Source organism: Bacteroidia bacterium, assembly GCA_033391075.1.
Lineage (GTDB): Bacteria > Bacteroidota > Bacteroidia > J057 > J057 > JAWPMV01.
Window position 1 is genome coordinate 288,356 of record JAWPMV010000001.1, and the last position, 57,671, is coordinate 346,026.

Genomic DNA, 57,671 nt, shown 5'->3' on the forward strand with positions numbered 1-57,671 from the left:
TAGATGGGCCTCTATCGTTATATTTGGCGGCTATGTTGTAGCTGCCCTTTCTATCAATTTTCAGTTTTTCCTTGACTATGTCCCACTTATAGTTGGCTATGTTTTTCTGCACAACCTCATAGCGCTTTCCAGCGGATATTTTTTCGCCTGGATCAATAAACTTCCACTTGCGGATCGTCGAAGTATTTCCATAGAAACCGGAATCCAAAATTCCGGGATTGCCCTGGTCCTCATTTTTGGGCCTATTTTTGACGGTTTGGGAGGGATGGCTTTGATAGCAGCACTTTGGGGAATTTGGCACATACTGGCAGGCTTGAGTCTGGCAGGGATATGGTCTAGACTTTCCGTTTCACCCGCTAAAACAAACACAGTAGAAGATTATGCATAAACAGATTGCAAGAGAAGGATTTAGACGAAATTATGCAGTAGTTAAAGGATACAATAATTTTATTCTTCGTCAGTTTTACAGCAGATTTGAAGTAGAGGACTATGATAAAAATATGGTGCCAGGAGCCCCGATTATCATGGCCGGAAACCACCAGAATGCCCTGATCGATGCCCTCAATATGGTAGGCTCAACCCGGATCAATCGGCAGCCTACTTTTATTACTCGTTCAGATGTTTTCGGGCATGCACTTACAGGAGCTCTTTATTCCCTGAAACTCCTGCCTATCTATCGGGAACGAGATAATATGCCGATAGAAGAGAGAATCAGAAAGAATGGAGAAATATTCGATATAACAGTACATAGACTTTCTTTGAAGGAGTGTGTACTCATTTTCCCCGAAGGAAACCACAACCGCAAACTCCGCATAAGGAACCTTCAGAAAGGCTTTGCTCGCATGGCCTTTAAAGCAGAAGAAGAAAATAACTTTGAATTGGGTACCCTGATTGTGCCGATGGGCCTTAATTACAGGGATCATTTGAAATTCCATAGTGATATGCTGGTCATTTATGGAGATCCAATTCCTGTAGCTGATTATATAGAGCAGTATAAAGAAAGTCCGGGCAAAGCATTGATTGCGATTCGAAATGATTTGCGTGCCGCTATGCGCAAGATTGTTTGGGACATCCAGAATGATGAATACTATGATTTGATTAGAGACTTTACTCGCATTGCTGCTCCTGAATTGGCAAAAAAGGAGCATGGTCCAAAGTTTCGCCTCTTAGACCAATTTCATAAAGGCAAGGACATCATTGCTGCTTTGGAAAGAAAAGCCAAAGAAGAAGATTCAACACTGCCAGAACTAAAGGCTCAGATGGAAGAATACCAGGCGAGTCTAAAAGAATTTAAAATCAGAGATCATACAGTCCTGAATGGACCTTATTCCTTCGGCAATCGACTTATGCATAGCCTGGGGCTTCTCCTGAGTTCCCCGCTCTATCTGATTGGATTGATCTTCAATTATATTCCATATAAACTGGCCGAACAGCTTGCCATCAAAAATTTTAAAGATGACCATTTTCATACCTCTATCATGATGGTTTCCAGCATGCTGATTTATCCATTGATATACCTGATCCAGACAGGCCTTGTCTGGGGGATCAGTGGAGATTGGCGAATTGCCCTGGCCGCCCTCCTCGGAATGCCCTTCGCTGGTAAGTTCGCAATCTATTTTTCTGAGCAGGTGAAAAAGTGCTGGTCGAAAATAAAATTTACTTCTCTTTACAAAAAAGGCAACAAACAAGCCCTCAAAATCAAGGACTTACGGAAAAACTTCTCTAAAATTGCGGAATCGATGACGACAAAACGTGAAAAAGTCACAACCTGAGTGAGTCTTTCACCGTATATAGGAATGTTCCAATAGTATTTTTACTACTTAATAAAAGCGATGATGGGCATTCCGTTAGCGGGACTTTTCGCGGTGTTATTCCTTGTCTTGTTCCATGTATGTTTAGCGAAGATTTTTGAGAAAGCCGGAGAGGGTGGATGGAAAGCCTTTGTGCCGCTTTACAATATGTATACCTATGCTAAAGTAGCAGGTTATCAGGGCGCATCTATCGTTTTACTATTGGTGCCTTTCCTAAACATCTTTTATTATATCGCTACCAACGTAAAATTGGCTAAGCGTTTCAACTATCCAGGGATCTTTGGATTCTTCCTCGCACTATCTCCTGGACTCTTTTTGCCATTCGTTGCTTTTGGCGATAATACCTATCAGCCTGTCGAGAAAAAATCAAATTCTGTGGCTGAAAAGCAACCTTTACACGAAAAAAACAGTACTTCCAATATATTCGTTGATGAAAATGGAGACCATGTCGAGCGCATCCGCCTCGAAGATTGGTAGAAAACATAAAGATATTTTGATAGTTGCTTTCGAGTGATCTTAGGCTGACCCAAGGGTCGGCCTTTCTTTTTTTGGGAAGTGTGGAAGTTCTAAAAGATAAAGCCCAAACGAAACTGTCACCCCGGACTTAGCCTAAGTTCCGGGGTCTCTGGCTTTTAATCGTCTCCGCGGAATATTAAATTTCAGTATGATCCATGACTACGCATATGTCTACCTATTAGGCAATTTCAATCGGAATGTCCTGTATACTGGAGTTACTACAGATTTAAAACAACGAATCACAGATCACAAAAATGGGATAGGCTCCTCTTTTACTCAAAAGTATAATATTCACATTCTACTTTGGTACCAAAGTTTCGAAAGAATCGAAGACGCAATTACCCGGGAGAAACAAATAAAACGCTGGAGGCGTGAATGGAAAGAGAAACTTATCCGCGACTTTAATCCGGATTTTAAAGATTTGTATTTTGATATGTTGGAGCTTTAATGAGCCGGCGAGAGATCCCGGCTCTTGGGTTAAGGCCGGGATGACAGAAAATTTATGCTAAGAATACAAGTCCTTGTCTTCCTGGAATCCATAGGATAGCCGCCATCTCTGGCAGAAAATCCTAACTTATGTAATAAAATTAAACGTGATTCCAACACCACAACACCACAACACCACAACACCTTTATCAGTAACTTTCTCCCCATCTTCCGTTAAGCAAAAAAACACAATGCGCTACCTCAGCTTGCTCCTTTTCCTTTTTTCAACAGCCTATGGCCAAATCGCTGCGGACTGCCAGGAGGCAATCTATCTCAAACTCAGCCGGGATAGCACTTCCTTTCTGATACCCGAGGCCCCTCAGGGTTTTGGAAAACAACAGGAAATCTCTGCCCCTTCCAAAGACCCCCATTTCTTTCGGAAAGAACATCATACGGCCTGGTACAAATTTCGCTCGCCCTTTAGCGGGATTTTAAGTTTGGAAATCACTCCTTTCGACAAAAAGAATGATTATGACTTTCTACTCTTTCAGGATACTACGGGAAATTTTTGTGAGGATTTAGCAGAAAAAAGAATACTCCCCCTGCGCAGCGTGATCTCCCGTAATGATCCCAGCATAGATAGCAAAACCGGATTGTCTGCTTATTCAGGAGAACTTCACATCAGGGAGGGGCCGGGAAGTTCTTATGGAGAGAGTATCCAGGTGAAAAAAGGAGGACGTTATTATCTGGTATTGGATAATGTGTATGGTGGGGGAAAAGGGCATCAAATAGATTTTCACTATTACTATCCCGCCAAACTATTTGGGAATATAGCGGAAATGGGATCGGGTAAAATTTTGGAAGGAGAAGTTGCCATTATTGATGCAGAAAGTGGGAATAAGATTGATTCGGTGAAAGTACTTCCTGTCGACAAGGGGAAATTTCGACTGAATCCTCCCCTTGAATATGGGAAAACCTATAAGGTGCAGATCGAAAGTCCGGACTACTTTAAAACGGAAATCCCCTTTAAGCGAAGTAAAACTCCCCTGAAAATCACTTTGCTCCCCCAAAAGCGAAACGTAAATATCGTTTTCAAAGACATCAACTTCTACGGCAATTCTGATCGCTTCCTCCCCAGAGCAACTGAGCCCTTGCAGGAGCTGCTCAAAGTGATGCGTTCCCATCCCAGCCTGGTCATCCAGGTAGATGGGCATGTGAATGGTGCAGGTTCTGTTCGGACTTTTGATGAAAATGAATTGAAGCGGCATCAGGATTTATCTGATCGCAGAGCGAAGGCAGTAAGGGTATTTCTCGTCAATGAAGGGATCAGCAATGAACGGATTGAAACCAAAGGCTATGGAGCTCGGAGAATGCTTTTTCCCCAGACTATTGACGATATAGAAATGATGAAAAATCGAAGGGTAGAAATAAAGATTCTGGATTTCTGATTCGGCTTTGCTCAATTATGTTTATTTTGTGGCCTGATTATGTTTTTACCCCACCCATTCAAACGTATAGGGCTACTGATCTATCTATACCTGGGAATGCTTCCATGGAGTTTAGCGGAATTACCCTCCAATTATGAGGACTATGATGTAAACTTCTACGAATTGGAGATCAAACTTGATTCCAAGTACGAACGCATTGCCGGAACCAGTCAAATTCAATTCAAAGCCCTGAGGAATATCGGATTCATTCAATTGGATCTGGAACCTTTTATGGAGGTCGCCTCCGTTCGTTACAAAGGCCAAAATCTACGATTTGATCATCGAGACGGCAGATTGCGGCTGAGCTTTGGTCGGCAATTGCGGGCAAATTCTGAGCATGAGGTGAGTATCGTTTTTTATGGAGCTCCGGGAATCAGTGAAAGTGTCATGTATACCGGAGGGATACTTTGGGACAAGGACCCTATCGGAAAAGACCTCATTGTGACAAGAAAAGGGAGTAAAGGAACAGGAATCTGGTGGCCACATAAATATGATCCCCGAGATCCGGCGGAGGGTATGAATTTTTCTATCATATACCCGAGAGAGGTTTCTGTAACAGCTCCCGGAAGATTGAAAAATATTCGCCTGTTACCGGGCGAGTTTAAACGATGGACCTATGCATATGATCATGAAGTGCATGCTGGTTCGGTTGAATTTGGGATCGGAAATATCCTTCGTGCCAGAAGCAATTATCAAGGGCAATCCGGAAGTCATGAATTGACAGCTTATACGGTACCCGGCCAATATAATTTTGCCCTGGGAAGACTTAAAAAAGTGCAGGAAATCCTCGCCTTTATGGAGAATTATTTTGGAGAATATCCCTACTGGGATCGAGGTTTTCATCTGTTTGAAGCCGGATTTTTCTCCACTAAAAGCCGGGAAGTGTATGGTGGCTATCAGGATGTTCAGCAAACAGAGGCCTGGTTATTTGATGTAATCGTGACGGATTGGCTGGGACGCTCTTTGATGGAGGAAGGGGAAAAGGATCTCTGGATGCTCAATATGTTTAAGCGATATTGCGAAAGTCTGTATGTAAGCCATTTGAAGGGAGAGAGTGAAGGAATAAAGTACTTACAGGCAAAGAAAACGGAATCTCGCTATCAAAGTGCCTGGGTATTGCATGGCTTGAGGAGAACCCTGGACGACGAACAATTATGGTGGGAGATGCTACGAACGCTCTTTTCCAATTATCGCAGCAATGTCATCAATTCCGAAGATCTTTATGCTCACTTATATGCGACCCTCGGGCCGGAAAATCAATATTACTGGACCCAGTATTTTCAACTAAATCAAGTTCCCGTTTTAGAACTCAAAACCAAACGAAAAGGGAAAAAGATGGCAATTAGTTATCGTTGGGATAGTGGAGTTCCGGGTTTTGAGTTGCCGATCGACCTTTGGATATTTGATGAGAAGTATCGCCTTTCCCCCAATGAAACCTGGCAAGTCTTCAATAGTAAAAAAGTTTCGGAGAAACACATCAATGTAGAGAATCCTCTGGGGCTATTTGAGGTGAGAAGAGGGAAGATGTAGAAAATGCAAACTTAGGGGTCATCCTGAGACTTAGCTAGCGCGGAAGGGCCTTGCATTTTATTCGCGTAGAATGCTTGATCTCGCAAGGCAAAAAGCAACTCCCTTCCAAAGTTTGAAATGACTTGATGTTTAGGGCTGCTCTTTTTCCCATTTACTTATTCCCCCTTATTTCCTATCCTTGCACCTGGCACTTTAGCAGCTAAATCTTGGCAAGACTTTTTCATATGGGCTCCGAATTCTGGAAGCAGGTGTTAACCCTCCTGAGTGGTTCCCTATTGGCCCAGATCATTAGCGTAGCCTTCTTGCCCATCTTGTCTCGCCTCTACCTGCCCGAAGCATTTGGAGTATTTGGCTTTTTTATCGCAGCTGTTGCTGTGGTCGTGGTGGTCATAAATGGAGGATATGAACTTACCATCATGTTGCCGGAAAAGGAATCCGATGCAGATTTGCTGACAAGTCTGAGTTTTCGCCTGGCACATATCATAAGCTTTGTTCTTTTGATCCTCCTCCTACTTTTGGGGAAAGCAATCTTAAGTTGGGCCGAATTAGAAAGTTTGAATCTCTGGCATTTGCTGCTTCCTCTCAGCATTTGGATGGAAGGGATTTCACAGGCATTGAGTTTTCGTTTAAACAGGGCAAAAGCCTATCGGGCATTATCCATAGCCAAACTCCTTCGATCTATCCTGACGGCTCTGCTGAGCCTGGGATTGGCATTTGTCTTTGAAGGATTTGAAGGGCTATTGCTTGGGTTTATGGTCGGACAGGCAGCTATGTTGATATATACCTATGTCTACTTTGTCCAAAAAATACCGACCCATAAAACTGAAAATGAGCAAGCTTCTCTAAAAAGTATCGCCACTCTCTACAAAGACTTTCCTCGCTATTCCGTTCTGAGTGCCTTAATGAATACAGCTAGCAAGCACCTGCCTTTCTTTCTGCTTCCTCGCCTTTTCAATACAAATGTGAGTGGTCAGTTTAGTAAATCCGATCGGGTCTTGAATATTCCGGCGGTTTTGCTGAGCATGTCGATTGGCAGGGTGTATTTTGAGAAAGCTAGTAGAGCGGCAGAAAACAGGGAAGAGGAATTGGCTCAGCTTACCAAAGATACCTTCCTGCGACTTTTACTCCTGGCCATTCCTTTTTTGGGAATCATCATGCTTTGGGGACCAGAGCTCTTTAGTTTTGTATTGGGGGAAGCCTGGGGAATGGCCGGAGAATATGCCCGCTGTATTATGCCCTGGATGTTTATGGTGTTTATTGCCTCTCCCTTGTCCTATCTGATCGATATCAAGCGTAAATTGAAGATATTCTTAACCTTCAATATTCTCCTTTTTTTGGTACGCCTTGCAGCTCTTTTGATAGGTGCTCAATACCTGGATGATATAGGCACTATGTGGGCTTTTGGTTTAAGTGGAGCTGCAATGGTATTTCTACAATTGATCTATCTGCTGTATTTAGGAGGAGTATTCAGGCGAAAGTCGCATTAAGGCGCCAGTCTGGCTGTTTCCCAACTATCAGCCTCTTTTTTGTAGATGATGCGGTCGTGTAATCGGCTTTTCCTTCCCTGCCAGAACTCAAAATAGTCGGGGATCAATTTATATCCACCCCAATACTCAGGACGGGGAAACTTCTCTTCCTCGGAGAACTTATCCTCAAAAGCTTTTACCCTTTCTTCCAAAACAGCTCTATCCGCTATTTCCTGACTTTGTGGAGAGGCCCAGGCTCCGATTCTACTTCCTCTCCCTCTTTGTTGAAAATAACTATCCGAATTTTCGGGCCTAGCCTTTTCTACTTTGCCTTCAATCCGAATTTGTCTTTCCATGCTTTCCCAGAAGAAAGTAAGAGCCGCATAGGGGTTCTCAGCCAGTTCCTTCCCTTTTCTGCTTTCATAATTGGTGTAAAAGAAGAGTCCTTCTTTCCCAAATCCCTTAAGCAGGACAACCCGTTGAGAGGGTCTACCTTCAGAAACCGTAGCAAGGATCATGGCATTGACTTCCTTGACCTTGGCTTCATCTGCTTGTTTAAACCAATCTTCAAACTGCTGAAAAGGATCAGGATTGACCATAGACTCATCCAATTGGTCTTTGCCATAATCCAGTCGCATATCGGGAAGCTTATTGCTGATTGACATAGGAAATTATTTATATTGCTTCAATGGAAGCCCGTTTTATTTACATCACCTGCAAAGATAAAACAGAAGCACTTAGTATTGGAAGACTTTTGTTAGTTGAGAACCTGATTGCCTGTGCAAATGTTATTGAAGGGATGACTTCTATTTATCGATGGGAAGCTAAAGTTGTGGAGGATTCGGAGGTCATTTTGATCGCCAAATCAGAAGCTTCCAAAGTCCCGGAACTGATAGAGAAAGTAAAAACTGCGCATTCTTATAAGATTCCTTGTGTCGTCTCTTTGCCAATAAAAGAAGGCAATCCTGACTATATTGCCTGGATCGGAGACGAATTGCAGATCGAAAGCAAATAATACCTATGATACAAATTCGAAAAGGAGGACCGGAGGATATTTCCGCCGCCTTTAATCTGGTCAAAGAACTGGCCATTTTTGAAAAAGCTCCCGAACAAGTAATTACTTCAGAAAAGATATATACCGAAGATGCCTTTGGAGGAGATAATCCCTGGTTTGAATTCTTTGTAGCCGAAGAGGAAAAAGCCGGTATTGTCGGCGTTTCAATTTTCTATTTTGGATACTCAACCTGGAAAGGGCGTATGCTCTATTTGGATGATTTGGTAATCGATGAAGCGCATCGTCGAAAAGGCATAGGAAAAATGCTGCTGGATCGAATGGTAGCTTATGGCAAGGAAAAAGGAGTCAAGCAAATGCGTTGGCAAGTTCTCGACTGGAATACGCCTGCCATAAAGCTCTATGAGAAAGTAGGAGCTTCCATCGAAGATGAGTGGTTGGATTGTAAGCTTTCGAAGGAGCAGCTGGAGGCTTGGGAATAGAGAAGTGTTTTAGTGCGGTAGAGTTGTAGTTTGCTTCGATTAAGCCAACAACAACTGCAACACTACAAAACTATAACACCTCTTCCCATTTTTCGCCGTTCTCGATGGCTCTTTGGCAGAAAAGCATAGGCCATAGCCTATACTTTTTGTATCTTCGGCAGATTTTATCGTCTAATTATATAAAAGAGAGCAACTTACCTATTAGAGCATTGCTCGCGTTTAAAACACAGATAAACAAATCTCTAAACTTATGATGAAAAAGTTCTTAGCCGGCATATTTGTATTGAGCCTGCTTATGGGTCAATCCATTTTTGCCCAGGAAAATCCTACTCAACTTCGTACCAAATCTGATAATGACGGGATGTGGTTACCGCTAAAAGCGGCGGAGTTGAATTTTGAGGATATGAAGAAGATTGGGTTCGCACTCCCTGCAGATGAAATATACAATGAAAATAAAGCGAGTCTGGAAGACGGGATCGTTAAGCTGAATGGCGGAAGTTGTACTGCAGAAATGATCTCTTCTAAAGGTCTCATGTTAACCAATCATCACTGTGCTTATGATGCAATTGCTGCATTGAGTAGTGAAAATGATGACTACCTTACGGATGGTTTTTGGGCTTACAAGATGGAAGAGGAATTGCCTGTTGAAGGAGGATCCGCTTCTTTCCTGATTCGTTCCGAAGATGTAACGGCTCAGTTGATTGGTGAAGACGGAGAGCCTGTTGATGATATCGACGCCAAAATGGAAGAGATCATCCAGGAAGCCATGGATGGGAAAGATCCCGAATTTTATGAAGCAACTATCGAAGAAATGTTTCACGGAAGTGAGATGTACCTCTTCGTTTATAAAACTTATACAGACATCCGTTTGGTAGGTGCTCCTCCTTCTTCTATCGGAAAATTTGGAGGAGATACCGACAACTGGATGTGGCCACGTCAAACGGGAGACTTCTCCTTGCTACGTGTATATGCGAGTGCTGATGGAGAAAACAATCCTGCAGCATATTCTCGCGATAATGTGCCTTATCAGCCAGATCATCATTTCCCCATCTCTTTGAAAGGGGTTGATGAGTTTGATTATTCCATGATCATGGGATATCCCGGAACGACTACCCGTTACCTGACTTCTTCTGCCGTACAAATGGCAGTAGACCAAAGCAATGCGGATATGTCTCGTCTATTGGGAATCAGAGCGAAAGCGATGAAGGCCGAAATGGATAAAAGTGATGCAGTACGGATTGCGATGGCTTCCGATTATGCAAGCATCATGAATTATTATAAATACTTACTGGGACAAACTACCATGATGAATCGCTATGATGTGGTAGGCGAAAAGAAAGCAGAAGAAGCTGAGTTCCAGGCATGGGTAGATGTTGATCCGGATAGAAAGAACAAATATGGCGGCGTTCTCAAAGAGATCGATGAGCTGCATGAAGGATATAAAGATGCTGAGCGCTTCATGAATTACCTGAACTATGGCGCCTTCCAGTCTCCGGTTGTGATTTATGCCTATCAATTCAATCCTGTATTGGGGGCTATCATGTCAGGAGATGAAGCTGCCAAAGGAGAGGCTATCGAAAATGCGAGAGCCGGAATGGATGATCACTTTGGTTCGATCAATGAAACCCTTGAGAAAAGAGCCATGACAGAAATGCTGGTGAGCTTCTATCGCGATATGCCTGAAAATCTACAACCTGGATTTATTGCACAAATCGCTTCTACACCAGTTGAACTGAAAATGGAAGATTTGCCTCCTCCTCCGCCTATGGAATTTGAGGAAGAAGCATCCAAAAAGAAGAAGAAAAAGAAAAAGAAGAAAAAGAAGAAAAAGGGTAAAACAGCCATGGCCAGTGCAGAGGTGCCAGAGCCCGTAAAGGATATGGCTCCTGAGCCTGTTAAGGCAATGGTAGAGAAAACACCCGAAGAGAATATTGCTAACTGGGTAGATGATGCTTTTGCGACTTCTATTTTTGCGGACAAAGATCGCTTTTCAGCTTTCCTTGATAATCCTGATGTAGAAGCTGTTCAAAATGATCCTTTTATGGGCATGCTGGGTGAAATGATCGGAACTTTCCGTAACAAATTTGCCCTGCCTTACCAGAGCTTTGAATTCAAGATCAACGAACTACGTAAAACCTATGTAGAAGGAATGAGAGAAAAAGATGCGGAGATGGCTTATTATCCGGATGCAAACTCGACCATGCGTATGACCTATGGTCGCATCCTGGCTTATGAACCACGTGATGGCGTATTCTACAACTATTACACGACCCTTGATGGAGTAATGGAAAAAGAAGATCCTTCCAGCGAGGAGTTTGTTGTTCCTGCGAAGTTGAAAGAACTTTGGGAGAAAAAGGATTATGGACAGTATGCCAATGAGAATGGTGAGCTGGTAACCTGTATCCTGAGTAATAATGATATTACTGGTGGTAACTCCGGTTCTCCTCTGCTAAATGGAAATGGAGAAATGATTGGAGTGGCCTTTGACGGCAACTGGGAATCCATGGCGAGTGATATCCATATCTTCCCCCAATTCAATCGTACGATCTCTGTAGATATTCGCTACGTATTGTTTATTATTGACAAGTTTGCAGGCGCAAGTCGTCTGATCGAAGAAATGGATATCCGGAAATAATCGGATTACATATATAAGAATTACAAAAAGGCACAAGGCACAGGCTTTGTGCCTTTTTGTATATAAGAAATAGACTGGCCTCTTAACAAAAAAAAGAGTACTTTCGCAGCTTGAATCTACGGCAATCAGGCCGTGAATCTGAGTACGTTACAAAAATCATTTTACCTATAGAGATGGCAAAAATTATTTATACAAAAACCGACGAAGCACCCGCACTCGCCACCTATTCATTGTTACCGATCATACAGGCTTTCCTTGCGCCCGCAGGTATAGCTATTGAAACGAGAGATATATCACTTGCCGGACGTGTTTTGGCAAAATTTCCAGAATACCTGGAAGAAGGACAACGCATCCCTGATGCCCTGGCAGAATTGGGAGAACTGGCCAAGACTCCGGAAGCCAATATTATCAAACTTCCCAATATCAGTGCTTCTATTCCACAGCTTATTGCAACCATTAAAGAACTGCAGGCAAAAGGATATAATCTTCCTGATTATCCCGAAGAAGCTGAAACGGATGAGGAGAAAAAAATCAAAGCGACCTACGATAGTGTAAAAGGAAGTGCTGTAAATCCCGTGCTTAGAGAAGGTAATTCGGATAGAAGAGCTCCCAAGGCCGTAAAAGAATATGCACGTAAGAATCCTCATTCTATGGGTGCCTGGTCATCATCTTCCAAAACCCATGTAGCTACTATGGGCAAAGATGATTTCCGTTCCAATGAAAAATCTGTAACTATCTCTGGAGCAGGACATGTAAAAATAGAGCATGTAGCTGCCGATGGTTCTGTAAGTGTATTGAAAGAAAATATCGCATTGCAGGCAGGAGAAGTGATTGATGCTACTTTCATGAGTAAAAAGGCATTGATGGCCTTTCTGGATAAAGAAATTGCGGATGCCAAGAGCCAGGATGTTTTGCTTTCTCTCCATATGAAAGCTACCATGATGAAGGTCTCTGACCCGATCATTTTTGGACATGCAGTAACTGTCTTCTTCAAAAATGTATTCGAAAAACATGCAGCAGTATTAGAGGAGCTTGGAGTGGAAGTAAATAATGGATTCGGAGACCTCGTTTCCAAAATTCAAAGTCTTCCTGCCGATAAGAAAGCCGAGATTGAAGCTGACATCCAGGCAGCCTATGCCAATGGTCCTGCTCTCTCCATGGTAAATTCAGATAAAGGAATCACCAACCTTCATGTACCTAGTGATGTGATCATTGATGCCTCTATGCCAGCCATGATCAGAAACTCTGGCCAACTCTGGGATAGCAATGGAGATACCCAGGACACCAAAGCGATCATTCCGGATAGCAGTTATGCCGATCTTTATCAGCAGACAGTAGCTTTCTGTAGAGATAATGGCGCTTTTGATCCTACTACCATGGGTACTGTACCCAATGTAGGCTTGATGGCCCAAAAGGCAGAAGAGTATGGATCTCACGACAAGACCTTTGAGATGGCAGCTGATGGGACAGTAAGAGTAGTAGACCAAAATGGTACCGCCTTGATTGAGCATACTGTAGAAGCTGGAGATATTTGGAGAATGTGTCAGGTGAAAGATGCTCCTATTCAGGATTGGGTAAAGCTGGCGATTAGCCGCGCAAGAGCAACCAACACACCCGCAGTATTCTGGTTGGATAAAAATCGTGCACACGATTCCGAATTGATCAAAAAAGTAAACGCTTATCTGCCAAATCACGATACTAGTGGATTGGAAATACATATCATGTCCGTTGCAGAAGCAACTGCCTTTACCCTTAAAAGAACCAAAGAAGGAAAAGATACCATTTCTGTAACCGGTAATGTCCTGAGAGATTATCTGACGGATCTTTTCCCAATATTGGAGCTGGGAACCAGTGCAAAAATGCTTTCTATCGTTCCCCTCATGAATGGTGGAGGCCTTTTCGAAACAGGTGCCGGAGGTTCAGCTCCCAAGCACGTGCAGCAATTCAATAAAGAAAACCACCTTCGTTGGGATTCTTTGGGTGAGTTCCTTGCATTGGCTGTTTCTTTGGAACATTTGGGTACTAGTAGCAACAATCCCCGTGCGCAAGTCATTGCTGATGCACTGGATACTGCAACCGGTCAATTGCTACAAAACAAGAAATCACCTTCTCGTAAGGTAAATGAACTCGACAACAGAGGAAGTCATTTCTACCTGGCAATGTATTGGGCAAAGGCACTTACTGCTCAGGATGCTGATGCAGAACTGAAAGCTGCTTTTGCTCCAATCGCTGCATCATTGTCAGAAAATGAAAGCAAAATTGTGGAGGAACTGAACGGAGCTCAGGGAGTTGCCATGGATATCGATGGTTACTATTTCCCGGACGAAAAACTCGCTTCAGCTGCGATGAGACCGAGCCCTACCCTCAATGCGATCCTCGAAGGACAAAGGGTTTAAAAAAAATGATGAAGATCCGGCAGTCGAGTTCATCGGTCTGCCGGATTTTTTTCATAGAAAAATTGCCTGTAAGACGAGATTATTTACCAATATTGGGTTCAATTTCGTTATTCCGAAAGGCTTTGTAATAAAGAGGGGCTTAAATCGACCTATTTAAGGGTTTACTATCCCGATGGAATTTTTAACTTTGCATACTCTCATCATTATCAACTAAAATACATGGATACAGGTGCAATTATCTGGATTGTGGTGCTAGGGGCACTCTGGCTTGCGACGACGATCGGACAATGGAAATTATTTGAGAAGGCAGATCAGCCAGGTTGGGCCGCCCTCGTACCCATCTATGGTTGGGTAGTATGGCTCAAGATAATTGGGAAACCCGTGTGGTGGGTTGTTCTGATGTTGATACCCGTAGTTGGGACCTTAGTCTCAGTTGCAATGGTGATAGAACTTGCCAAGTCTTATGGCAAATACAAATTGAAAGAACATGCAGGCTTTTTGATCCTGCCTTTCTATACCTGGCCCAAAGCCGGATTCTCTGATTCAGTAAAATACCTGGGACCACCTGATACACACAAGCGAATCCCCAAGAAATCCCAATTGAGAGAATGGGGAGATGCACTTCTATTTGCAGGAGTTGCCGCCCTGATCATCCGTACCTTCTTCATTGAAGCCTTTATGATCCCGACCAGCTCTATGGAACGGACCCTCATGGCAGGAGACTTTCTCTTTGTGAGTAAGTTTCACTACGGAGCGCGGATGCCCATGACCCCATTATCTATCCCTTTCATCCATAACAAAATCAAAGTAGGAGACTTTATTTCTCCTTCGTATTCTGAATTGATTACCCTTCCATATATGCGGATACCCGGTATAGAGGAGGTCGAAAGGAATGACATTGTCGTATTTAATTTCCCCGCACATGATGTACAGGATCTCGGTGATGGAGCCGGATTGGTGGATATCGTGAGTATGAAAGAAAACTACATCAAAAGATGTGTGGGAGTAGCGGGAGATGTACTTGAAGTGAAACGCCAGCAGATCTATATCAATGGCGAAAGAGGTTGGAATCCTCCCAATATGCAATATGAGTACCTGGTTGAGACCAATGGTCAGTCTTTCAATCAGAAAAGGCTCAATGAATTAGGCTTTAGAAAATATGTGCCGGGAAATCCTGAGAGAAACAGGAATGCCAACTTTATCCCAGCTAATAGTCCCCGTCTAAGCGGACATAATGGCTATGTGGTGCTTATGCCGGATTCTATTGCTCAAATCCTGGAAAAATTCCCCAATGTGGTCAAAGTTGATACGGTGACTGCCAAGCCCGGCAGGTTTAACAATAACCGACCTATTTATCCTAAAAAGAATAACCTGAGTGGAGAACTCTTTCCGTTCAATATGGATAACTATGGACCCATCACCATTCCTGCCAGAGGAATGACGGTGGACCTCACAGATAAAAACCTCTCTGTATACTGGAGAATTATAGATGTCTATGAGGGACATGACCTTGAGCAAAAAGGAGGGAAGGTATATATCGATGGATCAGAAGCTACCACCTATACCTTTGAAATGAACTATTATTGGATGATGGGGGACAACCGCCATAATTCTGAGGATAGCAGAGTCTGGGGATTTGTACCGGAAAATCACATAGTTGGTCGGCCCTTATTTGTATTCTTCTCCTACGAGCCTGATTTTGGGGTAAGATGGAATAGAATAGGAACTAAATATGTACATTGAGTAGAAATTCAAAAAGAAAGCAACTACCCAATACATGGATTTAGACGTTAATAGTCGCTGGGCTCTCTTTGAGGAGCAGGTCCAGGAACATTTCGGTAAACAAATGAATCTGGAGTCGATTCTCTTCTTTATAGGTGTAAGAGAATTGGGGGAAAGGCCCCGTCCCTTTACCAAAGAAGAGAAAGTGGATCTCATGCACATTGCTATTTGTCGGCTCTTATCTCAATCAGGTTATTATAAACTCTCTCATCTCGATCAGGATGGATGGCCCCATTGGGACCTCCTGAAACCGCTTCCACATCAGGACATTTTTTCTCAGGAATACTTACTTCGGGAACACATTTTAGTTTATGCCGATGAAGAATCTTTATTCCAGGAATAGGAGCGAGTGACTAAGTTGGGGGTAAATATCTCATATGAAAGAAAGATGAAAATTGGACTTGATATGCAGAGGTTATGAATTTTAAAGAAAAAACTACTATTTTAGTAGTGCCTCATCTGTGCAGCTACCATTAGATCAAGACCTAAGTACACACTGAATTCTTTCGGGGAGAGAATCCGTTATGATCACGGGCTCACGTACACTGATATTTTTTTAAACCATGAATACCCTGAATCTCATGTCTAATGAGTTCAGTAAGAATTATTTAGCTTTTCCCATAGGAGTCGGATCGTTTTGACCGGCTCCTTTTCTATTTTTGTATAAAGGCAACTGCTGTCAGATATTTTCCATCCGGACTTACAGCAAGTCGGTAAAAGTCTCCGATCCCCAAATCTCCCAGATCAGACCAGCCTTTAGTTGCATTTTCGGGATCAAATACGAAAAGATGTCCCTCCTTGCCCATAAAAATTTTCCCATCAGGCGTCCAGCAATAATCTTCCTTTCCGCTCAAGGTTTCAGTAAGGGTCCTAAGTTCCCCACTAGCGCTGTCCCAGGATCGAATCAACCAAGAATCTTCTTCGCTTTTATCTACAAAACTTACCAGCTCTGTACTCGGTATGGTATGTATACTACGGCCCAGATTGAAATCAAAGCCTTCGAGCTTTTGAGATTTCACCTTTGTATATTTTAAGGTGTTGGGGCTACCAAGGATGAACATGGCGAGATGACCCTTCTTATACCAGGTATAATAGCCAATAGGTTGGACCTTTGACATCAGTAACTTTGCCTTCCCGTTTTTCAGCGAGAATTTCCACAGTCTTTGTGTCTTTCCATCGGCTTCCACTCGCACCACAGAAAAAGCTTTGCCTCCGGGCATGATTTTAGGGGAGTACTCGCTGGTAGCAGGAGTATTGCAGATTTGTATTACTTCTTTGGTGTCAAGGAAGTATCGAAATATATCTGCCTGCTCAGCTCTAATAGACGTGTACAAAATACTTTTACTGTCGGGGCTAAAAGAAGCCTGGTTATCATAACCTTGCCTATCTGTAATATTGCGAGGGTTCTCCAGGCGAGGCTGCTCTCCGGAAAGGTCCAGATCCAGTAGATATATATCGGTGGCTGTTTGGGAAAAAAGCTTCGAAAAAAGGCAAATGAGCAGAATTAGGCTGCTGTAAATTTTGAAATTCATGCGTTCGTATTTTGAAGGTTCAGAGACAATTAAACGGCTAAAGAATAACAATAGTAATTTTTTTCAAAAACCTTTTCATTCTTACACCGTAAATAGGATTTGTTCTTTGAATAATCGAATTATCCCCATTTTTGCAAAATGGGACATATAGTTCTAAAGTGCTGAATATTATATAATTAGCCATATTACTTTAATGTTTAACAAACCTCTTACGTACGAATTTGAACAGCTAAGGCTTCGATTTGGGGAATTTACTCACATTGCCTTTAGTGCTTAAAGAATTCTTTATACTTTCGTACGTTGAATTTTTGGGAACAATAAGCTATTCGTTTTATTCCAGATTTCAGAAAAAAGTTCGATTAAGTATCATCGAATTTTTCGGAGGTTTAAACAGTTTTATATGAAAAACTACCTAATGAGTGTTACAGTGCTAGCCATCAGCGTATTTTTCATCGTAACTGGGAATTTGAAAGCGTCTTTCTTTAACACTTTTTCCAAAAACAGCCTTGCACATGAACACGAGCATGTTGTAAAGATGAAAGTACAACAGGCACATTTAAGAACCATCGATCCCTTTGACATAGACATTGTCCCTACAAGCCGTCCTATACCTGACGGTTTCCCCCTGGCCAGTGTTTATGGCATGAGAAAGCATCCTATCTTAAAAGTAAATAGAATGCACGCGGGCATCGATTTCGCAGCACCAGCGGGTACTCCCGTTTTGGCAACTGCAACCGGAAAAATAGGGAAAGCGATTTTCAATCCGGACAGGAGCAATTACGGCAAACACATTGTGATTGATCATGATGAGGAGTACAGTACATTATACGCGCATCTATCCGGCCTGGTAGTGGATTTCGGACAGATCGTAGAAGAAGGTGATACCATTGGATTTGTAGGGAGTACCGGTATGAGTACAAGCGCTCACCTTCATTATGAAGTTATATTTGACGGTCTAAGGGTAGATCCGGAAGATTACTTCTAAGGAAAAACCAGCTACGATGAGCTGATGGCAAAAAGCACAAAAACCGACTTATTTTGATAAGTCGGTTTTTTTTATCCCTTTTGTTAAGTCCTGCAAAAGCTCATGCCTGCCTAAACCATAAATTTTCTTAGCTTTGCCCTGTGAGGGCGAAAAGAAATATAGGTGCGCTTTGTATCCTCCTCTTTCTATGGATCATGAGTTCCTGTGGCCTGGAGGAAGCATCTCTGGGAGAATCCGAGGAGCTAAATCCGCCCTCTCCCCCTGCTCAAAAAGTAAATCAACTGCAACGCTTGCACTTGCTTCCCCTCGAGCCCTTTCAAGAAAAAATTCCGGAAAAATATGTGGATGTCTTTCGCCTCTTTAAAAAGGCGGCTGAAGAGATGAACACGATTTTTTGGATACAGGCCTATGGGGATAAAGAAGAATTATTCTCTCAGGTAGAGGAAGATAATTTGCAAAATTTACTGGAGTTGAATTATGGGCCCTATGATCGCATGAATGCGAATGAAGTTTTGCTGCCCGGTATTCCACCCAAGCCGGCAGGAGCAAACTTCTATCCTCCGGGTATGACTTCGACTGAATTTGAGCAACTTCCCGAGGCTTACAATAAACTCACCCTAATAAGGCGTGATGAGAATAGAAAACTCGTCGCCATTCCCTATGTTGAAGCATTTGAGAATCCCCTTAAGGCTGCCGCTGCGGCTTTGAGAGAAGCTGCTGAACTGGTGAAAGAGGAAGACTTTAAAACCTTCCTCAAGGAGCGCGCCCTTTCCCTGGAGTCAGATCATTATGAATATAGCGATGTGCTTTGGTTGGATCAATGGAAGCAGGAACTCGATATCCTGATTGGACCTATAGAAAGCTATGAAGATGCTTTAAAAGGGATCAAATCATCCTATCAGGCCTGTATTGTCCTGAAAGATGAAAAGGCAAGTAGCAAGGTAGGGGAGTGGGTGAAATTGCTGCCTAAGCTGAATATGGAGTTGAAACGAGAATTGAGGTATGAAAAAGGGCGACTACCTGAGGCTGCCAGTGTGGGGGTATATGATGCCCTTTACTTTTCAGGTTTGTTCAATGCAGGTTCTAAAAGTATGGGCTTAAATGCTCCTCACTTTACCTTACCTGCTGAAGTAGATATAAGAGGAAAGAGGAGATTGATTCTGAAAAATATAGTAGAGGCAAAATATCAGTATATCACTTTGCCCATAGCAGAAAGACTCTTGAAGAAGGAGCAACTTCCTTTGTTGACGGAGGATGCTTTTTTTCAATATGTCCTCTTTCATGAGCTTTCGCATGGTTGGGAACTTCCAGCATTTGAACGGAAGAATAGAGACCGGAGCATACAGGAAAATCTCCTGGAGTATGCATCTTTACTGGAAGAAGGTAAGGGAGATATCCTGGGCCTATACATGATCATCAAGGCGTACAAACAGGGCCTGATCAAAGAAGGGAATTTGGAGCAGCACTATATTACTTCTCTGGTAAATACGCTGAGAGCTATCCGTTTTGGGAGGAACAGCGATCATGCCATCGCCAATGTGATCCGCTTCAATTTCTTTATGGAGAAAGGTGCCTACTATTTCGATGAAAGTAGCCAAAAGTTTGGCGTAAAAACGGAACTTGTAGAAAGTGCCACACGTGATTTAGTAAACAAAATTCTCGATATACAGGCGGAAGGGATATCAAATACAGCCATGCTGTTTAAGCAAAGATATGGCCGACTGCTATATCAGTATGAGAAGATCATTGACCTTCACCAGGACATTCCCATAGATCTCAGGTTTGAATAGGAAAAGCTAGAGAGGAATATTCCCATGCTTTTTTCTCGGCAATTGCTCAGCCTTGTTTTCCAGCATCTCAAAGGCCCGAATCAGCTTCTTACGCGTATCTTCCGGTAAAATTACCTCATCCACAAAACCTCTGGCTGCAGCCCGATAAGGGTTTGCGAATTTTTCAGTGTACTCTTCTACTTTCTCGTCCAGTTTTGCCGCAGGATCATCTGCATTTTTAATCTCCTTACGGAAAATGATCTCGGCTGCACCCTTGGGACCCATTACGGCAATCTCAGCGCTGGGCCAGGCATAGTTCATATCAGCCCCAATATGCTTGGAGTTCATCACATCATACGCGCCACCATATGCTTTACGGGTAATAACCGTTACTCTGGGAACGGTAGCCTCGGAGAAAGCATAAAGCAATTTGGCTCCATTGGTGATAATAGCATTCCATTCCTGATCCGTTCCCGGAAGGAAGCCGGGTACATCTTCAAAAACCAGAAGAGGAATATTAAAAGCATCGCAAAAACGAACAAAACGTGCGCCTTTGGTTGAAGAGTTGATATCCAATACACCGGCCAGAACTGCTGGTTGATTGGCGATAATCCCGATACTCCTACCTGCCAATCTGGCAAATCCTGTCAGGATGTTTTCCGCAAAATCTTTATGTACCTCAAAGAAAGAATCCTTATCACATACTAGCTTGATTACCTCCCGCATGTCATAGGGCTGGTTGGCCTTCTCAGGTACAATACTATTTAATTCGGCTATGGCTTTTTCAGGATCTCCTTCGTGAGGAATAGACAAAGGTACTTCTTCACAGTTTTGGGGGACATAACTCAGGAGTCTTTTGATGTTCTGGATACATTCCCATTCATTGGCGCAGGTAAAATGGCTGACACCACTCTTGCTTCCATGCGTTATAGCCCCCCCCAGCTCTTCGGAGGTAACTTCCTCATGGGTAACGGTCTTTACTACATTTGGACCTGTTACGAACATATAGGAGGTGTTTTCCACCATCATCACAAAGTCAGTGATCGCAGGACTATAAACAGCTCCACCTGCACATGGTCCCATGACAGCAGAAATTTGAGGGATTACTCCTGATGCGCGGGTATTTCGGTAGAAAATATCTGCATAGCCTGCCAGAGAAACTACGCCCTCCTGAATTCTGGCACCTCCGGAATCATTCAAGCCAATAACCGGGGCTCCGTTTTTCATCGCCAGGTCCATGATCTTGCAAATCTTCTCTGCATAGGTTTCCGAAAGAGAACCTCCCATGACGGTAAAATCCTGACTGAAAATGTAGACCAGTCTGCCGTGGATTTTTCCATATCCTGTTACGACTCCATCGCCTAAAATTTTTTGATTTTCGAGGCCAAACTCTGAGGATCGGTGGGTAACGAATTTTCCAATTTCTTCGAAACTGCCTTCATCAAGGAGAAGGTCTATCCTTTCGCGAGCGGTGAGTTTGCCTTTGGCATGTTGCTTCTCGATACGATCGGCTCCTCCTCCGAGGAGCGCTTCTTCATTCTTCTGTTGGAGGATGTCTTCCTGCTTGATCATGGTCAAAATAAATTAGGTCTTGCAAAGATAGGAGTTCGTTAGTAATCTCCCGCTTGCTTTGTTTAATTTATTTGGTGAGCCTAAATCATTTTCAGGAAAGCGACTTCCTTATCGCTCAAGCTTCTGAATTTTCCTCTTGGAAGGTTCTTTTTGGTCAGGTGGGCAATTGAAACACGATCGAGACCTACCACCTGATATCCCATATGCTCAAACATGCGTCTGACAATGCGGTTTCTTCCGATATGAATTTCAACTCCTACTTCATCTCTTTCCTTTCCAATCACATAATCAATCTTATCTACTTTTGCAGGTCCATCTTCCAACTCGATTCCTGTTAGAAGTTTTTCCATATCTTCTTCGCTTACTTCTTTATTCAGACGGACGTGGTAGATTTTCTTGACCTTGTGAGAAGGGTGCGTCATTTTCTTTGCCAATGCACCATCATTAGACAATAGTAAAAGGCCTGTTGTATTTCTGTCTAGTCTGCCTACAGGAAAAATTCGTTCATCTGTAGTGTTTTTTACAATATCCAGAACCGTTTTCCTACCCTGAGGGTCATCGGTGGTCGTGATGGTGTTTTTAGGCTTATTGAGGAGGATATAGACAAATTTTTCAACCCGTAGTCGTTTGCCTTTATATTCAATGACATCATTAAAGGGATGGACGCGCATCCCCATTTCCGTATTTACTTCTCCATTAACTTTGACCTCACCTGCAGAAATAAGTTTGTCTGCATCTCTGCGGGAGCAAACGCCTGCCTGCGCGATGAAACGGTTCAGGCGAATCGGTTCAACGGGCTTTTTTTCCTTTTGGGGGCCAGATTTTTTTTCTGTCTTTTTGGGAGGCAACTTGCTTTTAGCAGGGTCAATCACCTGCTTGTTCTTCCGGGGCTTCCGTTTCTTCTGGCCCACTTCCTTCCAGAAGGGCTTCTCCGTTTTCTTTTGGTTCTGCTTCGACTTCGACTGTTTTCGCTTGCTCATTTGATTCTTCCTTCTTATCTAATTGGTGCTGACGGAAAAGTTCCAGATGTTCTTCTTCCAGTTGCTCAAACTCTTTGAGCTTGGGAAGATCAGACATATCTTTCATCCCAAAATACTGCATAAAATAGGGACTGCAACCATATAGTAAGGGTCGCCCGGGAGCTTCGGCACGTCCAAGAATACTTAGGAGCTGTTTCTCCAGAAGTTTTTGAACAGCATAATCGCAATTTACCCCACGGATAAATTCTAATTCCGACTTGGTAATAGGTTGGCGATAAGCAACTATAGCCAGGGTTTCTAAAGCAGCTTTGGATAGTCGCTTTTTGTTTTTTTGAAGGCTGGCCTTTTTGACAAAGGGGAAATAGGTCTTTTTGGTAAAGAACTGATAGCCTTCAGCAATATGGCGGATTTCGAAGGGATAGCGCTCATCCTTGTATTTTTCAATAAGAGCATCAAGGATCTCCTGCAATTGCTCTTTCTTCAATTCAAGGCTGGCAGCTTTATCTTCTGCATTTCCATCTTCTCTGGCTTTCAGACTTGTCAGGAGAAAGTCTGGCTTTACCGGTTGCTCGGCAGTAAAGATGATGGATTCTATGATATTACTAATGTGCGGGTCCAAGGACAATAATTTTCACAAAAGTAACAGCTTGAAGGATATGCTACAATAAAAAAAACTTGCGCATCCGAAAATGCACAAGTTTTTATATGTTTTTACTTAATACTACTGAGCAGTATTAACTTCACCTTTCAGTCTCAGGTTAATGGGCTGAAACTCGTCTCCGAAGCGAACAGTGATAGACTTGCTGAATACTCCAGGGCTAGCAGCATTGTAAGTAGCTTCTACAAAACCTTTTTGTCCAGGAAGAACAGATCCAGTTGTGTAGTTAGCGGCAGTACAACCACAGCTAGGCTTAACATTAGATATTGTCAAAGGAGTATCTCCGTTGTTTGTGAACTCAAAGCGGTGAGTTGCAGGTACTGACTGAGGAATTTGTCCAAAGTCATGCAAGTCTCCATCAGCTTCCCAGCTAACTGCAGGAGCAGCAGCGGTAGCAGGAGGAGTTACAGGTGCTGCATTTACAGGTGCAGGAGGAGTTGCAGTTGTATTTGTGCTGGTAGCCGCCACAGTGGAAGATGTATCAGCAGCTTTTTCCTGCGTACAAGCAGAGAAAAGAACAAAGCTTGCAAGAGTGATTAAAACAATGAGATTTCGCATAAGAATTAACATTAAAGCTCGATTTCTAAATTTCTAATTTAAATGAATTGCTATAGTGAAAACGAGATAATTTCTGTTGTGTTTCAAAAATAAGGCTGAAAGCGGTATATATGCAAGTTTATTTCACGCAATATCCCTTTCCTACTGCAAGCTTTGCAGGAAAATCTTCAAGTTTAAACATTGAATCCGGTTTTAGGGCAGGAAATAAGTTATGGGAATAAAGTCCCATTTTTGTTCAGGAAGAAGTAGGCGTGATAATCCTTCCTGATATTAGGCAAAAAGCCCACTCAAAACACCTTTGAGAACTTCTGCTCGTTTATCAGCATCGTCTCCATCTGGTTTGAGATTGTAGTAAAAATTATAACCTTCTATAATTGATACCATTTTTTCAGCAGCCTGGCTAGGGCTATCGACCTTTATAACTCCTGCTTTAGAAGCCTGGCCAATTTCATCAGTGAGTGTTTCTAAAATGCCATCATAAAGGGCATTGAATCTTTGCTTGATCTCGGGCATCCTGAGAGCCAGTGTATAAAAACTAAAGAACACTGTACTATTCATGATTCTATCCCATTGGATTCTGGAACTCACATCAATGACATCCTCCCACCGTTCTGCTGGGTCTGTAACTTTGGAAAAGTCCGGAAATAGTTGAGCCGAATAGGTGGACACAATGTGGTCCATCAATCCTACTACCATCGCATCTTTCGTGGAGAAATAGTGGATCAGCAAACTTGGATTTACATCCATACGTTTTGCGATCTTTGCTATGGAGGCCCCTTCAAAACCTTCATCTATGATAACGTCATAGAAATGAGACAGAATTTCCTTTTGCCTGACTTTTGCCTTGCTTTTTCTTCCCATGTAGCTTGTGCTTTATGTATGATCAGTCATACACCTCATTTAAACAACCATTCAGTATTTCAATTGATAACTTTCAGTTATTCAATTAGTTGCAACATAGGTTTTTTTGAATAAAATGAAAAAAATGATTTATAAATAAGCCTTTCCGATGTTCGGATTTTTATAAAATTGTTTCTTTTCACAAGTATCAAAAACTACCTCAAATGCAGGTATATGTTGAAATTTACGTAAATTAAAGGCTATATCTTTTAAATTCCTCTTTACAAACAAAATATTTTTTCTGCTCAGAAGAGTTTTTTAAATAATTTTCCAAAATGAAAATATACTTATTACTACTCATTTCTTTTTTCGGTATTTTCTCGATTTCGGTGGGTCAAAATGCAGTAGAAAAAGAAATTCAGACTCGTTTAATTCTCGCTGAAGATGGCGAACGTATTCAAATCCCTGAAGGCACACATTCTATATCAAAAACCCTGAGCCTGGATGAAAAGACCAATGTAATCATTGAAGGAGCGGGTATGGACAAAAGTACGTTGACATTCAAATCCCAAAAAGAAGGTGCTGAAGGCCTGCGGATTACCAATTCAAAAAATATTATTATCCGTAACCTGACCATCCAGGATGCTTCTGGTGATAATATAAAAGCCATGAATGTAGATGGCATTAGCTTTGAAAATGTAAAGGTAGAGTGGACCGGAAAACCTAAAAAGACCAATGGAGCGTATGGCATCTATCCGGTTAGCTGTAAGAAAGTCCTGATTGATGGATGTGAAGCTATTGGAGCAAGTGATGCCGGAATATATGTCGGACAATCGCATGATATTGTCGTAAGAAACTCCAGGGCTTATCGCAATGTGGCAGGTATAGAGATAGAAAACTCAACATTAGCAGATGTTTATAATTGCGAAGCAACCGAAAATACCGGTGGGATACTCGTTTTTGACCTCCCTGACCTTCCCAAGAAAAAAGGAGGCAATGTGCGTGTTTATAAAAACAAGGTCTATAACAATAACTATAAGAACTTCGCCCCCAAAGGAAATATCGTAGGAACAGTACCTCCCGGTACAGGTATCATGATTTTGGCTACCAATAATGTGGAGGTCTATGATAATGAGATAAGCAATAACCGGACAGCAGGTACCTCAATTGTGAGTTATTTTATGTCTGAGAGGAAAATCAATGATAAGGAATACTATCCTTATCCAACCGGCATATACATTCACGATAATTCCTATGAGAGAGAGAGAAAGCGTCCTACCTTTAAAAGTAAAATAGGGCTCCTCTTATTTTCCAAATTCAAAAAAGATGTACCAGATATCCTCTATGATGGTATCATTGATCCTGAAACCCTGAATGCAGATGGAACTGTAAAAGATGAATACAAAATCTGTATTGTAAATAACAAAGGAGCAAAATTTGCTAACCTGGATGCTGAGAATGATTTCAAAGGAATCAGCAAGGATATGGCACCACATGATTGTGGTTGCGAGCCCTTGAAGGCTCCTACGGTGGTGAGTAGGTAAAGAAAGTGTTTGCGTGTTAGGGTGTTTGTGTATTAGCGTTAAGGCCTGATTGCTAACACCCTAATACTCAAACACCCTAATACGTCTTCTACTCCCCAAAAAAGCAATGCCTGCACCTGGGCTCATAAGCATCCTTTTCCCCTAAAACTACTGTATCCTTTTCTTCTGTAAGTCGATAGGAGAAATTTGCCAGACTCCCACATACCTGGCAGATTGCATGAACTTTGGTTACAAATTCGGCCATGGCGAGTAATTGAGGCATGGGACCAAAGGGCTCAGCCCGAAAATCCATATCCAATCCTGCGATAATCACCCGTATGCCCTGATTGGCAAGATCGCGACTTACTTTTGCGATTCCTTCATCGAAAAATTGGGCTTCATCTATTCCTACTACATCCATACCCGAAGCCAGCAAAGGAATTTGCTGAGAAGAATTCACGGCTCTTGAGGGAATGGAGTTTTGATTATGAGATACAATATACTCTTCACTATAACGGGTGTCGAGTGCGGGTTTGAAAATCTCTACCTTTTGATTGGCAATCTGGGCTCTGCGCATTCGGCGTATCAGTTCTTCGGTCTTGCCGGAAAACATACTCCCGCAAATGACCTCCAGCCAACCTGTACGCCTGTTAGCAGAATTTACTTCTATAAACATCCTGTGAAAATAAGCAAAGTATAGTCATAGCATAAAACGAATTGAGATTCTTTTATTGGATAAGCCCCTTGATTTTTTTTACAGCTGCTACATTCCAGCATTTACCGAATTGCAAGGCCACTTTTGCCTCTGTATATTTATGCTGGAAAAATATTAATTCGAAAAATGGAAAAGAAAATCTGGCACGATAAATACCCCGCAGGAGTTTCGGTTGAGGTAGATGTTACTCGCTATCAGTCCGTCGCTCAAATCCTGGATGAATGCTTCGAAAAGTATGCAGATCAAACGGCCTATATAAATATGGGTGCAAGTCTGACTTTTGGAGAGGTAGATAAACTTTCCCGGGATTTTGCGGCTTATCTACAAAATCTGGGACTGGAAAAAGGAGACCGTATTGCCCTGCAAATGCCCAACATCCTTCAATATCCCATCGCTCTTTTTGGAGCCGTACGTGCTGGACTGATTGTCGTGAATACCAATCCCCTTTATACGGCAAGGGAGATGAAGCATCAATTCAAAGATTCCGGGGCAAAAGCCATCGTAATCCTGGACAATTTTGCTTCTAAGCTGGATGAAATAATCTCAGATACTGATATAGAGCATGTCATTCTTACTCGTTTAGGCGACTTGCTGGGCGGCTTTAAAGGCTTTTTGACAAATTTTGTGGTGAAATACATCAAAAAGATGGTCCCCGCTTATAGTTTGCCTACAGCTACTCCCTTCAAGCAGGCTTTGGCCATAGGATCAGACTGTCGCTTCCTTCAGCCAGAAATCAAATCTGAGGATGTCGGCTTTCTCCAGTATACTGGAGGTACAACAGGTGTTTCCAAAGGTGCTACTCTTTCTCATGGGAATCTGGTAGCCAATATGCTGGTGATGGAAGCCTGGAACGGTGGCCTGCTTCAGGAAAAAGAAGAGATTATCATTACAGCTTTGCCCCTCTATCATATTTTCGCCTTTACCATCAACTGCCTGGCGATGGTCAGCGTAGGAGGGACCAATGTCTTGATTACAAATCCCCGTGATATGAAAGGATTTCTCAAGGAAATCAGTAAGTATAAATTCACAGTAATTACCGGGGTAAATACCTTATTTAATGGAATGCTCAATCACCCGGGCATAGAAGAAGTTGATTTCTCGAACTTGAAATTAGCTGCTGGAGGAGGAATGGCCGTTCAGGTTGCTGTGAATGATGCCTGGAAAGCTAGGACGGGCAAACCAATTCTTGAAGGCTATGGACTCAGTGAGACTTCTCCGGTTTTGAGTACGAATCCCAATGATGGCACGGATCAAATCGGAACCATCGGAGTACCCATTCCTAATACGGATATGAAAATATTGGATGATCAGGGAAATGAGGTGGCGATAGGAGAAAGAGGCGAGATTTGTGCAAAAGGTCCTCAGGTGATGAGAGGCTATTGGAACAAACTGGATGAAAATGAAAACTACTTCTTTCCGGGAGGCTGGTTCAGAACAGGAGATATTGGCATCATGCGGGAGGACGGATTCTTCAAGATTGTAGACAGAAAGAAGGACATGATTCTTGTTTCAGGTTTCAATGTCTTTCCAAACGAAATTGAAGATGTAGTAGCGCATCACCCGGGAGTATTGGAAGTAGCAGCTATTGGAGTTCCGGATGAAAAATCAACAGAAGCTGTAAAGATATTTGTGGTAAAAAAAGATCCTGCTGTAACGGTTGAGGACCTTCGGGCTTATTGTAAAGAAAACCTTACGGCTTATAAGGTTCCCAAGCATGTGGAGTTTCGGGATGAGCTTCCAAAGTCAAATGTCGGCAAGATTATTCGCCGAAAGCTGAAGGAAGAGTAAAAGGAAAAGGGCAGGCCACACATCTACCTGCCCTCGATCATTCCCCAAGATGAAAAAGGGATCAAACATTAAAAAGCTAAGCTATGCTTTAGTCCTGGCTGCAGCTATCTTTTAAGGCTTGCAACTCAGTTCTGTCATTTACCGTTTGAGTTGTACCATCTTCCAGTTCCACAGTGATCGGGAATACCAGGCTAGGACGATCTGTTGAACCTGGATTGTCTGCTTTCCACTGACGGATTTCCTGTTTGAGTTCCTGACGATCAGCTACGCTTACTACCGTAGAATCTGGAAATTCTATGCTTACCGGGAAAGTCAGACTGAAGCAACGATCTGCGCGGTGATTGCGACGATGGCGTCTTCCAATGTAATCTCTCACACAACTCAGCAAGAGTCTTCTCAATTCGGACTGTTCAGTGATGGTTATCATTGTACCATCATCCTTAATTACATCAAATGGGAAGTTCAAAGAGGGACGTTCGAGTGAATCGGTGGGATTATTCTGGATATAATTTCTTAATTCTGTCCTCAATTCATCATAGTCATTTACCGTAATAGTATTGCCTCCAAGTGTGATATCAATTGGAAATACAAATTCAAAGCAACCAAAACGTCCACATGCGCTAGCATCATGTAGGGCAGTAACTCCATCAGTAACATAGTTTTCAACTACAGACTCATTAAGTACTACGTCTTCTTCACAAGCTACAAAAAGACCCATCGCAGCGATGAGGATAAGCAAATAGGTTTTTTGAAGGAGATTAGTCATAATTTTTTTTGTTATTTGTTGTCAGTAAAGAATTACACAGAGATAAGGAAGCGGGCATCGAATTTGTACTCACTTTTCTTAAAAAAAAAATCAAATTAATTTTTAAGGCATTGATTTTCAATTAGATAAATTTTGAAAAAAATCAATGAAGGATCAGGAGCTTTGGAGTAAACTGAAGGCAGGAGACAAAAAATCCCTGCGGGAGATCTATGATCTTCACCTGGAGTATCTACTCCAGTATGCCCTTCGTTTTTCTCGAAATGAAGACCTGATCCAGGATTGTATCCATGATCTCTTTGTAGAAATATGGAAGCGTCGGGAAAGCCTGGGCGAGACCAATGCCATCAGGCCTTATTTGATTGTGTCACTAAGGCGAAAGTTGATCCGAGAATTGCAGAAAGGACAGAAGAATGAAGAAATCTCTGAAGTAGGGGATTTTGGAATGGAAGAAGGGGTAGAGTCTCTCCTTATTAAAGGAGAAGAATCTGCTTTGCAGGCAGAAAAACTTAAAAATGCCATGCAACAACTCTCAAGCAGGCAACGCGAAGCTATATTTCTCAAGTTTTATGAAGAGATGGACTATCAGGAAGTCGCAGCAGCCATGGACATCAATTATCAGTCTGTGCGTAATCTGATCTTCAATGGGATCAAAAAACTGCGGGATATCCTTGTGGCAATCCTGGCCCTAACAATTTTTTTTCAAAAACTATGAGTACAAAATCAAAACCCGCAGCTTATATGATAAAAAGATCTATGAATCTTCGCTCATATTTGCTTATCTGCCTGCTGAGTATCCCCTTGTTTTATGCCTGTGAGCCTGATGAGGTCCTGGTGATAGACAGTAGACTGAAGCCCTACTTTGATCGATTTGAAGAGGAAGCAAGTATGAGAGGATTGAGCCTGGATTTTTCAGATTTAGAAGGGAAAATTGAGGACCTGGATGGAGTAGGAGGGCAGTGCGTGAGAAATTCAACTTTACCAGATGAGGTACTGATTGATTTTGTGTTTTGGACCCAGGCGAGTGAGTTGGAAAAAGAATTTATAGTTTTCCATGAACTTGGCCATTGCGTATTGGATCGAAGTCATCTGGACACAAAGAATGCAGATGGGACATGTGTAAGTATTATGCACAGCGGAGTGAGTGGATGTAGATTTATATATGAAGATATTAAGCGAGAAGAATATTTAGAAGAATTGTTTTATCGATAGATCCCAGAATGATCTTTGCCTATGAAAAATGAATACCTATCCTATGATGCGCTCCAGTTGGCAGCTGAAAACTCCTTCATCCAGTGGGTGAAAGAGGAAGCTGGCCCGCATGCGTCTTCCTGGGAGGTCTGGCTGAAAGATCATCCGCAGATGGAGGGCATTGTGAAAGAAGCTAAAGAGGTTGTCGAAGAAAATCTGAAACTCCTTGCACCTATTCCTCATAAAATCGACGCTCAAAACTTGTGGGATCGTATTGATAGCAGTACAGGAACAGAGTTGCAGCTAAAGGAGGCAAAAACGAGACGACTAAGACCTTTATATATAGGGATCGCCATAGCAGCAGCTATTGCTATCATCCTGCTCATCTTCCCAAACCTCCCTTCAGAAACTCAATTGAGGAGTCCCAATGGAGAACATTTAGCCTTTGTCCTGCCTGATTCTTCTGCTATTGAATTAAATGCAGCCAGTTCACTTCGCTTCTCGGAGAAAGGATTTAGCAAAAAGAGAGAAGTATACCTGGATGGAGAAGCATTCTTTGAAGTGGAAAAAGGTGAAAATTTTCTGGTAAAGACAGAACTGGGTACTGTTCGTGTATTGGGGACCAGCTTTAATGTATACGAAAGGGAAGGAAACTTTGAAGTACAGTGTCTAACAGGCAAGGTGGAAGTAAGTAATCAGGATCAATCTGAGAAAGTAATCCTGACGCCCGGAGAAGTTGTGAGCCTTAACCCCCAGGGTAAGTTGGCCAAACAGGAATCTGAGATCCCAACTTTTGCAAGCTGGCGGGACTATAAATTCACCTACGAAAAGACTCCTTTAATTGAGGTACTGGAAGAAATCAAACGTCAGTTCAATGTTGAAATAGATTTCCAGGGAGTAGATTTGAATGAGGAGTATAGTGGGGAATTTGAAGGGAGAGATTTAGAGAATGTTCTGGAAGATGTTTTGTGGCCGCTAAATCTGGCTTTCGATATTAAAGCTAAGAGGGTCATCATAAGCGAAGAATAATACACAGCAGAAGGGATCTTATTAGCAAGCTATGCTTTATTCGCATAAACCTGTAAATGCTCCTTTAGCATCACTTATATATGAAGTGGTGTTGAATGGCTTGTGGTCGAAGCTAAGAAGCCTCGGCCTTGCTTTGCTTTTATTTTCCTCTCTGCCCATTTTTGCGCAAAGTCCCTATCAGATAAATCTTTCCGAAGAAAAATCCCTGCCTGAGATTCTCGGTGGACTTGAGTCCCAATTTGATATGCAATTCGCGTATTCTTATACGGACTTCAAGGAAATCTCCGTACAAGCTGGTGAATACAAAGGGAATACCCGGGAAAGCTTTCTGTTCAAATTGCTGGAGCCTAATGAGATTATTTTTAAGAGATCCGGGAAGCAAAAATTCCTCTTAAGAGTTCATGATAGGCAAAAGCGAGTTTATGAGGATTGGGATATGTATTTGGAAGGCTCTATTTATGATAGGGAAAATCGGAGTCCCCTTTCTCAGGTAGCCATTTATATTGAAAACTCCGGGATTGGTACCCTCAGTGATGATAGCGGGAATTTTCAGTTGAGGATACCCCGTAGATACCAGGATGCTACCCTGAACTTCAGGCTTTTTGCCTATAAACAATTGAAAATAAAAGTGGGGAGTGCTTCTCTACAATCCATTTTTCAACTAAAAGCCGAACCTCTCAGTGTAGATCCCATTAAGATCCAGGCGAATAATGCAGACCATCCGGACCTGGATGCTCTGGCTGGACTTCCGCCCAATTTTGAACGGATTGCCCAGGCCTCCAATCTGGCAGGACCGGATGTGGTTAGGACCCTTCAGCTTTTGCCGGGCATAAATGCGTTTGATGATCTTAATTCAGAACTAAAAATAAGGGGAAGTGGAGGGGATGAAACCCTTATCGTATTGGATGGGATTCCTATTTATCGCTCTGACCACTATTTTGGAATATTCTCATCCATCAGTTCTGATTATCTGGATAAGGTAGAATTGTACAAAAATATTTTGCCTTTAGAATACGGAGGAAAAACAGGAGGAATGATCCTTATGGAAGCCCCGGATAAACTGGAAGAATTTTCTGCTAAAGTTGATCTCAATCTGTTGAGCAGCTCTGGGAACCTGCGAGTTCCTCTGGGAAAAGGAAGTAGCCTGATTCTGAATGGACGTACAACCCTGGGCAATGCAGCTGATACGGATTTTTTTGAATCTGTTGGAAGAGAACTCAATCTGAATGAATTGGCCAATATTGATTTCACTCGTTTGAATGTGGTCATTACTGATCCGGATTTCAGGTTTTACGATGCCAATGCCAAGCTCAATCTGGCTTTGGGAAAGAACTCAGGATTGCGGCTCAATTTTTTTCGAAGTAATGATAAGCTGATTAACTCCTATCAATTGAACTTCAAAAGTCGCAACAATGATTTTGCAGTTCTCAATCAGGAAACCTTTACCGATACTCAAATCTGGAGCAGCACAGGAACTTCCCTGCAATTCTATTCCCTGCTTTCTCCCAATCTCAGGCTGGAAGCAAATGTATTTAGTAGCGATTATCAGGAAAATACTTCCATAAAGACTACCCTCCTTCGCATGGCTCGTTTCAATACGCGTCAATTTGAGCGAATCAATGAAAGAAACAATTCTATCTCAGATTTCGGAGGAGGAGTAAACCTCAAAAGATATTTTGACCAGGACATCCTGGAATTGGGGCTAAACGGAGTACAGCATAGTACAGAAGTGGATTTTGAGCAAAGTGCCCAATCAGTATTGGCGGGAGATGCCAAAAGCTCTGAGGTAAATATTTATGCAAATTATCGCATCAATCGAGGGCCATGGCTTCTGGATTTGGGACATCGGGTAAATTATTATGGTCTGAATGGGGAATTTTATTTTTCTCCCAGATTACAAGCTACTTATAAGCCGCGGGAAGATATAAAGTTGAAGGCAGCATGGGGAATCAGTAATCAATTTGTGCGGGAAGTCCAGCACGAAAATCAATGGGGAAGAGTGGTCAATTATTTTATCGCAGCAGATGAGGTGAATTATCCGGTTGGGAGCTCAGAAAATTATATGCTGGGCTTTACCCATGCTAAAGGGCCCTGGACCCTGGATGTAGAAGGCTTTTACCGCAATCTGGATGGAGTTGTGGAGCATGCCCTGGTAAGTCCAGGTTTAGACAGCCTCAATTCTGCCTTGATCAGCAAAGATTATAGACTGTATGTGGGAGAAGGAGTTTCTAAAGGAATCGATTTCTTTCTGGGCTATGACAGCAAATTCTATACTTCCTGGATATCATATACCCTGAGCAAGACCACCCATCAGTTTGAGGATGTATTTGGTGGAGCGGCATTTGCTTCCCAGGATGATAGGAGACATCAACTCAAATGGGTAAATTCTCTCAAACTGGGGCGATTTACCCTTTCAGGCAATTATATCTATAGTAGTGGAAGGGCTTACCTGGATATCTCATCTCTCAACAGAATTGCCAGTCGCAACGAACTGGACCCCTCTTCCCTCATCAAACGCCTGCCTTTTTACGGACGACTTGATCTCGGCCTGAATTATGGATTTACCTTTGGAAGAAGTAGTGGATCAATAGGTATTTCTGTATTTAATCTGACTAATCGGGAAAATGTTGATTACCTGCAATATGTGTTTGCAGTGCCCGTGAGTCAGAATGGAAATGATTTTCGTTCAGAAGTAATTGGCAATCAATCTGGTCTGCTTGACCGAACCCTTAATCTGAATCTTCGCCTGGATTTACGCTAACATCCGACTCCTTTGCACTATTCGGTGTATAGATTCAGGAAAATAAATCCATATTTAGGAGGCTAGGTTTTTTTTAATGAAAAAAGTCCTATATTTGACTATTCATGGCTTATGGTAACTTAGACCATAATGGTTTTGGACAAGCTTATAAGTTAAGAAATAAGGGGAGAAGAAAAAAATCCAGATGGATTTTCTCTTATACGGAAAAACTAGGACTACTATTATTTGCTCCTATATCTCATACTGAATACTACTGCATATTAAAGTCCTGCGGGTCTACCCGCTGACCTATATTGATTTATTACTATTATTTAACCTAACCTCAAAATTACTGACGTATGAGAAAATCATACCCTTCCATGCTAAGTAGAGCCTTTTTCCTGGGTCTCTGTTTTTGCATGATGTCGATGCAGGTTATCGCTCAGAATGTATCCGGTACAGTTACCGATAGAGACTCTGGCGAGCCGCTTGTCGGGGCGACTGTGGTTGTGAAAGGTACTACTACCGGTGTCCTCACAAATGAACAAGGGAGATACGGCATTGCTGCAAAAGCTGGCGACGTCCTCTTGTTTTCTTTCGCTACCTATGCTACTCAGGAGATTACCGTTGGTGATCAATCTACAGTCAACGTGGCTCTTGTTACAGACCTCTCCCTGGATGAAGTGGTTGTAACAGGATATTCCAGCCAGCGGAAACGGGACATTACCGGTGCCGTATCTGTAGTAGATACCGAAGAATTGAACGAAGTTGCTGCTTCGAGCTTTATCCAGAAATTGGAAGGTAGAGCCGCTGGTTTGACTACTTCTACTTCTGGTGCTCCAGGTGCCGGAACAGTAGTTCGTATTCGTGGTATCGGATCTTTCCAAAACAATGACCCGCTTTACGTAATTGATGGAGTTCCTGTAAAGGACAACTTCAACAACCAGCTTAACCCTAGCGACATTGAGTCTATCCAGGTATTGAAGGATGCATCTGCAGCTTCTATCTATGGTACTCGTGCCAACAATGGGGTAATCATTGTTACCACCAAAAAAGGTAAAGCAGGTAAGACCAAAGTTTCCTATGACAGCTATGTAGGGATTCAAAATCCTGTAGGCCAATACGATCTGATCGTAAATCCTGCGGATTACTCTGAAATCGTATGGCGCTCCTTCGAAAATGCTGGATTGGAGATTCCTTCCGGAGTACCTTATTCTGCAGGTCGTGGAGTTATTCCTACCTACTATTATGACTGGAATGCCAGTGGTTATGGAGGTACAGGATCCGTGGATGAGAGTTCTTATGCTTTCCCCAACCAATTGATCATGGCTTCTAATCAAAGTGGAACCGACTGGTGGGACGAAACCTTTGACCCTGCTTTGATGACTGAGCACACAGTGGGTGTATCTGGAGGAACAGATAACTCAAGTTTCTACATCTCAGCTGGTTACCTCAAGCAGGATGGAACCATGATCTACACTGACTTTGAAAGAGCTTCGCTGCGTGCAAACTCGACCTTCAAAGCAGGTAGATTTACCTTTGGTGAAAACTTTGCCGTATCTCGCGCAAACAGTGTGGGACAGCAGGGAGGAAACCAGAGTGAGCAGAATACCATGACCAACCTTCTGAAGTCTCAATCAATAATTCCGGTTTATGATGTATCTGGTGAAAACTTTGCCGGTGGTAAGTCAAACGGAATGAGTAATGGTATTACGCCTGTTGCAAGACAGTTCCGTAACAAAGACAATAGAGGAGTATTCTACAAAGCTTTGGGTAATGCCTTTGTATCCGTTGATATCATAGATGGACTTACTGCAAGATCCAGCCTGGGTATTGACTTCTTCAACAATTTCAATGGAGGTTTCAGCTTCCCAAGTTGGGAGGAATCAGAGCCAAGTACTGTAAACGGTTGGAGTGAGAACTTCTCTACCGGTTTCAACTGGACCTGGTCCAACACCCTGAGATACGACAATACTTTTAATGATGTACACAATCTACAAGTATTGGCGGGTTATGAGTCCATCAGAAGAACCTTCCGTCAAATAGGTGGTGGATTGAACAACTACTTTACCGATGGTAGAGATGGCTGGTATTTGAATACAGGTCTTGCTGACCCTGAAACTCGTCAGGTAAATAGCTTCGGTGGATTCAGCACCATTGCTTCTATCTTTGCAAAAGCGGACTATTCATTTGATGACAAGTATATCGTTTCTGCAACTGTACGTAGAGATGGTTCTTCAAACTTCGGTACAGAGAAATACGGTACCTTCCCTGCATTCAGTTTGGGATGGCGTCTGAGTAATGAATCCTTCATGCAGGATGTTGCCTGGATTGAGGATTTGAAACTGAGATTTGGATGGGGTAAAACAGGTAAGGATGAAATTCCTTCCGGTAATGCCTTTGACCGTTTCGGTGGTGGACCTGCAAACTCTTTCTATGACATCACAGGTTCTGGTTCTATTGCTACGGGATATGCCCTGGTAAACAGAGGAAACTCAGGTACCAAGTGGGAAGAAAATATCTCTACCAACATTGGTCTTGATGCATCTTTATTTGCTGGAAAAATCAATGTTGTATTGGACTTGTACCAAAGAGATGTACAGGATCTTCTGTTTAACCCTGCTAACCCAGGAACAGCTGGATTCGCATCACCTGCCTTTATCAATGTAGGGGATATGCAAAACAGAGGTATCGACCTTTCGATTACCTATAATGACGCCTATGCAAATGGATTCGCATTTGATGCGACACTTGCATTGGGAGCTTTCGAGAACGAGATTATCTCTATTGATGGCAACTCTGAGTCTTTCTTCTCTAACAATGGTGGTCGTATCGGTAATACCCAGATCAACCAGTTGAACTTCCCAATCGCTTCTTTCTACGGATTTACCGCTGACGGTATTTTCCAAAGCCAGGAAGAAGTAAATGCACATGCACAGCAAGACGGTGCTGCTCCGGGACGTCTGAGATTCAAAGACCTCAATGGCGACAACATAATCAACGATGATGACCTCGGCGTAATTGGCTCACCCTGGGCTGACTTCACCGCTGGTTTGAACCTCGGTATGAGCTACAAAAGCTGGGATGCTTCTATCTTCTTCTTCGCTTCCGTAGGAAACGAAATTATGAACTACAACAAGCTTTTCGAAGTATTCCGTTTCTTTAACACAAACGTAAGAAAAGAAACACTTGAGAGATCATGGCATCCAACGCTTAATCCTACGGGTGATTTCCCAATTTTGGATGAAAATGATACATTTAGTGAAAGACCAAGTAGCTTCTACGTAGAGGACGGTTCTTACCTGAGACTCAGAAACTTCCAGATTGGTTATACTCTTCCAAGAATCACTGGAATTGATAAGCTGAGAATTTACGTTCAGGCTCAAAATGCTTTCACAATTACTAATTATAGTGGAATTGATCCTGCTTTGTCTAACTTTGGTGTAAGGGGTAACCCTGACCAGTCTGCTGGACAAGACTTTGGAAACTATCCGGGTTCTAAAATATTTATGGTAGGGGTAAACCTTGGATTCTAATAAGTGGAATTAAAAACGAATATCATTACTATGAAAAATAGATTATTAAAAATATTTGCAGCTGTATGTGTGCTGGGGATCTTTGCTGCTTGTGCAGATGAATTCCTGGATATTCCCGCACAGGGAGCACTTGATCAGGGGCTACTTCAGAATCAAGAAGGAGTAGAGGCTTCACTGGTCTCAGCTTACTCTATGCTTGATGGATGGGCGAATCAGTGGGGACAAGGTGCTCCATGGCCAACGGCCGGTTCTAACTGGATCTGGGGATCCGTTGCTTCTGATGATGCTTACAAAGGTTCAGAACCTGGTGACCAGGGAGAAACTTCTCAGATTGAACTCTTTCAATGGACGCCGGGTAATCCCTACTTTCAGGCCAAGTTTGTGGCTTTGTATGAGGGTATAGCTCGTGCGAATGCAACTAAAAAACTTCTGGTATCTGCGGCTGATGGAATTAGTGCTGAGGACCAGGCAAGAATTGATGGAGAGATTCGCTTCTTGCGTGCTCACTTCCATTTTGATGGAGTGAAATTGTGGGGAAACATTCCTTACTATGATGAAACGGACGATAACTTCCGTAAGCCTAATGATGCGAGTATCATTCCTCAAATTACAGCTGATCTGGAAGCTGCCGCAGGTTTATTGCCTGCAACTACTTCCGATAAAGGACGTGCTACCAAAGGTGCTGCTCAGGCTTATCTGGGTAAAGTGCATTTGTACCAGCAAAACTGGGCAGAAGCCAAGTCTTTGTTTGATCAGGTGGTAAATAGTGGAAACTATGCCCTGAATCCTTGTTTCAAGGATATGTTTACGACTGCTAATGAGAATGCTTCTGAAATGATCTTCTCTATTCAGGCAACTGTAAATGACGGAACTGGTGGGGGAGATAATGGTAACTTCGCAGATCGTTTGAACTTCCCTCATGGAGGTAGCCCATTTGGTTGCTGTGGATTCCACCAGCCTTCTCAAAACCTCGTAAATGCTCATAAAGTAGATGCCAATGGTTTGCCATTGTTTGATACCTTCAATGATGCTGATGTAGACGTAGCAAGTCCCGTAGATCCACGCCTTGACTGGACCATTGGACGTGATGATGTTCCTTTCCTGACATGGGGTGTTCATGAACCTACATGGATTCGTTCTCGTGCATGGGCCGGACCTTATAGCGCCAAAAAATTCATCTATGAGCCTGGACAGGAAAGTAGTGTAGGTTGGTCTAACCTTCAGCTGAATCCTGTAAACATGCCGATTATCCGTTATGCTGACGTTCTATTGATGCTTGCAGAAGCGGAAGTTGAGCTTGGTAATCTGGAAAGAGCGCGTGAACTGGTTAACATGATTCGTACGCGTGCCGCTAACTGTGCCCAAGGCGCTGATGGTGGTTCTACTACAATCGATGATGCTGGTATTACCTGGGCTACCTATGCTGTAGGTACTTATGATAATGCATGGACCGATCAGGCTGCTGCTCGTACAGCGGTTAGAATGGAAAGAAGAATTGAGTTGGCCCTTGAGGGACACAGATTCTTTGACCTGAGAAGATGGGGAATCGCCCAAGAGGTCATGAATGCCTATATGGACGTTGAGCAAACAAAGAGAACCTATATTACGGCTGCTACTCGTTATGAGGCCAGACATAATTTGTTCCCATTGCCTAGCGTACAAATTGAATTGAGTAAAGTTGACGGAACTGCCCAGCTGATTCAAAATTCAGGTTGGTAGAATTATCCTAACTTAACAAATAAAAAGAAGAGGCAGCTTTTGCCTCTTCTTTTTATTTTTCCAATCCCTTGGTAATTTTATAGAAGGCCCCGGCTGAATAAAAAGATATATGCGCTACTTTTCCTTACTCTTACTCCCCATATTTCTTTGCCTAATTCCAGCTTGTGATTTGGCGACAGATGAATTGGAAGTAAAACAGCGATTCAGCCTGTTCTCCAAACTGGATAGCACGGACACAGGTCTGAATTTTATCAATAAAGTTGAGGATCAGAAAGATTTCAATGTCCTGACCTACCGCAATTTTTACAATGGAGGTGGAGTCGCCATTGGAGATATCAATAATGACGGTTTGCCGGATGTATATTTTACGGCCAATATGGCTCCCAATAGACTCTACCTAAATAAAGGGAACTGGGAGTTTGAAGATATTAGTAGCAAGGCAGGAATAAGGGGAGAGAAAGCCTGGAGTACAGGGGTAAGTATGGTAGATATCAATGCCGATGGTTTTTTGGATATTTATGTCTGTAATTCGGGGGATATACAGGGCGATAATAAGGAAAACGAATTATTCATCAATCAGGGGGATATGACCTTTGTGGAAAAGGCCGCAGACTACGGCCTCAATGACAAAGGTTTTTCTACACATGCCTCCTTCTTTGACTATGACCTCGATGGTGATCTAGATTGTTATATCCTTAACAATAGCTTCAAAGACCCCAACCGCATAGACCTATACAAAAAAGCAAGAGAAGAAACAGACGAAGAAGGGGGAGATAAACTCTTCAGAAATGATGGGGACAGCTTTACCGATGTAACCCTGGAAGCTGGGATTTATAATAGCCAAATAGGATTTGGTCTGGGAGTTTCTGTGAGTGATCTTAATGGTGATATGTTCCCGGATATTTATGTGAGCAATGATTTTTGGGAAAGGGATTACCTCTACATCAATCAGGGAAATGGGAAGTTTTCAGAAGAATTGCCCCAACGCATAAGTCAAACCTCCGTCTCTTCTATGGGAGCCGATATAGCCGACATCAATAATGATGGCTCTCCAGAGGTATTTAGTACGGATATGCTGGCGGGAGATAATTACCGACTAAAAGCCATGACGGTTTTTGATCCTTATCACCTCGAAGACATAAAATACCGCGCCAATTACCATTACCAAATCCTCCAAAACTGCCTTCAACTCAATGATGGCAATGCCAACTTCCAGGAAATTGGTTTTATGGCAGGAATTTCTGCTACGGATTGGAGTTGGGGTGCTTTAATGTTTGACTTCGAAAATGATGGATGGAAAGACATTTTTGTCGCGAATGGAATTTACCATGACATCATGTACATGGATTTTACGGCATTCATTTCCGATCAGGCCAATGTCAAGAAAATTGTTGAAGAATCGGGAAGAGCAGATTTTAGGGATTTTCTCCCATACCTGCCGTCGAATCCTTTATCCAATTTCGCTTTTGTCAATAATCGAAACCTGCAGTTTAGCAGCGAAGCGGATGCACTTGGCCTGGGAGAAGCCTCCTTTAGCAATGGAGCCGCATATGGCGATCTGGATCTCGACGGAGATTTAGACCTGATCGTCAACAATGTGAATATGCCCGCTTTCATCTACCGCAACAATAGCGATAGCCTCAAAAAGAACCATTTCCTCAAAATCAATTTTAAAGGACGGAAAGAAAATCCTTTAGGCATAGGAGCAAAAGTAAAAATCACCCATGCCGGTGAAAAACAGGAACTTCAGCACTACACCGCAAGAGGTTTTGAAAGTTCTGTTGAGCCAGGTCTTTTGTTTGGCTTGGGAAAAAATACCCAAATAGATGAACTGGAAGTGATCTGGCCCGATAGGAAGAAAGAAGTCCTGAAAAATCTTAGGGCTGATCAGACCATTGTTCTACAACACGAAAACGCTACAGAAGATTTTAGACCAGCAAACACAAAAAGTAAAAGCTTATTCACGGAGAATAGTAGTATGACATTCCCCGAAAAAGCCATGCACACAGAAAATATATATAACGACTTCAATCATGAACTCCTGCTTCCCCATATGCTATCGACAGAAGGACCAAGACTCCTCAAAGGAGATGTAAATGGCGATGGAAGGGAAGATGCTGTTTTATTAGGAGCTGCGGGAGATCCCGATAAACTCTATATCCAAAATACCAGCTCAAGTTTTCGTTTCAGTCCCCAGGAAGCCTTTGAAATGGATAAGGGCGTAGAGAGTACAGGAGGGGCTCTGGCAGATATGGATCAGGATGGGGATCTCGACCTTTTATTAGGTGCGGGAGGAAATGAATACACAAAGGGAATTCAAAATTTTCTTCTGCGCTATTATGAAAATGATGGTAAGGGGAACTTTAGCAAACAAAAAGAAAAGACTCCACCAGCGGGAGGAAATACTTCTTGTATAGAAGTTGCAGATTTTGATGCTGATGGAGATATGGATGTGTTTATAGGAGGAAGGCTTGTTCCCGGAAATTATGGGCTCAAACCTCGGAGTTTTCTCTTGAGGAAAGATCCCACTGGTTGGACAGATATTACGACAGAATTTCTGGGAGGACTGGGTATGATCACGGATGCAGTTTGGGTGGATCAGGATCAGGACAATGATTTGGATTTGGTGGTGGTTGGTGAATGGTTGGGCGTGACTTTGCTGAAAAATGAAGGAGGGAAATTGCAACCTCCAGCGATGATCCCCAATAGCCTGGGCTGGTGGAATTGTATCGAAAAAGCAGACCTCGACGGAGATGGTGATGAGGATTTTGTATTGGGGAATTGGGGACTGAATAGCAAGTTTCAGGCAAGCCCGGATCGCCCCCTGAGCATGTTTGTCAAAGACTTTGACCAAAATGGTAAAAGCGAATTTGTCATCAACTGGTTTCCCCCGCTGGATGATAAAGCCTATCCTTTTGCAACAAAAGGAGATATTACCACTCAACTACCGCATCTCAAAAGAAGCAACCTCAAATTTGAAGAATACGCTCATAAAACCTTTTCTGATCTGTTTTCAGAAGAAGAAGTACGTGGCGGCCTGGCTTATAAAGCAGATTATCTACAATCGGCTATTCTTTGGAACGAAGCCAATGGAACACCAAAATTGCAAGCCTTGCCGATAGAAGCTCAGGTTTCTCCCGTTTTTGGAATCGCCATAGCAGATATGGATGGCGATGAACATTTGGACATAGTCCTGGGAGGAAATTTTTATGCCCTGAAGCCAGAAGTGGGCAGGCAGGATGCAAACTTTGGCGTATTTCTAAAAGGAAATAGCAGCAAGGATTTTCAATACCTGAGCCCAGAGGAGAGTGGGATATATTTGAGAGGAGAGGTGAGAGATATGAAGGTATTTAAGGGAAAGGATAATAAACCCTTACTCATGGTAGCCCGCAACAATGATGCGGTCCTTACTTTTAAAAGAAACTAATCAAAGAATTATGAATAGATGCTTAGGCATGCTGGGCCTTTGTTGCCTATTGCTGATGCAATCATGCGGAGAGGAAAGAGATACCTTATTTAGATTGGTCCCGCCTGATGAGTCGGGCATTCATTTTTCCAACCGCATCATCGAGTCTGATTCGATCAATGTGCTGGAAAATGAATATGTATACAATGGGGGAGGAGTGGCCCTGGCAGACTTTAATCAAGACGGTCTGCTCGATGTGTATATGAGCGGGAATATGGTAGAAAATGCCCTTTACCTGAATAAAGGAAATTTCGAATTTGAAAATATAACTGAGCAAGCCGGAGTCGGCAATGGCAGCAGGTGGTCATCGGGCGTGACCCTGGTCGATGTAAACCAGGACGGATGGACAGATATCCACGTGGCGGCTACCAATCGCCCCACAATCTCTCAAAGGAAAAATACCCTCTTTATCCATCAAGGACTCAATGAGGCAGGAGTTCCCACTTTCAAGGATATGGCTGCTGAATATGGACTGGCAGATACTTCACATACCACTCATGCAGCCTTTTTCGATTATGACAATGATGGCGATTTGGATGTCTTTCTGGCTGTCGATGCCATGATTGCCAATAAGCAGCCCAACAAATACAAGGAAAAGAACCTGAATGGTAGTACCAATCGCTACGACCGCCTGTATAGAAATGACCTTAGCGATTCTCTCGGACATCCCTTTTTTACAGAAGTTTCCCAAGAAGCAGGCATATTGATTGAAGGCTACAGCTTGGGATTAAACATCACGGATATCAATCGTGATGGATGGAAAGATATATTTGTTACCAATGATTATGTGAGCAATGATCTCATGTATATCAACAATGGCGATGGAACTTTCACCGATAAAGCCAGCGACTACTTCAAGCATACTTCACACTCTGCTATGGGAAATGATGTCATAGATATCAATTCTGATGGACGGGTTGATATTGTTTGTCTGGACATGTTGCCGGAAGATAATTATCGGAGAAAAACAATGTTGGGAGCCAATAATTATACAACCTATCTGAACAATAAGCGCTATGGATACGACTTTCAGTATGTGCGCAATACCTTTCAGCTAAATCAGGGAATCCTCCCAGAGTCCTCTGATCCAATATTTTCTGATGTAGCCATGTATGCAGGGATTTCTGCTACGGATTGGAGCTGGACCCCTTTGGTTGCTGACTTCGACAATGACGGTTATCGGGATATGATCATCACCAATGGCTTTCCCAAGGATGTTACGGATCGGGATTTTATTGATTATTGGTCGAGTGTGGAGGCTTATGCACCTCAGTCTTTGCTCTTGAGCAAGATTCCTTCTGTCAAGATCAGCAATTACGCCTATAGAAATGAGGGAGGGATAGAGTTTGAAGATGCTACCGATGACTGGGGCATTCGTATGGCTTCCTTTTCAAATGGTGCTGCCTATGGAGACCTAGACAATGATGGTGATCTGGATTACATCGTGAATAATATCGATGATTCTGCTTTCGTCTTCCAAAATCGACTCAATGATAGAGAAGGGCTGAAAAATCACTGGTTGAGAGTCGGCTTCGAAGGAAGTGAAAATAACAAAGAAGGAACTGGAGTGATCCTCGAAATACAGCACGGAGATATTAAGCAGCATTGGGAACATAATGTTTCTCGTGGCTACATCTCAAGTGTTGAGCCTTTTGCCCATTTTGGATTAGGCACTGATGAAAAAGTGGATAAGTTAAGCGTGATATGGCCTGATGGGAAAGTAGAAATCAAAGAAGGCATAGCAGCGGACCAGACCTTGGTATTGAATTATGAGGATGCTGAAATTCTCCCTGAGATTGAGAATCTGGATGAAGCCTCTACCTTATTTTCGGACATTACAGAGGACATTGGACTAGATTTTATCCATTCTGAATCAGATTATATCGATTTCAATGTGCAACCGATGTTGCCGCATAAACTCACCCAATATGGACCCGCGCTGGCGGTCAGCGATGTAAATGGAGACGGTTTACAGGATGTCTACATTGGCGGTTCCCATTTCAATAAAGGCCGCTTTGCCATTCAACAAGAAGATGGCAGCTTTTTGATGGAAGACCTGCTACCTGGACCTGATGGAGACAAGAAGCGACAAGAAGAATTGGGGGCATTGTTTTTCGATGCCGATAAAGATGGAGATGATGATTTGTATTTGGTGAGTGGAGGATATGAATTTAAAGGAGAGGATCCTTCTTATCAGGATCGCTTTTTTCGCAATGATGGAGGGAAATTCACTTTGCTGAAAGAAGCACTTCCTGCATTTTTGAGTAGTGGTTCTGCTGTAAAAGCGGCTGATTATGATGGGGATGGAGATTTTGATCTTTTTGTAGGAGGTCGGGTACATCCCTTTCATTACCCGATACCTGTTAGCAGCTATTTACTCAAAAATGATAGTGAGGACGGAAATATAAAGTTTAGCATAGATGAAAAGGCGGCTCCCATGCTCAAAGATATTGGATTGGTATGCGATGCCCTTTGGACTGATTTCGATAATAATGGGACTTTTGATCTATTATTGGCAGGGGAATGGATGCCTTTGACTTTTTTGAAAAATGAAGGAGGAAACTTTACAAATATTACGGAAGCTGCAGGATTTGGAGGAAAGAAAGGATGGTGGAATAGCCTCGCCGCCGGAGACTTTGATCGGGATGGAGATATAGACTATATCGCAGCCAATCAGGGAAACAATACCCTCTTTAAAACCAATAGCAACTATCCCATAAAGGCCTATGGGGCAGATTTTGATGGGAATAAAGGCTTCGATTTTGTACAGGCGAGTTGGTTTCCCAAAGATGGAAATGATAAAGAGCTGGTTGAAGTTCCTTACTTCAGTCGGATTGATTTTCAAAAACAAATGATCAAAGTCCGACAGGATTTTCCCTATCATGCTGAATTTGGATATGCCCGCATGTCGGATATTCTTCCTGCGGCAAATACTGCGAAAGATTATGTGGAGGTAGAAGCTAATTACCTCAAGACTAGTTTCATTGAGAATTTGGGGAATGGGAAATTTGACATTCGCCCGCTTCCCATGGAGACTCAATTGGCGCCTGTTTATGCTATGTTGATTGAAGACTTTGATGGAGACGCTTTGCTGGATGTTTTGATGGCCGGCAATGACTTTGGAACAGAGGTGGCCATGGGGCGTTCGGATGCTTTCAACGGACTTATGCTGAAAGGAGATGGCAAGGGAGGATTCAGAGCGCTGGAAATAAGCGAAAGCGGCTTCTACTTGCCCGGAGATGCAAAGGCATTGGTACGGTTTAGAGATGGAGAGGGAAATACACGCATCATGGCCAGCCAAAATTCTGATAAACTCAAAGTCTTTGCCCAAAGAGTAGCTGTGGATTATGTTGAATTAACGCCCTTTGAATTTTCGGGTTACTTCCATTTTCCAGATGGAACAAAGCAGGTCTGGGAATTGGGCTATGGGACAAGTTTCCTCAGTCAATCTTCAAGAGCTATACAGGTGCCCGAAGGAGTGAAAAGTGTGGAAATACATGATACGGAAGGGAATATCAGGCGGGTGGAGTAAAGATCAAGTGCATTATCAAATACATACTCAATTTAAGGTGATACGTGAACTTGACACTTTCATTTGAACTTTATTAGCTAAAAAATAAAAAAGCCTCTCCCATCCGGAAGAGGCTTTTTTTTTGGTGTTGTTTGCAATGCTTATCCCAGGTGTGGCAAGCGCAATACTTGTCCGGGATAGATCTTGTTTGGATCGCTCAACATAGGTTTGTTAGCTTCAAAGATCTCTGGGTATTTCATCGCATCTCCATAATGCCTTTTAGCGATCTTGGAAAGAGAGTCTCCACTAACTACTGTGTAGAATTGAGCTTCTGGCTCAGGTACTACAACTTCCATGCGGTCATCAACTCTGGCAATTCCTTCGATGTTTCCTACTGCGAGGATCAGTTTTTCCTTGGCTTCCTGAGACTGTACAGTTCCTCCGAGGATTACTGTATCATCATCGTCTCCAGTAAATTCGATAGTGAAGTCTTCGATACCTAGATCGAATTCAGCTACAAAATTGCGGATAGCTTGTTCTTTTTCTTCGCGCTTCTCAGCATCGGATTTGATGCCGAATAAAGACGCTCCAGCGTTTTTGACAAAATCAAAAAGTCCCATTAATTGAGGTGTTTTAATTAATTAGTGATTGGTAAATTTCGAATCGCGAATTATCGGATTCACTTATGTGACTGAACATACATTCAAAGGTCACGCATAAATAAAATAAAAAGCAAAAAGCCGTGCGGAAACACGGCTCATGCTTTCAATTATAATCAGGGTAAATTGTAATCTTTACACCCGGTCTTTAGATAAGAGCAGAATTAATTTCTGCTTTGAGCATCATTCTTTTGGCGGCGGATGCTTTTGTTGGCGCGGTTTTGCTTTCTGGAAATTACTTTGCGTTCCGCAGGAGTTACAATTCCATCTGCTTTGGCGCGCTTTTTTGTGCGATTGATATGTCTTTGTTGAGCTCTCAGGACTTTTGTTTCCTTACGGGTAAGCTCACCACTCCTGACTCCTTGTTTGATTCTTACTTGTTGCTTTACCTGTCTTTTACCTACTCTTGGAGTTGATTGAGCGAAAGAAGATTGACTGCTGAATACAAGTCCAAAGAAAAGCAGGGAGGTGAAAATGATCTTAAATTTCATGATACGTTCTGTGTTTGATGTAAAAGATATTATTTGTTGTTGTTGATAGTTTGACTATGAGGAGGGGCAAAGGTTTAATGTGGGATTAAAAAAAATGGTAATTTTTTCTACTTATGCTGTTTTGAGAAACTCAGCCTCCTTTTTGGTCGTTTTTTATAAAGAGAATCTGCTGGATTACCACTTTTTTATGCCCTAATTCATGAACGCAAGCAAAGCTATTAAACTGAAAAAGCAGTTAGAGAAAGTATTCTGGATAACCTTTTCCTGGGTGTTGATTTCCCTTTGGAGTTTTATGAACGGATACAATACCCTGAAACTCCTGAATTGTGATCTGGAAGGTATGGATCCTTCCCTGTATTTTTCCGGAAGCATACTCACAGGAGTTTTGGCCGGAGTATTTGGAGGGACAGTTATGGTATTTTTATGGGAAAGTTGGTTACGTATACTTACCTACGGGAGATCACTGTTCTTCATTTTTCTTTCTTTCTCCCTTGTATACCTGATGGTTTCTATTCCGACTAATTTGTACATGGCTACAAATTTATTGGATGCTTCCCTTTTCTCCACTGAGGTTTGGAATTGGGTCCTGGCAAATCATTTGAAATTTGAGTCCCTGGAGAACTACCTTTTTTGGCTGCTTGTCGTTCTGGTGACGCTCATTGTTCTGCAGGTCAACGATAAATACGGTCCCGGGGTATTTCGAGATTTCATACTGGGTAAGTATTTCCAACCAAAAAGGGAGGAGCGGATATTTATGTTTTTAGACCTGCGTTCCTCGACTTCTATTGCAGAAAAGCTGGGAGAAGCTCGCTACTTTAATTTTATCAATGATGTATTTAAGTATGCAACAGCCAGTATATTGAACACGCGAGGAGAAATCTACCAATATGTGGGAGATGAGATAGTGATCAGCTGGAAAGTGGAAAACGGAATAAGCAATGCCAATTGTTTACGCTGCTTTTTTGAAGTTCAGGAAGCTCTTCAGGCAAAAAAGAACTATTTCATGCAAACCTATGGTCAAGTCCCCGAATTTAAAGCTGGTTTGCATTATGGTCATGTGATGGCAGGGGAAATAGGACTCGTTAAACGAGACATTGCCTTTTCGGGAGATGTGCTGAATACTACTGCCCGGATTCAAGGGAAATGCAATGAATTAGGCGTAAATATTCTGCTGTCGAAATACCTGATCGATAAACTCTCTTCTTCGATTAAGGCTTTCAGCCCGCAAAAAATTGGAGACTTGTTATTAAAAGGGAAAGAAGAGAAAATGGTATTGTATACCGTATAATGAAAAAAGGCCGGAAGTACTTCCGGCCTTTTTTCTATTGTATTGATTGATTGCTAAGGCACCTCAACTACATCCAGAATCTTGGAAATGATCTGCTCTGTACTGATATTTTCTGCCTCCGCCTCATAGGTCAATCCGATTCTGTGTCGGAGTACATCATAACAAACCGCTCTCACATCTTCCGGAATCACATAGCCTCTTCTCTTAAGGAATGCATAAGCCTTGGATGCCAAAGCCAGGTTGATAGATGCACGTGGAGAACCTCCATAGCTGGTCAGGTTTGCTAACTCTTCCAGTTTATTATTTTTTGGATCACGGGTCGCAAAGACGATATCGAGAATGTATTGCTCGATCTTTTCGTCCATGTACACTTCCGCTACTGCCTTACGGGCTTCCATGATTTCAGAAATCTTTACTACAGGATTGATTTCTGTAGAACCTGGATTCACATTTTGGCGAATGATTAGCCTTTCTTCTTCTTTGCTTGGATAGCTAATTACACATTTTAGCATGAAACGGTCTACCTGTGCTTCTGGAAGAGGATAAGTACCTTCTTGCTCAATCGGGTTTTGAGTCGCCAGAACCAGAAAGGGCCTTTCAAGTATAAAGGTCTCTTCCCCAATCGTAACTTGTTTTTCCTGCATGGCTTCCAGCAAGGCACTCTGTACTTTGGCTGGAGAACGGTTGATCTCATCTGCCAGGACAAAATTGGCGAAGATGGGCCCTTTCTTTACCGAAAACTCATTGGTTTTCTGATTGTAGATCATGGTACCCAAAACATCAGCAGGGAGTAGATCCGGGGTAAACTGAATACGACTAAATTTTCCCGCAACAGTTTTTGAAAGAGATTTGATCGCCAGGGTTTTTGCAAGTCCGGGAACACCCTCCAATAAGATATGTCCTCCTGATAATAATCCCAGTAGAAGTCTTTCGATCATATAGGATTGACCTATAATGGCCTTTTTGACCTCCATATTGAGCAAGTCTACAAATGCACTTTTTTCCTGAATTTTCTCGTTAATGGCTCGGATGTCCGCTTGCATATATTGTTGTTGATTTTTGCTGTCGAAAATTTTTGCGGAGCAAAAATAAAGGATTTTCTCGAATGAAGCGAATGGGCAAATGTTAATATTCCGTTAAAGCAAGGGCCTCAATTTCATCCAATAATGCCACGAGATCTGATTCCTGTGTAAGGGGATTCATAAGTGCTGTTCGCAGGTATTTTGTCCCCCCTATGCTGGTTTGCACAATGTAAAACTCTCCTTTTTCCATGAGAGAAAGGCGAAGAGAAGCATTGAGCTCATTGAGATCAGCATGAGTATTGGCTACAAATCTGAAATTGACAATATTCGCTTCTGGCTCTATTGCCAATTCAAAAGACTCACGTTCTCTGATCAGAGCTGCAAAGCTCCTCGCCAAATAAAAGCATCTATCTATGTTTTCTTCAAATATCTCTTCTCCATAGGTCCGAAGAATGATATAAGGTTTGATCGACATCATTAGTTTGGTACACTCGAAACTTCTTTTACCGGAGTGATACCATTCGGGACTTTGTTGAGAATCCCAGAGATATTGCGCTTTTTGTTGAAAGGTCTTGTAAGAATCCGCTCCTCTTTGAAAAATCAGGGCTGTATTGAGAGAAGGAGTCATCATCATTTTGTGAAAATCGATGACCACTGAATCAGCCTGCTCGATTCCTTTCGCCAAATGCCTGTACTTTTTAGAAACAACTACCGAACCTCCATGCGCACCATCCACATGAAACCAAAGATTATTTCTCTTTGCGAAAGCTCCCATACTTTCCAAATCATCATAAGAGCCCGTTGCTGTAGAAGAGGCGCATCCAATTAAGGCGATAACGGTATATCCTTTTTCCTGTGCAGTAAGGAGATATTTGTCGAGAAGGTCTGTCCTTATTTTAAAATTCTCGTCGATGGGCACTTTGATGATGCCTTCACTACCCAGTCCCAGTATCCTTGCTGCCCGATCTATGCAATAGTGCGCTTCCTCTGAGACCAGCACAGCCAGTTTAGACGAATGTCCCTCTTCCCAGACATTAGTGTCTGCTTTGGCATTTCTCGCAGCTAAAAGGGCCGTTAGATTGGCCAGGGAGCCTCCCGAGGTCAAAAAACCGGCAGATTCTCTAGAGTATCCTATTTTCCGGGCCAAAAACTCAATCATGATTCGCTCTATGGCATTTGAGGCCATACCCATTTCGTATACTCCGGTTCCATTGCTGGAAATGTCAGTCAAAAAACCTGCGAGACTAGAGATAAGGGCAGGAACGGCTACCTGATGGCCCAGATATCGAGGCTGATGAACTTTGATAGAATGATCCAGGACTTTTTGAAAGAACTCCAGGGGATCACTTCCCTGCTCTTTATCTGATTCCCAAAACTTCAATTCATCTTCCGGTTTTTGATAGGGGAGTACGACAGGATCTTTTTGGGAAATACTTTCCTCCAATTGATCAGCAATCATATCCACTACCTGATGTCCAAGTTTGCGGAAACTATCTACATCATAAGCTTCTGCTAAACGGGAAGATGTTTGAAGAGAATTCATCTGTTTATCTGCTTTTAGGATAAATGTAGGAGAGAGTTTTTATAATAAAAAATGTTTAATTATCATGTATTAATAAGAAAAATGCATTAATGAATATCACTCAATTGCAAAATGCACTGGTACTGGCCCGCACGCTTCACTTCACCAAAGCGGCTGAGGAAGTAAATATTGTACAGCCGGCTTTGAGTCGGCAGATCCAGCAATTAGAAGAAGAATTAAACGCGGATTTGTTTCGGAGAAATAAGCGGAATGTAGAGTTGACGGCTGCTGGGACCTATTTTTTCCGGGAAGCAGAAAAAATCCTCAATGAATTGGAGCGAGTTTCAAAGCGAGCTTCTCAAATCTGTAAAGGAGAAGCCGGGGAAATACGTATTGGCTATACCCATTCCGTGATGCAGTCCATTTTGCCAGATTTTCTCAAGGAAATTCCCTTGAAGTTTCCCGGCATGAAAGCCATCCTGAAAGAAATGAATAATCGGGATCAGTACCTGGCTTTGAACATGAATGAATTGGAATTGGGCTTTGCTACCAATCCTTTGGTGCCTACGCATCTGAGAAGTAAAGTCATGCATGTAGATCCTTTCGTTGTTTTACTTCCTCCTTCTCATCCTCTCGATCAGCGCAACTACAAAGATTTCTCTATGCTGGCAGATGAGCCTTTTATTTTTCCTTCAACGGAAGACGGTCCCAATTACGTCCGCATTATCGAATCCATCTGCATGGATGCCGGTTTTCAACCCAATATTATACATGAAACAGATTCGGCCAGTACGAGCTTTCGCCTGGTAGAAGCAGGTATGGGAGTAGCCATAGAACCTTTGAGTTCCCTGAGAGGACAGGCTTTACACATAAAACATATCCTGCTAAATGATATTCCTCAGCGAGCCAATCTGACGATGATGTGGCAGCCTGCTTTTGAGGGAGAATATCCAGGGGTATTTGAGATGTTGAGGAATCTGCCTGTTTGACCCTTAACCCCTCCGCGCGGACCAACCTCCCCTTATTCCAGGGAATAAGGGGAGGAGCGCCGGTCCGGATTCACAAAAATTGCCGCATGTGCGTTGTTTCCCTTTTTCCCCACGAAAAAAGGAAAGGGGGGATGTGGAGAAGAGTTCAAAAGAAGTTTCATTTCCAATTTTGACGACTATCATATACCTCGTATACAATAACTTTTTCCCCTTCAAGCGAATAGAGAATAATCGACTGAGGTTGTTTCAATATTGCTCGCCGGATTTTTTCTTCAGAGGTGCCCAGGTACTGCCATTTCCCAGGATATTCCTGAATATCTTCCAAGCAATCCCAAAGAGCCTCAAGAAAATCGGAACCCTTTCCTTTTCTCGAGTTTTCATGAAATGTAAAAATGGCTTCTATCTGTTCAACAGCTAAATCAGATAGACTAAGCTTGTTTCCGGGCATTAAGTTTTGCTTTGGCTTCTTTAAGACTTATCGTCTTCATTTCACCTGAAAGCACCTTAGACCGGGTAATAAGTGCATGCTTGAGCAATTCCTGTTCAACTTCCGGAGAAAGTGGACTACCTTCTTCCGTTTCCAGCAAAGCCGCGGAAATATCTTTGATCAGCATGAGACACTCCTCTTTAGAAAGGCCTGCAGCAAGCTCAAGGATTTGAAGGTAATTTTTGCTCATGTTTCAATATACGATTTTAAAGGGAGAAAGATTATCTAATTGTAGAGGAACCCCTCGGCGCAGGCAAAGCTCCCCTTTTCGTTGAAAAATGGGAAGAGTGCAGGTCAGGCAGCTTAGAAATTGCCGCATGCAAGTTATTTCCATTTTTCCCCACGAAAAAGGGAAAGGGGGCTTGTGTGGAAGGGTTCAAAATAACCCATTTGGCCAGCGGGCGCATTCCCATTTCAAGGGGAATGGAGATTGCGTGATGAGGTCAATTCAGATCTTCCGAAACCTTCGAATAAATTCATTCATCTCCTTAAAATCCACCTTTCCACGAGCGCCTTTCAGGTACTCCGTAATCGCCAAAGCCTTATTGAGTCGAATCGCCGAAGTTTTAGGTTTTCCGATCATGAAGAGCAGACTTCTTTGTTTTCCCGGAGTCAAGGCATGAAAAAGTTTATCAGCCTCAGGATCTTGCTGGAGCAAAACCTCCATCTCTTCCGGCATGGGCAGTCCGTATTTGCTTTCATCGGGCCAAAGCTCCATCTCGATGCTGTCTCCAATTTCTAAGTGGAATTTTGTGCGGATTTCTTTATTAATATTGATGAAATAGCGTCCGTCTCCTTTAGGCATAAGAGCACAGGAAAATTCATGCTCCTCATTGATTTGGCAGACCAATCGTTTGATGTCTTTCCCCAGAAAAAATTCACTCACCTCCTCTGGAACCATACAGTGAAATCCCCACAAGGGAGAATTAAATTTGTTGAGCACCGCTTTGAAAGACTTTTTCATCAGGAAAAAATTGAGCCATAAATTTACACATAAGAAGACTACCCAGTCCACTCCATCTTTTGCAGAATAATTGGAGTTTGTGGGTAGTCGGGCTAATACCCGGATTTATGTATCCGAAAGCATGAGCATTTACACAATTGAACACAATGTCTTAGCTGGTGACTTTCTTTTTGTTTTTGAGCCTGTCGCGGATATCGGAGAGTTTTTCATCCAACAAAAGCTTCCCATCCTCAAAGACTTTGCGCATCGCTCCTCCTTCTTCTTTCCAGCTCACTTGTTCTTTCAGGATAAAACCTTCCTCAGTCTCTTCAACTCGTAGAAGTCCTTTTGCAGATTTCTTGGTTCCATTGTCGGTAACAGGATCTTTGAAAATTTCTCTTCCTTTCCCTTCAACCTCCCCATAGGTAGCCTTCATGGCAAATCCAAAAGTATCGCGAGTATTGTATTGGTAGGTGAAAGAGCCGATACCCAATACTACATTGGTTGATGCAAATCCTTTGGCTTTGAGTCGGGCGCAAATATGCTCTGCCCGCTCCAGGGTAATAGAGTCTCCATAGATAGCCCCAATATGAGGATCGAGTTCTTTGAAGCCTTTCTCATTTACAGTCCCTCCGAAAATGTCCCAAAGCCTTTCAATCACGCCTTTCATTTCACTTTCGCGACTAGCCTGAGGATCGCCACACAGGATGTCAGCAGGATCTCCGCTATCCGGACGTATGACCAATTTTCCCTCTCTCGCCAGGACTTCCGTTTTTAGGGCAGGTAAATATTCGTCCAATACCTTCCATAAATCCCAGGTATCAGAAACCACGGATACCATACCTCCGGGATATACCTCTGTGATCAGTCGCCTGAATGTTTCCATCTCGCCGGCATGACTTCCCATTGACATTACAGAGTGTTCTGTCGCAGCTATGGACCCTCCGACGATATCCAAATCACTGTCAGCCTGATAATAGCTCTCCAAAAAATCTATGGCTGGCAGGGTATCAGTTCCTGTAAAGGATAGAAGATGGCCCGCGGCACTCATCATGGCTGCTTCCAGGCCTGCCATGCCTCGCATGGAGAAGTCATGTCCCTGCCAATCGACAAATTCGGGGATGGAAGAAGTCTCGGCTGCATAGCGATCGAGTATCTCCCGATATTTTTTGGCTAGGGTAGCAGAAGTACAGGGCAACCATACGGTTGTAGAAAGCAAAGTCTCGAAATAATTGGTCAGCCAGAAAAACTCTGGCAAAGTATTGTAGAGCACAAACATGGGAACTTTGACAGGAACAGAGCTGCCTTCTGGCAAAGCTTTGATGCAGATCGGGAGGTATCCCAGATCGTGTAGTGCTCCTATGTGTTCTATGCCTACCTGATTTTCGCCCAGGTAGTTGTTTACCCTTCTGGCATAGGTATACAGAATTTCATGCTTAGGTTTTTTGAAGAAATTTTGTTCAAATTCTTCGAGCAAATATTTTTTGATGAAGTATTGCAGGCCAAAGAATACGACTTCCTGTATATCATTCCTACGGCTTTTTCTTGCCGTCCAGTTTGAATAAACAACTTCCGTTTGAGCAGGGTATTGTCTTCTGTGATCGAGTTTATATCCGTCTGTAAGCGTAAGTGGATTCATGATTTTTTGATTAAAATGATAGCTTGATTTGTTGTAGAAAAGGGCCTTCCTGAAAGTCTCGGATAGAGTTGGTGGTAAAGACTTGTTTGAATTGTGTTTTCAAGGGAGCAAGACCTCTGCTGAAAATTCCGTGAGAAACTGCGAGATAGAGATTAGCTGCCTGTTTTTCTCTAAGCTTTTCGGCCAGGCCGAGGAAGGTGCCCCCTCCGTCGCAAATGTCATCAACGATTAGACAGGCTTTGTTCTGGAGATCTTCAGCATAAACGATGAAGTCCGATAATTTACCCGTGCGTGGATCTCTTTTCTTGGAGCATTCGACTACGGTCAATCCTCCCAGTTTTGCCGCCAGTTTGTGAATTTTTTTTGAGGCTCCAGCGTCCGGAGCAATAAGGATGACCTCTTCCTTGATTCTATTCAGGACTTCCTGAACAAAGGAACTATTGTCTATGCTTTTACAATTGTCGATCAAGGCTGGTGTAACCTCTGAATGAGGATCGAAAATGATGATACGGTTGAGCTGTAGAGAATTGAGGATGTCTGCATAGACTTTTACAGAAAGGGCTTCCCCCCTGATCATCACTCGGTCTTGCCTTGCCCCTGGAAAATAGGGAATGAAGAGGTCGATGGCAGCTACATCCATTCTTTTCAGGGCATCGATGGCCATAAGCAATAGACCAAAATCCTCAAAGGAATTGACTCGCTGACTGATCAATACCGATTCTTTCATCGAAAGGGGAGCATGGATTTTTATGTGAGGTTCACCTCCAGAGAAGGTCAGGGCATCAAAATCAAGTAAACTTGTTTGTTGATCCTGAAAGGGACTAAAGTTTTGAGATAGATTTAAATGCATTTTGCGTATTGTTTACACAAATATACGCGAATATGGTTGTTGGGTTTTGTTATTTGTGTAAAAAATACACAAATAAAATGCAATTGCCTGATTGTCAGCTAGAATTTTTTTTAAAATAGGGGAGGCCAGATTAGAGTATGAGTTGAAAGAGAAGGTTAGCTGGTTAAAATACAGGAACCCCTGTTATCCTGAGTTTGCAAAAGACTTTAGGCTTAACCTATCTGACTTTTCATTTTAGGGTAGTAGAAAGGAAATAACTTGAAGGATTTAGGTCTCTCGACGGAGCTCGGGATGACAGAGAAGGTAACAGAAACCTACCTCCCCTGAGCCATTTTGATATCAAAATGAAAACCTTTGGATTCGAATTCCCGGTATTTCTTTTTGTTGAATTTGTAGAGCTTACCAGGACGGCCACGACCTTCACTGATGATTTTTTCCGTTTCCTCTACAAATTTGAAACTCAATATCTTTTTGCGGAAGTTTCTGCGATCGATCTCATTTCCAAGAATGGTCATGTAGAGATTTTCGAGATCGGAAAAGGGGAATTCTTTTTTTAGGAGGTTGAAGCCGATGGGTTGGTAGTGGATTTTTGCCTGGAGGCGATCCAAGGCTACTTGCATGATCTTGCTGTGATCATAGGCAAGCTTTGGAAGTTTGTTTATACTAAACCATCTGGCATCAGAGGCATCGGTATCTGCTTTGAGGCGGAGGCCTTTGGGATTGACCAATGCGAAATAACTCACACTGATCACTCGCCCTCTGGGATCGCGGTCGAGTTGATCCCCAAAGGTGTACAACTGTTCGAGGTAATCGACCTTAATTCCACTTTCTTCTTTGATCTCTCGCTGAATGGCGTCCATGAGAGATTCATCGGGCAGCATAAATCCTCCGGGCAGGGACCAGATATCCTTAAAGGGACCAAACTTCTGCTTGATCAGGAGTACGAATAATTCTTTGGACTCATAGCCAAAAACAACTCCATCAACTGCAACATTGATCTTATGCCATAAGGTATTTCCGTTCTCTTGCATTACCTACAAATATATAGGCATTCCGCTAAAGAACAAGAAGGCGCCCTGCATGAAGCTACAAGACGCCTTTATTTTCTCACTTTATGATCATTTTCTGAATAAATGCTTTTTCATTCACCCGTAATTGATAGAGGTATATTCCGGGACTGAGTGGTGGGACTTCCCAATCATATTCATATTCGCCTGCCTGCATATCCTGATCAATTAATCGATATAATTCTTTTCCCTGTAGATCATAAATTCTTAAGGAAACAAAGGATTTAGTGGGTATGCTAAAAGGAATCCTCGTCTGGTCCATTGAGACTGGATTTGGATAATTTTGGCCTAATAAG

At 42.6% G+C, this 57,671-nt stretch carries 47 protein-coding genes (2 of these 47 running past the window's edge); 27 read left to right on the forward strand and 20 right to left on the reverse strand.

Annotated features, from left to right (window positions below):
- The 7 genes from R8P61_01130 to R8P61_01160 all read left to right on the forward strand — a co-directional run.
- Positions 1-388, forward strand: partial view of a bile acid:sodium symporter family protein gene (locus R8P61_01130; GenBank protein ID MDW3645648.1) — the end only. The gene continues 551 nt to the left of window position 1, outside the view; the window shows 388 of its 939 coding nt (coding positions 552-939); the start codon falls outside the window, past its left edge; it ends in the stop codon at positions 386-388.
- Positions 381-1,772, forward strand: a complete 1,392-nt coding sequence (locus R8P61_01135) for a 1-acyl-sn-glycerol-3-phosphate acyltransferase (protein MDW3645649.1) — start codon at positions 381-383, stop codon at positions 1,770-1,772. Before R8P61_01130 ends, R8P61_01135 begins: the two co-directional genes overlap by 8 nt.
- A 60-nt stretch (positions 1,773-1,832) precedes the next feature.
- On the forward strand, positions 1,833-2,288 hold the full coding sequence (locus tag R8P61_01140) for a DUF5684 domain-containing protein (protein ID MDW3645650.1): 456 nt from the start codon (positions 1,833-1,835) through the stop codon (positions 2,286-2,288).
- 187 nt (positions 2,289-2,475) lie between these two features.
- Positions 2,476-2,775: a GIY-YIG nuclease family protein gene (locus R8P61_01145; protein ID MDW3645651.1), complete on the forward strand. Its 300-nt coding sequence runs from the start codon at positions 2,476-2,478 to the stop codon at positions 2,773-2,775.
- 229 nt (positions 2,776-3,004) lie between these two features.
- Positions 3,005-4,201, forward strand: a complete 1,197-nt coding sequence (locus R8P61_01150) for an OmpA family protein (protein ID MDW3645652.1) — start codon at positions 3,005-3,007, stop codon at positions 4,199-4,201.
- Between the two features lie 39 nt (positions 4,202-4,240).
- Positions 4,241-5,770 (forward strand): hypothetical protein, encoded by a 1,530-nt coding sequence (locus tag R8P61_01155; GenBank protein ID MDW3645653.1) that lies wholly within the window; start codon positions 4,241-4,243, stop codon positions 5,768-5,770.
- Positions 5,771-5,994: 224 nt separating this feature from the next.
- On the forward strand, positions 5,995-7,257 hold the full coding sequence (locus R8P61_01160; GenBank protein ID MDW3645654.1) for an oligosaccharide flippase family protein: 1,263 nt from the start codon (positions 5,995-5,997) through the stop codon (positions 7,255-7,257).
- Here R8P61_01160 and pdxH read toward each other — a convergent pair.
- The gene (gene pdxH / locus R8P61_01165) at positions 7,254-7,901 is read right to left on the reverse strand and encodes a pyridoxamine 5'-phosphate oxidase (protein ID MDW3645655.1); all 648 of its coding nucleotides are present in this window, start codon (positions 7,899-7,901) and stop codon (positions 7,254-7,256) included. The two genes, R8P61_01160 and pdxH, sit on opposite strands and share 4 nt — an antisense overlap.
- A 23-nt stretch (positions 7,902-7,924) precedes the next feature.
- Between pdxH and cutA the strand changes: the two genes are divergently transcribed.
- The 6 genes from cutA (at position 7,925) to R8P61_01195 (ending at position 15,886) form a co-directional block, all read left to right on the forward strand.
- The gene (gene cutA, locus R8P61_01170; protein MDW3645656.1) at positions 7,925-8,251 is read left to right on the forward strand and encodes a divalent-cation tolerance protein CutA; all 327 of its coding nucleotides are present in this window, start codon (positions 7,925-7,927) and stop codon (positions 8,249-8,251) included.
- A 5-nt stretch (positions 8,252-8,256) separates the two neighbouring features.
- The gene (locus tag R8P61_01175) at positions 8,257-8,730 is read left to right on the forward strand and encodes a GNAT family N-acetyltransferase (protein MDW3645657.1); all 474 of its coding nucleotides are present in this window, start codon (positions 8,257-8,259) and stop codon (positions 8,728-8,730) included.
- A gap of 250 nt (positions 8,731-8,980) precedes the next feature.
- The gene (locus R8P61_01180) at positions 8,981-11,365 is read left to right on the forward strand and encodes a S46 family peptidase (protein MDW3645658.1); all 2,385 of its coding nucleotides are present in this window, start codon (positions 8,981-8,983) and stop codon (positions 11,363-11,365) included.
- A 173-nt stretch (positions 11,366-11,538) separates the two neighbouring features.
- Positions 11,539-13,761: an NADP-dependent isocitrate dehydrogenase gene (locus R8P61_01185; protein ID MDW3645659.1), complete on the forward strand. Its 2,223-nt coding sequence runs from the start codon at positions 11,539-11,541 to the stop codon at positions 13,759-13,761.
- A 219-nt stretch (positions 13,762-13,980) separates the two neighbouring features.
- A complete protein-coding gene (gene lepB, locus R8P61_01190) occupies positions 13,981-15,504 on the forward strand; it encodes a signal peptidase I (GenBank protein ID MDW3645660.1) in 1,524 nt (507 codons plus the stop codon).
- A gap of 34 nt (positions 15,505-15,538) precedes the next feature.
- Complete coding sequence (locus R8P61_01195; GenBank protein ID MDW3645661.1) at positions 15,539-15,886, forward strand: hypothetical protein; 348 nt, start codon at positions 15,539-15,541, stop codon at positions 15,884-15,886.
- 310 nt (positions 15,887-16,196) lie between these two features.
- On the opposite strand, the gene R8P61_01200 is transcribed toward R8P61_01195, so the two are convergent.
- The gene (locus R8P61_01200) at positions 16,197-17,075 is read right to left on the reverse strand and encodes a hypothetical protein (GenBank protein ID MDW3645662.1); all 879 of its coding nucleotides are present in this window, start codon (positions 17,073-17,075) and stop codon (positions 16,197-16,199) included.
- Positions 17,076-17,475: 400 nt separating this feature from the next.
- On the opposite strand from R8P61_01200, the gene R8P61_01205 reads away from it, so the two are divergent.
- Both R8P61_01205 and R8P61_01210 read left to right on the forward strand, forming a co-directional pair.
- Complete coding sequence (locus R8P61_01205; protein MDW3645663.1) at positions 17,476-18,060, forward strand: M23 family metallopeptidase; 585 nt, start codon at positions 17,476-17,478, stop codon at positions 18,058-18,060.
- 140 nt (positions 18,061-18,200) lie between these two features.
- A complete protein-coding gene (locus tag R8P61_01210; GenBank protein MDW3645664.1) occupies positions 18,201-19,850 on the forward strand; it encodes a hypothetical protein in 1,650 nt (549 codons plus the stop codon).
- Between the two features lie 6 nt (positions 19,851-19,856).
- On the opposite strand, the gene R8P61_01215 is transcribed toward R8P61_01210, so the two are convergent.
- The 5 genes from R8P61_01215 to R8P61_01235 all read right to left on the reverse strand — a co-directional run bounded on the left by R8P61_01215 (position 19,857) and on the right by R8P61_01235 (position 24,458).
- Positions 19,857-21,401 carry an acyl-CoA carboxylase subunit beta gene (locus tag R8P61_01215; GenBank protein ID MDW3645665.1) on the reverse strand — a complete coding sequence of 515 codons (1,545 nt, stop codon included), beginning with the start codon at positions 21,399-21,401 and terminating at the stop codon, positions 19,857-19,859.
- Positions 21,402-21,481: 80 nt separating this feature from the next.
- Entirely contained in the window at positions 21,482-22,273 is a 792-nt protein-coding gene (locus R8P61_01220; GenBank protein MDW3645666.1) for a pseudouridine synthase, read from the reverse strand.
- The gene (scpB, locus tag R8P61_01225) at positions 22,266-23,000 is read right to left on the reverse strand and encodes an SMC-Scp complex subunit ScpB (GenBank protein ID MDW3645667.1); all 735 of its coding nucleotides are present in this window, start codon (positions 22,998-23,000) and stop codon (positions 22,266-22,268) included. The genes R8P61_01220 and scpB overlap by 8 nt, the downstream gene beginning before the upstream one ends.
- Positions 23,001-23,102: 102 nt before the next feature.
- Entirely contained in the window at positions 23,103-23,597 is a 495-nt protein-coding gene (locus tag R8P61_01230; GenBank protein MDW3645668.1) for a DUF1573 domain-containing protein, read from the reverse strand.
- Positions 23,598-23,867: 270 nt separating this feature from the next.
- A complete protein-coding gene (locus tag R8P61_01235) occupies positions 23,868-24,458 on the reverse strand; it encodes a TetR/AcrR family transcriptional regulator (protein MDW3645669.1) in 591 nt (196 codons plus the stop codon).
- A gap of 314 nt (positions 24,459-24,772) precedes the next feature.
- Here R8P61_01235 and R8P61_01240 point away from each other — a divergent pair, with 314 nt between their 5' ends.
- Positions 24,773-25,981: a parallel beta-helix domain-containing protein gene (locus R8P61_01240; GenBank protein MDW3645670.1), complete on the forward strand. Its 1,209-nt coding sequence runs from the start codon at positions 24,773-24,775 to the stop codon at positions 25,979-25,981.
- A gap of 88 nt (positions 25,982-26,069) precedes the next feature.
- On the opposite strand, the gene R8P61_01245 is transcribed toward R8P61_01240, so the two are convergent.
- Positions 26,070-26,636 carry a thymidine kinase gene (locus tag R8P61_01245; GenBank protein ID MDW3645671.1) on the reverse strand — a complete coding sequence of 189 codons (567 nt, stop codon included), beginning with the start codon at positions 26,634-26,636 and terminating at the stop codon, positions 26,070-26,072.
- Between the two features lie 165 nt (positions 26,637-26,801).
- Between R8P61_01245 and R8P61_01250 the strand changes: the two genes are divergently transcribed.
- Positions 26,802-28,463, forward strand: coding sequence for an AMP-binding protein (locus R8P61_01250; protein ID MDW3645672.1), 1,662 nt, complete (start codon positions 26,802-26,804; stop codon positions 28,461-28,463).
- A gap of 88 nt (positions 28,464-28,551) precedes the next feature.
- Here the strand turns inward: R8P61_01250 and R8P61_01255 are convergent, their stop codons facing one another.
- Positions 28,552-29,229, reverse strand: coding sequence for a hypothetical protein (locus R8P61_01255; protein MDW3645673.1), 678 nt, complete (start codon positions 29,227-29,229; stop codon positions 28,552-28,554).
- A gap of 145 nt (positions 29,230-29,374) precedes the next feature.
- On the opposite strand from R8P61_01255, the gene R8P61_01260 reads away from it, so the two are divergent.
- The 8 genes from R8P61_01260 to R8P61_01295 all read left to right on the forward strand — a co-directional run bounded on the left by R8P61_01260 (position 29,375) and on the right by R8P61_01295 (position 46,439).
- Positions 29,375-29,941, forward strand: coding sequence for a sigma-70 family RNA polymerase sigma factor (locus tag R8P61_01260; protein ID MDW3645674.1), 567 nt, complete (start codon positions 29,375-29,377; stop codon positions 29,939-29,941).
- Positions 29,938-30,438, forward strand: coding sequence for a hypothetical protein (locus tag R8P61_01265; GenBank protein MDW3645675.1), 501 nt, complete (start codon positions 29,938-29,940; stop codon positions 30,436-30,438). Before R8P61_01260 ends, R8P61_01265 begins: the two co-directional genes overlap by 4 nt.
- Before the next feature lie 21 nt (positions 30,439-30,459).
- A complete protein-coding gene (locus R8P61_01270) occupies positions 30,460-31,446 on the forward strand; it encodes a FecR domain-containing protein (protein MDW3645676.1) in 987 nt (328 codons plus the stop codon).
- Between the two features lie 31 nt (positions 31,447-31,477).
- Complete coding sequence (locus R8P61_01275; protein MDW3645677.1) at positions 31,478-34,207, forward strand: carboxypeptidase-like regulatory domain-containing protein; 2,730 nt, start codon at positions 31,478-31,480, stop codon at positions 34,205-34,207.
- 338 nt (positions 34,208-34,545) lie between these two features.
- Positions 34,546-37,722 (forward strand): TonB-dependent receptor, encoded by a 3,177-nt coding sequence (locus tag R8P61_01280; GenBank protein MDW3645678.1) that lies wholly within the window; start codon positions 34,546-34,548, stop codon positions 37,720-37,722.
- Between the two features lie 30 nt (positions 37,723-37,752).
- Positions 37,753-39,441: a RagB/SusD family nutrient uptake outer membrane protein gene (locus R8P61_01285; protein ID MDW3645679.1), complete on the forward strand. Its 1,689-nt coding sequence runs from the start codon at positions 37,753-37,755 to the stop codon at positions 39,439-39,441.
- Between the two features lie 109 nt (positions 39,442-39,550).
- The gene (locus tag R8P61_01290) at positions 39,551-42,868 is read left to right on the forward strand and encodes a VCBS repeat-containing protein (protein MDW3645680.1); all 3,318 of its coding nucleotides are present in this window, start codon (positions 39,551-39,553) and stop codon (positions 42,866-42,868) included.
- A gap of 10 nt (positions 42,869-42,878) precedes the next feature.
- Positions 42,879-46,439 (forward strand): VCBS repeat-containing protein, encoded by a 3,561-nt coding sequence (locus R8P61_01295; GenBank protein MDW3645681.1) that lies wholly within the window; start codon positions 42,879-42,881, stop codon positions 46,437-46,439.
- A 140-nt stretch (positions 46,440-46,579) separates the two neighbouring features.
- Here the strand turns inward: R8P61_01295 and lysM are convergent, their stop codons facing one another.
- Together lysM and R8P61_01305 are read right to left on the reverse strand one after the other, a co-directional pair.
- Complete coding sequence (gene lysM, locus R8P61_01300) at positions 46,580-47,038, reverse strand: peptidoglycan-binding protein LysM (GenBank protein MDW3645682.1); 459 nt, start codon at positions 47,036-47,038, stop codon at positions 46,580-46,582.
- 203 nt (positions 47,039-47,241) lie between these two features.
- The gene (locus tag R8P61_01305) at positions 47,242-47,568 is read right to left on the reverse strand and encodes a hypothetical protein (GenBank protein ID MDW3645683.1); all 327 of its coding nucleotides are present in this window, start codon (positions 47,566-47,568) and stop codon (positions 47,242-47,244) included.
- Positions 47,569-47,767: 199 nt separating this feature from the next.
- Here R8P61_01305 and R8P61_01310 point away from each other — a divergent pair, with 199 nt between their 5' ends.
- A complete protein-coding gene (locus R8P61_01310) occupies positions 47,768-48,856 on the forward strand; it encodes an adenylate/guanylate cyclase domain-containing protein (protein MDW3645684.1) in 1,089 nt (362 codons plus the stop codon).
- 53 nt (positions 48,857-48,909) lie between these two features.
- Here the strand turns inward: R8P61_01310 and R8P61_01315 are convergent, their stop codons facing one another.
- Both R8P61_01315 and R8P61_01320 read right to left on the reverse strand, forming a co-directional pair.
- Positions 48,910-49,899 (reverse strand): AAA family ATPase, encoded by a 990-nt coding sequence (locus R8P61_01315; GenBank protein MDW3645685.1) that lies wholly within the window; start codon positions 49,897-49,899, stop codon positions 48,910-48,912.
- Positions 49,900-49,981: 82 nt separating this feature from the next.
- Positions 49,982-51,421 (reverse strand): pyridoxal-dependent decarboxylase, encoded by a 1,440-nt coding sequence (locus tag R8P61_01320; protein ID MDW3645686.1) that lies wholly within the window; start codon positions 51,419-51,421, stop codon positions 49,982-49,984.
- An 89-nt stretch (positions 51,422-51,510) separates the two neighbouring features.
- Between R8P61_01320 and R8P61_01325 the strand changes: the two genes are divergently transcribed.
- Positions 51,511-52,389, forward strand: a complete 879-nt coding sequence (locus R8P61_01325) for a LysR family transcriptional regulator (protein ID MDW3645687.1) — start codon at positions 51,511-51,513, stop codon at positions 52,387-52,389.
- Between the two features lie 157 nt (positions 52,390-52,546).
- On the opposite strand, the gene R8P61_01330 is transcribed toward R8P61_01325, so the two are convergent.
- From R8P61_01330 to R8P61_01360, 7 genes are all read right to left on the reverse strand, one after another.
- Positions 52,547-52,837 carry a hypothetical protein gene (locus R8P61_01330; GenBank protein MDW3645688.1) on the reverse strand — a complete coding sequence of 97 codons (291 nt, stop codon included), beginning with the start codon at positions 52,835-52,837 and terminating at the stop codon, positions 52,547-52,549.
- Complete coding sequence (locus R8P61_01335) at positions 52,818-53,066, reverse strand: hypothetical protein (protein ID MDW3645689.1); 249 nt, start codon at positions 53,064-53,066, stop codon at positions 52,818-52,820. Before R8P61_01335 ends, R8P61_01330 begins: the two co-directional genes overlap by 20 nt.
- Positions 53,067-53,324: 258 nt before the next feature.
- Positions 53,325-53,840: a DUF1905 domain-containing protein gene (locus R8P61_01340; protein MDW3645690.1), complete on the reverse strand. Its 516-nt coding sequence runs from the start codon at positions 53,838-53,840 to the stop codon at positions 53,325-53,327.
- A gap of 151 nt (positions 53,841-53,991) precedes the next feature.
- Positions 53,992-55,458 carry a nicotinate phosphoribosyltransferase gene (locus R8P61_01345; GenBank protein MDW3645691.1) on the reverse strand — a complete coding sequence of 489 codons (1,467 nt, stop codon included), beginning with the start codon at positions 55,456-55,458 and terminating at the stop codon, positions 53,992-53,994.
- Positions 55,459-55,468: 10 nt separating this feature from the next.
- Positions 55,469-56,308 carry a ribose-phosphate diphosphokinase gene (prs, locus tag R8P61_01350; protein MDW3645692.1) on the reverse strand — a complete coding sequence of 280 codons (840 nt, stop codon included), beginning with the start codon at positions 56,306-56,308 and terminating at the stop codon, positions 55,469-55,471.
- Between the two features lie 314 nt (positions 56,309-56,622).
- Positions 56,623-57,339, reverse strand: coding sequence for an NUDIX domain-containing protein (locus tag R8P61_01355; GenBank protein MDW3645693.1), 717 nt, complete (start codon positions 57,337-57,339; stop codon positions 56,623-56,625).
- A gap of 76 nt (positions 57,340-57,415) precedes the next feature.
- On the reverse strand, positions 57,416-57,671 hold the 3' end of the coding sequence (locus R8P61_01360) for a YCF48-related protein (GenBank protein ID MDW3645694.1). 1,925 nt of this gene lie beyond the right edge of the window; only the last 256 of its 2,181 coding nucleotides appear in the window; its start codon lies off the right edge, out of view; it ends in the stop codon at positions 57,416-57,418.

What these genes read in the sequence shown, in the direction of transcription:
- R8P61_01150 (MDW3645652.1), top strand. Translation starts at nt 3,005, where the DNA reads ATGCGCTACCTCAGCTTGCTCCTTTTCCTTTTTTCAACAGCCTATGGC.
- R8P61_01265 (MDW3645675.1), top strand. Translation starts at nt 29,938, where the DNA reads ATGAGTACAAAATCAAAACCCGCAGCTTATATGATAAAAAGATCTATG.
- R8P61_01155 (MDW3645653.1), top strand. Translation starts at nt 4,241, where the DNA reads ATGTTTTTACCCCACCCATTCAAACGTATAGGGCTACTGATCTATCTA.
- R8P61_01250 (MDW3645672.1), top strand. Translation starts at nt 26,802, where the DNA reads ATGGAAAAGAAAATCTGGCACGATAAATACCCCGCAGGAGTTTCGGTT.
- R8P61_01320 (MDW3645686.1), bottom strand. Translation starts at nt 51,421, where the DNA reads ATGAATTCTCTTCAAACATCTTCCCGTTTAGCAGAAGCTTATGATGTA.
- R8P61_01340 (MDW3645690.1), bottom strand. Translation starts at nt 53,840, where the DNA reads ATGAAAAAGTCTTTCAAAGCGGTGCTCAACAAATTTAATTCTCCCTTG.
- prs (MDW3645692.1), bottom strand. Translation starts at nt 56,308, where the DNA reads ATGCATTTAAATCTATCTCAAAACTTTAGTCCCTTTCAGGATCAACAA.
- R8P61_01345 (MDW3645691.1), bottom strand. Translation starts at nt 55,458, where the DNA reads ATGAATCCACTTACGCTTACAGACGGATATAAACTCGATCACAGAAGA.
- R8P61_01330 (MDW3645688.1), bottom strand. Translation starts at nt 52,837, where the DNA reads ATGCCCGGAAACAAGCTTAGTCTATCTGATTTAGCTGTTGAACAGATA.
- R8P61_01275 (MDW3645677.1), top strand. Translation starts at nt 31,478, where the DNA reads ATGCTTTATTCGCATAAACCTGTAAATGCTCCTTTAGCATCACTTATA.
- R8P61_01280 (MDW3645678.1), top strand. Translation starts at nt 34,546, where the DNA reads ATGAGAAAATCATACCCTTCCATGCTAAGTAGAGCCTTTTTCCTGGGT.
- R8P61_01230 (MDW3645668.1), bottom strand. Translation starts at nt 23,597, where the DNA reads ATGCGAAATCTCATTGTTTTAATCACTCTTGCAAGCTTTGTTCTTTTC.
- lepB (MDW3645660.1), top strand. Translation starts at nt 13,981, where the DNA reads ATGGATACAGGTGCAATTATCTGGATTGTGGTGCTAGGGGCACTCTGG.
- cutA (MDW3645656.1), top strand. Translation starts at nt 7,925, where the DNA reads ATGGAAGCCCGTTTTATTTACATCACCTGCAAAGATAAAACAGAAGCA.
- R8P61_01335 (MDW3645689.1), bottom strand. Translation starts at nt 53,066, where the DNA reads ATGAGCAAAAATTACCTTCAAATCCTTGAGCTTGCTGCAGGCCTTTCT.
- R8P61_01135 (MDW3645649.1), top strand. Translation starts at nt 381, where the DNA reads ATGCATAAACAGATTGCAAGAGAAGGATTTAGACGAAATTATGCAGTA.
- R8P61_01215 (MDW3645665.1), bottom strand. Translation starts at nt 21,401, where the DNA reads ATGATCAAGCAGGAAGACATCCTCCAACAGAAGAATGAAGAAGCGCTC.
- R8P61_01140 (MDW3645650.1), top strand. Translation starts at nt 1,833, where the DNA reads ATGATGGGCATTCCGTTAGCGGGACTTTTCGCGGTGTTATTCCTTGTC.
- R8P61_01240 (MDW3645670.1), top strand. Translation starts at nt 24,773, where the DNA reads ATGAAAATATACTTATTACTACTCATTTCTTTTTTCGGTATTTTCTCG.
- R8P61_01290 (MDW3645680.1), top strand. Translation starts at nt 39,551, where the DNA reads ATGCGCTACTTTTCCTTACTCTTACTCCCCATATTTCTTTGCCTAATT.
- R8P61_01315 (MDW3645685.1), bottom strand. Translation starts at nt 49,899, where the DNA reads ATGCAAGCGGACATCCGAGCCATTAACGAGAAAATTCAGGAAAAAAGT.
- R8P61_01295 (MDW3645681.1), top strand. Translation starts at nt 42,879, where the DNA reads ATGAATAGATGCTTAGGCATGCTGGGCCTTTGTTGCCTATTGCTGATG.
- R8P61_01260 (MDW3645674.1), top strand. Translation starts at nt 29,375, where the DNA reads ATGAAGGATCAGGAGCTTTGGAGTAAACTGAAGGCAGGAGACAAAAAA.
- R8P61_01205 (MDW3645663.1), top strand. Translation starts at nt 17,476, where the DNA reads ATGAAAAACTACCTAATGAGTGTTACAGTGCTAGCCATCAGCGTATTT.
- R8P61_01355 (MDW3645693.1), bottom strand. Translation starts at nt 57,339, where the DNA reads ATGCAAGAGAACGGAAATACCTTATGGCATAAGATCAATGTTGCAGTT.
- R8P61_01310 (MDW3645684.1), top strand. Translation starts at nt 47,768, where the DNA reads ATGAACGCAAGCAAAGCTATTAAACTGAAAAAGCAGTTAGAGAAAGTA.
- R8P61_01185 (MDW3645659.1), top strand. Translation starts at nt 11,539, where the DNA reads ATGGCAAAAATTATTTATACAAAAACCGACGAAGCACCCGCACTCGCC.
- R8P61_01325 (MDW3645687.1), top strand. Translation starts at nt 51,511, where the DNA reads ATGAATATCACTCAATTGCAAAATGCACTGGTACTGGCCCGCACGCTT.
- R8P61_01270 (MDW3645676.1), top strand. Translation starts at nt 30,460, where the DNA reads ATGAAAAATGAATACCTATCCTATGATGCGCTCCAGTTGGCAGCTGAA.
- pdxH (MDW3645655.1), bottom strand. Translation starts at nt 7,901, where the DNA reads ATGTCAATCAGCAATAAGCTTCCCGATATGCGACTGGATTATGGCAAA.
- R8P61_01235 (MDW3645669.1), bottom strand. Translation starts at nt 24,458, where the DNA reads ATGGGAAGAAAAAGCAAGGCAAAAGTCAGGCAAAAGGAAATTCTGTCT.
- R8P61_01200 (MDW3645662.1), bottom strand. Translation starts at nt 17,075, where the DNA reads ATGAATTTCAAAATTTACAGCAGCCTAATTCTGCTCATTTGCCTTTTT.
- R8P61_01305 (MDW3645683.1), bottom strand. Translation starts at nt 47,568, where the DNA reads ATGAAATTTAAGATCATTTTCACCTCCCTGCTTTTCTTTGGACTTGTA.
- R8P61_01195 (MDW3645661.1), top strand. Translation starts at nt 15,539, where the DNA reads ATGGATTTAGACGTTAATAGTCGCTGGGCTCTCTTTGAGGAGCAGGTC.
- R8P61_01285 (MDW3645679.1), top strand. Translation starts at nt 37,753, where the DNA reads ATGAAAAATAGATTATTAAAAATATTTGCAGCTGTATGTGTGCTGGGG.
- R8P61_01160 (MDW3645654.1), top strand. Translation starts at nt 5,995, where the DNA reads ATGGGCTCCGAATTCTGGAAGCAGGTGTTAACCCTCCTGAGTGGTTCC.
- R8P61_01245 (MDW3645671.1), bottom strand. Translation starts at nt 26,636, where the DNA reads ATGTTTATAGAAGTAAATTCTGCTAACAGGCGTACAGGTTGGCTGGAG.
- lysM (MDW3645682.1), bottom strand. Translation starts at nt 47,038, where the DNA reads ATGGGACTTTTTGATTTTGTCAAAAACGCTGGAGCGTCTTTATTCGGC.
- R8P61_01145 (MDW3645651.1), top strand. Translation starts at nt 2,476, where the DNA reads ATGATCCATGACTACGCATATGTCTACCTATTAGGCAATTTCAATCGG.
- R8P61_01175 (MDW3645657.1), top strand. Translation starts at nt 8,257, where the DNA reads ATGATACAAATTCGAAAAGGAGGACCGGAGGATATTTCCGCCGCCTTT.
- R8P61_01180 (MDW3645658.1), top strand. Translation starts at nt 8,981, where the DNA reads ATGATGAAAAAGTTCTTAGCCGGCATATTTGTATTGAGCCTGCTTATG.
- R8P61_01255 (MDW3645673.1), bottom strand. Translation starts at nt 29,229, where the DNA reads ATGACTAATCTCCTTCAAAAAACCTATTTGCTTATCCTCATCGCTGCG.